This window comes from Bdellovibrio sp. HAGR004, assembly GCF_055397015.1.
Genome location: NZ_AP029176.1, coordinates 223,227 through 279,906, shown reverse-complemented (window position 1 = coordinate 279,906; position 56,680 = coordinate 223,227). Strand labels below are relative to the sequence as shown.

Here is a 56,680-nt window from a genome sequence, read left to right as displayed (position 1 = left end):
GGTCGGTCTTAGAAGTAGCCGAGCGCGTCTTTAACGCCTTAAATTTTGAAAACGAATATTTTAAAAGCATTCAGTACGATGCCTTTCTGCATTGCCTAATGATTCTAGAAGCGTCGAAAATTAAAGCCACTCCGTACCGAGTCATTGAATGTATTAAGAATGAAAAGGTATTATCTGAGCTAGCAGCAGAGTCGCAAAATGAAAGATTGCAATCCTGGTCTAAAGATTTCCTTAAGCTAACACGCGAGGAGCGCGAACAAAGAACAAGCGGACTAGTCGCGCAGCTTCAAAGTTTTACTGTTGGCGAGTCAGCCGGCATTTTTAATAGCGAAAACTCGGATATTAATCTTGATCAGGCTCTTGAAAATGGTGAAATCGTGTACTGCCAGCTTCCAGCCCTTAAGATTCCAACATTAGGCAAAGCCACTGGGAAAATGATTCTTCAGTGTTTACAGAGCGCTGTGGGCTCAAGGCATCTTGGAAAATACCAAGATCAGAAATTCTTTTCAGTTTATCTGGACGATTTTACAGAGTACCTAACCCCGGGGTTTGTAACACTTTTAAATAAATCGCGAAGTGCCAATGTTGGAATTGTGTTTGCCCATCAAGCACTTGGTGATTTGAAGGCCCTTGGTGATGGAGTCATGAATACCATACTGACCAATTCCAACTTAAAGGTATTCATGCGAACCAATGAACCAGAGTCGGCCAGCTATTTTTCAGAAGTCATTGGCACCTGCGAAGGATCAAAGGTTACTGAACGTCAAAAGCAAAGTCTTTTTGGTTCAGAAAAAACTGGTGATGGATCTGTGCGTGATGTTGAAGAATTCAAGTTTCATCCTAATATTTTTAAACAAACCATGGGTATCGGTGAAGCCGTTTTAATTCTTCCGCACGAAAAAGGAAGTCTGCCAATTCGACTAAAGTTTAAAAAATCATTTGATTTGGATAAACCTGTTATTCCAAAAATTAAAAAATCAGAGCCTGTAAGCATCGCCAAAAAAATCGAGACGGATAAAGAAGCGCTGGCGATAGCGCAGAATACTCCAGAAAACGTCATGAGTACTGTTTTGACTGAAAAAAACAGGAAGGCGTCATGAGCAAACTTATTTTGTGTATTTCATTGGGTCTATTGGCATCATGCGCAAGTCAACCAAAGTGCGGAAACCCTGAAGGAGCACGTACTGTTTTAGTTGGCACAACGAGCTGCCAAGTTAGAATCCATCAGGTGAATATTGGATCAGACTTTAAAATTCCTGATAGCCTAAAAGATAAATTGAGTTCCAATTTTATTTTAGATTGGCGCGAGGCCGGTTTAGTTGATGGCCAAATTGAACTCGGACATTTTGTTCTTGTCCCTATCGCTGGTCAAGAAAAGGTGGCCCCATGAGGCATTGGAGAAATGATATTGTGTCAGAGGCACTTGAATTTGCCGCACGGTGGGGCTTTTTAACACAAGACTTGTTTTTTGAGTTTATGTGCCCGATGAGTCGCGCTCACAAATTTAGGTACTGGAATTCACTGGTTGAATGCGGTCATTTCCGTCGTTCAAATGCCAGTGACAAAGTTTTAATCCTAACACCTAAGGGCCGAAATGTTTTCGGTGAGGTAGTAAGACCAGCGCGACAATCAATTTATATCGAGCACGATGCCATCGCCGCCCGAATAATTTTAGCCCTTAAAAATCGAAACCTAATTTCAAGGTATTGGCTTGAAGATGAGCTTATGCGAAATCCAGTTGATGCATTTTCAGTTTTAGGTGGCGAGCAAGTGCCGAGAATTCCCGACGTGGTTTTTGATTTAAAAACAAACGCGGGCGATTCTGTTCGATGTTCACTGGAAATTGAGCGCACGACAAAATCAAGATCACGTTATGCTAAGATTGCTTTGGCTTATCTGGGATATTCAAAAGTGAGTGTTATGTTGTTTGCCTGTGACTCCGAACCTGCCGAGACCGTTGTTAGGCAATCTTTTAGTGGCAAAGCGTTTGTTGATAAAAAACGAGTCCCAGGTCTATTCAATTTAAATGAATTTGATCCCGTGACTTTAAATACAAATATACGCTTTAACGATCAAGAAATGACGTTCAAAAACTTACTGTCGATTTTAACGAAGTTAGAAGTCAAGCCGCTCAGTTTTTCCCGAGACGATAAAGAGACTGCTGTCTCTTTAAAAAACGCAAAAAAGCAGGAAACAGCCTGATGAAAATACAAAGTAATATCATACAAATGCGGCCCACCCAGTCTCGTCCCCCTAAATCTACGATTTTTCCTGTCCACCCCCACCCAACGAGTTGATTGGAGGTGGACAGGAACCGGGGGACGAGACTGGGTGGGTAATACAAAAACAAAAAATATTAACAAATAGGAGGTGTAATTATGAATAAAGAAGAATTAGAAAATAAAAAAATAAAAAATAGAAATGAAGAAAATATGTCAAAAATTGCGATTTCAAAAGATGCTGATCGTGGATTGGTGGACGTATTGAATCGAATTGATGAAAAATTTGATCTAGGCCGAGTAACTAAGCAAGATCTGGCGTCCCATATTATTATGCGCTTCGTTTCTAGCTGCACTGAGAAAGACATTCATGATATGAGAGTTTTATTCTTTGACCCAATAACAGCAATGGAGGCGAAAATTAAAACTATAAAAGAAACTGGAGTGATTCCAGACTCAATACGTGATCTTTTATTGCAAGAGTTTTTAGACGCAAGTCCACAGCCTGCTGCGAAAAAGTCCAAAAAGGCCTTGAACTCAAACATTATCATTGATAATGTAGAGCTAAATAAGGAATCGGCATGAAGCCTAAAGAATTTCGTGAAATACGAGAAAAGTTGGGACTTACGCAAAAGGAACTTGCCGAAGTGTTTGGATTATCGAGTTACTTGCCCGTGAATCATTATGAAAGCGGATTTAGAACGCCAAGTGTTTTAATTCAAGCGGTTATGAGAATTTTAAATCAGTGGCCAGAGAAAAAACGAACTGAGCTACTGACTGAATTAAAAGAAGAATGCGCAAAGCTCAGTAAACCCAAGCGAAAAGGCTCTTAAGTGAGTCTTAAAGTTGCAACAACAACGGATGACACTTTTTCAAAAGCAAAGGATCTGATCGTGAAGGTGAAATTTGAAAATGACAACTCGACTGAAGGAAAACTTCGCCTATCTCAGGCGAAAGACATCATTTGTCAGTTAATTCTATTGGGTCAGAAAAAAGGTCGTCCCGTTATTCAAGAGGAGATTTTAGATGAAGTCGCTTAAGATTGGGGCATACATCAGAGTATCAACGGAAGATCAAGTCAATGTATTTGAAGGATCACTTGATTCACAAAAGTATAGAATCAATGAGTTTGTTCAGTATAAGAATCGTCAGCAAGCAGACTGGGGAAATATCGTTGAGTTTTATGTTGAAGAGGGAATCTCTGCCGGAACCACGAATCGACCTGTATATCAAAAGCTCATGGCAGATGTCAGAAAAGGGAAAATCAATTTAATTTTGGTAAGCGATTTAACACGCCTTTCACGAAATTTAATGGATTTCTGTTCTCTTATCAACGAACTTGAAAAGCATCATGCAAGCTATCTTTCTATGAAAGAGCAATTTGATACAAGCACCCCAATTGGACGCATGCTTGTGTATATCATTATTATTTTAGGTCAATTTGAACGAGAACAAACGAGTGAACGTGTGGCTGTGAATTGTCATTCAAGGGCGCTTCGAGGTCTAGTCAATGGTGGCCCTGCCCCGATGGGTTACGATAAACATCCCGATAAAAAAGGTTTACTTGTTATCAATGAAGCTGAAGCGCTAATCGTACAAAAAATATTTCAAATCTTTTTAGAAGAAGGCTCTAGATCTAAAGCCGTTGGAAAACTTAACGAATTAGGAATCAGACCTAAGCGAACTTCATCTAAACAAAAAAATAATCAAAACCAGATTTGGAATTATCAAAGCCTAGGCTCATTGATTGAAAATGTGGCCTATATTGGAAAACGTGAAGTGAATAAAATCTATAAAGACGAAGACCCTTCACACTTAAAGCCTTGGCAGAAATATCAAATCGTAAATGCGGCATGGCCTGCGATTTTAGATGAAAAAATATTTTTTGATGCCCAGAGTTTACTTGAAGAGGCTTCGCTAAAAGAACGAACTCGCATGTCGAAGAAAGAAAAAAGAATTTTTCTTCTCACAAGCATTCTGACTTGTGGAATTACAGGACTACCACTTGTCGGCCAAGCTGGTCATGGTAGTAGCGGAACTATTCACAGATATTATCATTATTCCCGTCGCCCTAAAGATTTAAAAGTTGTACGCCCCAGATTGAACGCTGACGAACTAGAACAGAAAGTGATTTCTGAATTGCGATCAGCTTTAGTGACTCAAGGGTATTTTGATGATCTAGAAAAAACTTTAAAATCACAATCGGATAGTAACTCAAAAGGCGGCGCTGCTGAATTTGAACGTGCCCAAAAAGAACTTAAAGATATACAAAATCGCATTAGTTCGATTTGGACGAACCAATCTAGAATGCAGTTAAGCGAAGATGCTTTGAAGCTTGCGAGTGATGAACTCAACCGTCTTGCGAAACAAAAACAAGACCTTGAAAAATATTTATCAACGCTTGATCCAAAAGCAAGCGATCCATTTGTTTTTAAAGAACAATCTCTGTTCGTAGAAAATCAAATTCGTTGGTGCATGCAGGGATGGGCTAAGGCGACGCCAGCCATGCGTAAGCGACTATTACGACGAACAATAAAAGAGATCGTCGTAACCCAAACAGAGCTTTTAATTACGTTCTGGACGAACTCTGAAGATCGGGATTTTTCTCTTAAAGTGGAGCCACAAGGCGAAAACTCAAATGATAAGTCTAACATTATTTCATTTGGCCGTCGCAAACGCCCATCAACCCCTGCGGATGACAGAAGACGAGCGACGTCCTCAGGTACGATCCCTGATTCGGCAGCCGAAGCTGCGAATTCTATTTTTAAATGTGCTGTAGGAGAAAACCAGAACTTGTCGATCCAAAGTTCAGGTAACGATAAAATTGGTAGGGGGCGAGGGACTTGAACCCCCGATCCCAGTGTTATGAGCACCGTGCTTTAACCAACTAAGCTAGCCCCCCACGAACTGGAATGGGAAAAGCCTACCAAACCTCCCCCACCTTGGCAAACGCACATCGCATTAGACCTCCGTGAGGACTAAAAGAAGTACTTCAAACCTGCCTGCAAGCCATCAAACTTCACCATTCCGAAGTTGGCCTTATCACCACTTGTACCATCGATTTTAACCTCAAAGTTCAACTTGCGATACATTAGCTCTAAGGCCAAGTCTTTATCCAAAAACATACCGACGCCCAATTGAGCTCCGAATCCTGAGGCTGCCGAGACAGAAATATCCTTTTCGCTAGTCTCGATACTAACGATAGAATAGTTACCCCCAAACTTTGCGTATTTAGATCCTGCAAAATATATCAAACTGGCGTTAATATTCATCAGCTGCAAATCCACCCCATGGACAGAATAGGATTCTCGGGGGAGGTCATACTCAAGTCCCAAGTTCCACCCGAAACCCTCCTGACGAAGACCCACTTCCGCCATGAGAGTTAACTCAGACTCAAATTCTAATCTAGACGGTCCGACCGTTGAAGCTCCTCCTGTAGTGACTTTGACAGATGATGACGCGACCTCGGAGGCGCTACTGTACGCAACTCCGACTGCACGGTAGATACCCAAAAGTGCCCACGGACTCTGATGTGATTGCGTAGAAAATGTGGGATTTGGTATCACGGGCGTCGAAGATGAGTTCGCTGGTGACGCAGAAGATGGCCTTACGGTCATGGATTCCACATTTGTAGACTCAGTTAGCTCAGAAGATTGCTCTTGGGCATTCACCCCAATGCCGCAAGCCAAGACAAAAAGTAAAAAAACATATTTCAACATAGCCCCTCAAAAATAAATAAATATTGATTGATTTATAATAATAGGAACACGTCTAGAGAATGGCCAGAAGATATCAAGACTGCTGAACTAAGGTCTTAAACGAAAAAAGGCTCCCCGAAGGGAGCCTTTGAAATTTGCTGCTTCAGCTACGCCGCCCGGTGGGCGGCTGCGCTCTGCCCGCGTCCGCGGACTAGCTATCAACAAACGCTTTCAGTTTGTTGCTGCGAGAAGGATGACGAAGCTTGCGCAACGCCTTCGCCTCGATCTGACGGATACGCTCACGGGTGACGTTGAAGTCCTGACCCACTTCTTCCAAAGTATGATCGGACTCTTCCCCGATACCGAAACGCATACGCAGGACTTTTTCTTCTCTTGGAGTCAAAGTCGACAGCACACGGCGGGTTTGTTCAGCAAGGTTCAGGTTCACAATCGCTTCTGCAGGATTGATAACCTTTTTGTCCTCGATAAAGTCGCCCAGGTGTGAATCTTCCTCTTCACCCACTGGAGTTTCCAGAGAGATAGGTTCTTTCGCGATTTTAAGAACTTTACGAACCTTATCAACTGGCATGTCCATTTTATCCGCGATCTCTTCCGGGGTCGGCTCACGGCCAAGCTCCTGGATCAGGTAACGGGATGTACGAACAAGTTTATTGATGGTTTCGATCATGTGCACAGGGATACGGATCGTGCGCGCCTGATCGGCAATAGCACGAGTGATCGCCTGACGGATCCACCAAGTCGCATAAGTCGAGAATTTGTAACCACGACGGTATTCAAACTTATCAACGGCTTTCATCAAACCGATGTTACCTTCCTGGATCAGATCCAGGAATTGCAGACCGCGGTTGGTATACTTCTTCGCGATGGATACAACCAGACGAAGATTGGCTTCAACCAACTCGGATTTCGCCGCATCGGCCTCACGCTCACCTTTCCAGATGGCCGTGTAGGTTTCTTTCACCCAGTTGTGATTCATTTCAGTTTCTGAATCCAAACGGCTGATACGCTTTTCCGCTTCCTGAGCCTGCAATACGTAGGATTTGAACTTCTGATAGTTCAAACCAGTGTCGCGGGTCATGCGGGTCAGTTCTTTTTCATTCGCATCGATCAGTTTCATACGCTCAGCCATCGCTGCAACGTCTTTGGAGAACGTACGCTCCACACCGTCTTTGATACGACGACGAAGAGTTCCGATACGGTTCACCAGGTTTTTGAACTTGATCACAATACGGTTGATCGTCTTACGGTTGAAGTTCACGGATTCAAAGTTCGCCATCAGCTTGTCATTCATGACAACAAGCTCTTTCATGGCAGCCTGACGAGCTGGCGTGTTGGTTTCTTCTTTACGAAGAACCACGAACAGCTTTTCTGCGGCCTTCTGATACTCTGTGACCTTACCGATCAATTCGTGAATTTTGTCGATGTATTCCTTTTCGTCGTACTGAGTGTCCTCGTCCTCAAGACCACGGAAGATCGATTTAACTTTGATACGGCCTTCATCAAGGCGCTTACCAAGCTGGATGATCTCGTAGGTGCCCAGTGGGGACAAAAGGATCGCACGAACGATCTCGCGCTCCCCTTTTTCAATACGACGGGCAATTTCCACTTCCCCTTCACGGGTCAGTAAGGAAACGCTACCCATTTTGCGCAGGTAAAGGCGTACAGGGTCATTGCCCTTAACGTCTTCACTTTCGGCCAATTCTTCTTCATCAACTTCTTCGTCTTCAGAATCGACATTTTCAAGGAAGGAACCTTCGCCTTCCTCCGCTTTCGAACTTTCAGACAAGTCTGAAATAACTACACCACCGCCCTCAAGGCCATGCATGAACATGTCCAGGACTGACGGAGCGATAATTTCAGGGGGAAGGAGCTCATTGATCTCTTCGATCGTGAGCGCACCCTTCTCCTTCGCAAGCTTCAGGAATCTCTGGATTTCTTCTTTAATCAGAGACTCTTGTTCTTGCAAAGAAAGCACCTTTACAGGCTCTTTCTCTTGTTTGTTTGGTAGGTTCGGTTTCATCAATACCCCGCCTTTTACCCTTTATTCAGAGAGATTCGGTTTCTCTGAATATTCATAATCTGTTCCAACTTTTCCGAACTAGGTTCGTTTTTAAGATCTCGTGCCAGGCGCTTTGCTTGTTCGCGCAGGAAATTTTCTTTTACGCGCTTAAAGCAATCGCGCAGGAGTTTCAGTTCTGCCTCTTCGTCAAACCCTGGATCGCCCTCATTCGCTGGGCTCACTTGGAATAAATATTCAGGCTGATCGACGTAAGAGACAAGGAGACTGGTCAATTTATCAAACTTACTAAGATCTTGTCTATACACATCCGTGGCTTTTTCGAGGATCTTCTTCACTCCTTCATGGGCCGTGCTCTCGAGAAGATTTTCATTCACAAACGACTCGAAATTGGCACGACTTTTGAGTACCAACCCCAAGAGCATCAGCTCCGCTTTAGAGGCTCCCTGGAGGCTGATTTTGCCCCCATCCACTGACTGGGACACCTCCGAAGAGGCTTTTGGGTTAGCTGCGCCCACAGAAGGGCTTGGCTGCACCGTCCTAGTCATTCCTGGGCGACTTTGTGAACTTACAGGACCACTGCCCTGTATTCCCACAGCCTGACGCAACCAAGGAAGGCCTACGCCCATTTTCTGAGCGGCCTCTGCCAAGTACAAATCCCGCAATCGAAGGTCGGGAATGGACTCAAACAGTGGCTTTAGCTTATCGGCTAATTTTACTTTTTCCGAAGCCTCGCCACGGTATCCTTCCATCCAACGCGATAGAATCATCACAAATAGATCCGGAGCGCGATCCAGCTCGATTTTCAAGGCTTCAGATCCGTATTTTTTCACATAATCATCCGGATCCATTCCATTCGGCAATGTGAGACCTTTTGGATATAAATCCGCCGCCAGCAAAATCGGCAAACTGCGCTCGGCCGCTTCCATTCCCGCAGAGTCCCCATCAAACAAGGCCACCACGTTCTTGGTCATACGCTTTAGCATCTTGCCATGATCCGGCGTCAAAGCCGTGCCCATCGTGGCCACCACGTTGCGGATCCCTGCCTGATACAAAGACACCAGGTCCATGTATCCTTCCACAATCAGCGCCAGATCTTCACTGCGAATGTAGCGAGCCGTCTGCGACAGACCGTAAAGTACACGGCCTTTCACGAACACCGGCGTCTCTGGAGAGTTCAGATATTTCGGCTCGTTTTCTTTTTTCTCTAAGTAACGTCCACCGAAGGCAATGGGTTCCCCCATCGGCGAGAAAATCGGGAACATCAAACGATCACGGAAAATATCAAAGTGCCCGGACTTGTTGTTGCGGGCCTTCACCAGACGCGCTTCTTCCGCCAGGGCCATCGGAACGTTTTTACTCAGCAGATACTGCTCCAGCCCGTCCCACTCTGGCAGGGCATAGCCCACACCAAAAGCCTCGATCACCTCTTGCGACAAACCACGACTGGCGATGTATCTTTTCACCGGGTGATCGTGAGGAACGCGCTTAAGTTGCTCTGAAAAATAATCAGCCGCGAGCTTATTTACTTTTAACAACAACTTCTTTTTGTCGTGCGCCTGGTCTCTTTGGGCGTCTTCTTTTTCCGGCACTGGCATTGGGATGCTGGCGCGGTCGGCAAGGTATTCCACCGCTTCAGGGAAACTCATCCCCTGATAGTCGCGCAAAAACGAAAACAGGTTGCCGGATTTATGACAACCGAAGCAGTGATAGACCTGCTTTGTTTCAGAAACGGAAAAAGACGCCGTTTTTTCGGCGTGATCAGGAAACGGACAGCGGCCCATAAGGCCGCTACCGCTAGGTTTCAATTGAGTGTATTGGGAGATGATGTCTACGAGGTTATTGGCCTCTGACACCTTCTCGATAAAGTCTTGAGAAAATCGCATGCCTCTCCAACAAATTAAGAAAGCTTAGATTTAATAACTTCGCTCACTACTTTGTTGTCGGCGGCGCCACCGGATTTCGCGATGACTTCTTTCATCACAGGACCCATGTCCTTCACGGATTTAGCACCCAATGCTGCAATTACTTCTGTAACAAGAGCTTCGATTTGTTCACGGCTCATTTGCGCTGGCAAATAAACTTCCAGAACTTTTAGTTCCGCAGTTTCCTGCTCGACCAGATCCGTACGGCCTGCGGCCTGGAACTGCTCGATGGATTCCTTACGTTGCTTAACAAGCTTTTTAACCACATTCATCACTTCTTCCGGAGTGATGGGATCTGGTCTCATGTCGATTTCGCGGTTTTTGATCGCAGACTGGAGCATACGAAGAGCTCCCAACTTTGCAGATTCTTTTGCGATCATGGCAGCTTTAACATCTGCGGCGATTTTATCTCTGAGTTCCATAGTGCCTCCAAAGGGACTTAAGAAGAGATTTGGTCATAAAACAGAGGCGACCAGTGGTCGCCTCTTGAAAAAACAAACTTTCAAAAAGGGAACTAGTCGTTCCAACCTTTTCTGGATTTTTTTACAGCGCGTTTACGAGCTGAAAGAGACTTCTTTTTAAGTCTTACAGAAGGTTTTTCAAAGTGTTCGCGTTTTTTAACTTCAGAAAGAATACCTGCTTTTTCGCAAGACTTTTTGAATTTTCTGAACGCTGATTCAAAAGACTCACCGTCTTTGATCTTAACCATTGCCACGACAATCACCTTCCTTTCTGATGTGGAATTAGAATTTGAGAGAAAGAGTGTATAACAAAGCGGCAGAAAAGGGGCAAGTCTCGGGGTCCTGACGCAATGAATTATTCACGCCTTTGCACAATTTGATTGAAACACCCCCCAAGGAATGCGGAAATTGCAACAGAGGGGACCCTATGAAATTACTTATCTATTTGATATCACTAATATTCGTCGGAACTAAACAAGCCCATGCCTGGGAGGATTTTTATATCCTGCAACCAGGCCAACTGCGCTTTGAGCGCGGCGCTGCCCAAAAATTCTCTCACTTTTCCCAGTCCGACTGCCGTGCGCGCATCCAACAGATCACCTGCATCGTGAATCCGTCTCAGAATCCTCAGGAGCCCCGAACGTGCCAAGAGGACAGCCCCGCAGCGGCCCCGGCCCTCGAAAAGATCTACGATATCCTGCCCCCGAAACTGCAAAAGGTCTTCTGCGGACTGGATGTCATTTACATCGAAAACCAATTGGAGGCTTTGGCCTATGCCGGAGTCATTCAGGCCGATGCCCAAGGCCATGTGCAAGGCTCTTTTATGGGCATCCGCCGCACCCTGATTGAACAAAACTACGACGCCACTTCTGTCTTTGGCTGGAAGGAACAAAAAGCCTTCGGGATTAAGGCACCTCCGTTTGTTCATCTGCCAGAAGGACCTCGCGTGGACGTGACCCTGCCTGTTTCCCTTTCCGCCCTTCATTATATTGTCGTGCATGAATTCGCGCATATTCTGGATTTCGCGAACTCTGCCAACAACTTTGTCTGCCCGGAGGGTGAAACCTGCAACCTTTCCCAAGGCCAGCCGGAAGAGTTCCAAAAACTCATACCCAAAGAAGGCTCCTGGGGGACTTTGAGCTGGAAAGGCCTGATGGAACCGCTGCCAGAGCAAAGCTTTCCCCTGTGGAATAAACTCTGCTTCTATGGCTGCACCGAGCAGCTGGGACTGCAGGATATCGAGGCCTTCTATCACCAGCTGAATCCGACCAACTTTGTATCCACGTATGCCGCCGTCAGTCCGTATGAAGACTTCGCCGAAAGCCTGACTTTTGCGGTGATGGCTGAACACGAAGACTTCCAGTACCGGATCCAAACCCCCTATGCGTCTTACTCCCTGGATGCCAAGTGGCGAAGTATCGGGCCGAAAAAAATCTGGATGCAGGACTTCCTGAACCGCGATCTGAAATACCCAAGCCCGATGAAGTAGTTTATAAAAAAGAGAACGACTTAACAGGAGTTCTCTTTTTTTATGACCGAAATGCTTGCGAACCCACAAATCTGGATCGCCTTTTTCACCCTTTTTGCTCTGGAACTTGTTCTGGGAATCGACAACGTCATCTTCATCTCCATTCTGGCTGGAAAGCTCCCCAAAGAGCAGCAAAGCAAAGCGCGCATGATGGGCTTGGGATTGGCCGTGATCACTCGTGTGATTCTGCTATTCTCCTTGTCCTGGATCATCGGACTGACCGAGCCTTTGTTTGAAGTTCTGGGTCAGAAGATCTCAGGACGGGATCTCATTCTGCTGCTGGGCGGTTTATTCCTGATCGTCAAAAGCACAATGGAAATCCATCACAAGCTGGAGGGTGTTGAGGGCAGCCAATCCAATGCGGTGGCCCACTCCTTCAATGCCGTGATTTTGCAGATTCTGCTTTTGGATGTGGTGTTCTCTTTGGATTCCGTCATCACCGCCGTCGGCATGGTGAATGAAATTGCCGTGATGATTGCTGCCGTCGTTTTGTCAGCTGTCGTCATGATTGTATCCGCGAAGACCATCAGCGACTTTGTGGACTCACATCCTTCCCTGAAGATCCTTGCCTTAAGCTTCCTATTGATGATCGGCTTTACGTTGATCGTTGAGTCTTTGGAAGTTCACATACCGAAAGGATATGTTTACTTTGCGATGGCCTTCTCTGTCGGTGTGGAGATGTTAAACATTCGCATGCGCCGCAAAAAGCCAGTTGAACCGGTCAAACTTCGCGAAAGAATTGCTGAGGAAGTGTAATGAGCACCACGTCCCACGACGAAAAATGGATGAAGAAGGCTTTGCAATTAGCACGCAAAGCCGCCGCCCGGGATGAAGTTCCCGTGGCCGCCATTGTCGTGGGTCCCGAGGGGCTGATTTCCTATGCGATCAACACGCGCGAACGCCAGCAAACTCCACTGGGACATGCGGAAATGCTGGCCCTGCACAAGGCCTCGCAAAAACGCGGAAGCTGGCGACTGAGTGACTGCACTTTGTACGTCACACTTGAACCCTGCATCATGTGTGCAGGAGCTATTCAGCAATCCCGTGTGGCGCGCGTGGTGTATGGCGCCACCGACCCCAAAGCTGGCGGGGTCAGCAGTTTGTATCAAATCCTGAACGACCCACGCCTGAACCATCAGGTGGAGGTCACCAGTGGCATCCTGGAAGACGAATGCAGCGATCTGCTGCAAAGTTTCTTTAAGGACCGCCGTGAGGAAAAGAAAGTCGACAAGGCTCAAAAAGTTTACCGTGAAAGATCTTCTGTCGTGGTTCTGCATAAGAATCAGGTTCTTGGTTTTCACGCTGTTGACCCCACTTCAGAGGTGCCTTACTTCTTCCTGCCTGGAGGGGCGATCGAAGAGGGTGAAACACCGGCCGAATCAGCGGCGCGTGAATGTCTGGAGGAAACAGGCTATCGCGTGCGCATTCTGGAAGAAACTGCTTTTGAACGAAAGTATGACTTCCCCTGGGATGGAAAAGTTCACGCCTGCAAGACCACCTTCTTTGTCGGCGTCTTGGATCAAGAATGGGTCGCACCGACACAAGTTGAGGATGCCTCTTATCACCGGGGTGTGGAGTGGATTGACGCCAAGACCGCCTCCGCGGCGTTTGCCTATAGCAAAGATATCCTGTGGGCCGTGCAAAAACTTCTGAAAACAGCCCAAAAGAAAAATCAATCCAGACGATAACCCCTCGAAACCAGAATTAAATTTACAGGAAGCAGGGCCCCTGTTAGAAGTCTGATCCAATGACGACTACAAAATTTACTGATCTCCCCCTTATTGCCCCTCTTCAATTTTCCTTAAAAGAAGCAGGTTACGAAACTCCAACTCCCATTCAGTTGGCAGCCATCCCTGTGATTCTTGAGGGGCATGACCTGCTGGGAATCGCCCAAACAGGCACCGGAAAGACGGCAGCCTTTTCACTGCCTATTTTGCAGAATCTGGCAAAACACACACGCAAGATTGAACCCAAGTCTCCACGCTGCCTGATTCTGACACCCACACGTGAGCTGGCGATTCAGATCCACGAAAACATCGAGGCCTACAGCAAGCATCTGAAGATGAAACACACTGTGATCTTTGGTGGTGTTGGACAAAGCCCGCAAGTGCGCGCCCTGCAAGGAGGCGTGGATGTTCTGGTGGCAACACCAGGTCGCCTGCTGGATCTGCACGAACAAAAACATCTGAAGCTGGATCGCGTGGAAATCTTCGTCCTGGATGAAGCCGACCGCATGCTGGACATGGGCTTCATGCAGGATATTAAAAAGATCCTCCCTCTGCTGCCGCAGAAACGTCACAACCTGTTCTTCTCTGCGACGATGCCGCACGAGATTCAGACTCTTGCCAATCGTATTTTGGTGAATCCTAGGAAAGTGGAAGTGACTCCGGTTTCCTCCACCGCCGAAAAAGTCGAGCAGCGTGTGATGTTTGTTGAAAAACCGCAGAAGCTGGATCTATTGCTGCACCTTTTGAAGGACCCGGCTCTTCACAAAGTTCTGGTGTTCTCGGCGATGAAATTTGGCGCTAATAAAGTTGTGGATAAACTGATCAAGGCTGGCGTCAAAGCGGCAGGCATTCACGGTGACAAATCACAAAATGCCCGTCAACGCGCCCTGGAAGATTTCAAAAGCGGTGATGTGCGTGTTCTGGTTGCCACTGATATCGCCGCTCGTGGTATCGACATTGACGGCATCACACATGTTATCAACATGGAACTGCCACACATTCCTGAAAGCTATGTGCATCGTATTGGAAGAACAGCCCGCGCTGGCGCTGAGGGCATTTCCATTTCCTTCTGCACCGCCGAAGAAAAGTCTTTCCTTTTCGCAATTGAAAAAGTCACGCGCACAAAAGTCACCGTGATCGAGGACCAACCGTTCCATTCTGTTGAAGCTGCCAATGCGGCCGTTATGACTGTTGGAAAAGCCAAAGCGATTTTGGAAGGTCAGCGTTTGCAAAACAAGGCAAAACACAGACCTTCTGGCGGGAATAAACGCCCAGTTGCCAAAGGCGAAGGCGGTCGCGTAAAATCGACTCCATGGCACAAAAGGAAGCGATCCAAAAACTAGATGACGTATTGAAACAATGGACCAGCACCCCGATGGGGCGAAGAACCTTCTTGGCTTCGCTCCCACTTCTGATGGCGGCGTGTGCAACAGAACAGCATCGCCAACGCGAGGGCAACCTACGCGGGGATGAAACCTCTCTGACTGTGGCCGATGAAAAGCGTATGACTTCGGAAGTTCTTCCGCAAATGCGCAAAGACTATCCGGCCATTCAAAATCCCCAACTTCAATCTTATATCAGCCAACTGGGCCGCAAGATCGTGACGGCCAACGGTTTGGAAGGTCAACCCTACAATTACAACTTCACAGCCGTCGATGTGGGCTATGTGAATGCCTTTGCGCTACCAGCAGGAACTGTGTTTGTCACTGCTCCACTGATTGCCATGGCTGATTCTGAAGCTGAACTGGCGGGCGTGATCGGGCATGAAGTCGGCCACATCAAAGCCCGGCATACGGCCATTCGCATGGATGCCGCGAAGAAAGCCGAAAGCAAGTCCTGGATCTATGCTGCTGGCGGGGGCCTGCTTGGAGGCGCCTTGGGTTACGGACTTGGTAAAATGCTGTGCAAACAAGGCGACGATGAATGTATGCAGAAGGCGACTCTGTACGGAGCTGCCGCCGGAGCTGGTGGTGGCCTTCTGATTCAAAAGTATGCCTTTATGGCCAATTCCCGCGAAGACGAGATGGAAGCAGATCGTATCGGTTTCAGAACCTCGGTGGCGGCGGGTTATGACAAAGACAAAGTCGGTCTTTTCTATGACAAACTTCTAAAAATGGAAGAGCAGAACAAAGGTCAGCAGAACGCCCTGATGATTTCACTGGCTGATGCCATGAGCACTCACCCGCCAAGTCGCGAGCGCGTGACTCAGATGAATCAGATGGCGTCCGATCAACCTCGCAACCCAAAAGCCATCACTTCGACCAGGGAATTTGATCGCATGAAAGCTCTTTGCACCGAGCTTGCGAAAAAGAAGCAGCAAAAAAGCTAAAGATCGTAGGATTTTTCGACAGTTTTCGGGAGGCCCCGGCAGGCCTCCAGGAACTTTTTCACCAGAGGCTCCGACGACAAGAAACGAGCCTCATAATCAATATGAAATTCCGGGTGCCATTGCACTCCCACAAAAAAACCATCTTCCGTGGAACTGAAGGCTTCAACCAGACCATCGGGAGAGCGCGCTTCCACACGCAACCCATGCCCCAGCTTTTTCACCCCTTGATGGTGAATCGAAACTATCTCACCGCCGGATGAATACATGTCTTGCAACATTCCACCAGGCTCAATATCCACGGTGTGAGTCAGTTTTTCATAAAGTTCAGATTTGAAGTGCGAAAGATTGCTGGGAAGTTGAGTCGGCAGATCTTGGAACAAAGTGCCGCCTTTAAAAACGTTCATCAGCTGAAAACCCCTGCAGATTCCAAGAACCGGTTTGTTGCGAGTGACGAAAGCTTTCAGAAGTTTCAATTCATAGCGATCGCGAATGGGATCAATCTGGTGCTTTGCCATGATCTCGATGGGTTCTTCCCCATAGACGGTAGGGGAAATATCCACCCCGCCTTGCAAGACCAAGCCATCCAGAATTTCCGCATATTGATGCACATTCAGATCATCTTTTTCCAGAAGACCGGAGGACTCCAAAGAAGGAACCATAAAGACAAGACCGCCATGTTTGGCAATCAAATGTGCCAGGCTTTGCTCAAGATACTGAATAGTTTTGCTCTTAATCTCAAAACCATCCGGCGTCCGGTGCAAAAGACGAGGAGAAAGTCCAATGAGTAAAGGTTTTACTGCGTCCACTCTCTAAGTGTGGCCCCAAAACCTGTCGATGTCGATAGACTTTGTCTCTTCTCAAGAATTCACGACCCATCGCAAACCTTGAAGGAATGAAAAAACAGAAGGTCGGTCAAAAAGGTCCAAATGCAAGGCGGAGTAGGCCCTCGCAACGCAGGCGTGCTCCAAGCACGTCGGAGTGAGAAGGCCGCCCGACAACGCAGTCAGTTGGGCCTTTTTCACCGACCGTGCCTAGTCTTGGGCTTCTAAGCGGTATCCTAGAGACGGCACAGCCACGATGCGGCCGTTGAAATTCTGGATCTTGCGCTTCAGATAATTGATCTGAGAATCGACATTTCGGGACGTCACTTCTGTGTCACCCCAGATTTCAGACAAACACTTTTCACGAGTGACAAGGTTGTTTTTGCCAGCCACCAAAAGTTTTAGGATGTCGAATTGCTTTGGTGTCAGATTCACCTCATTGCCATCGACAAACACCTGGCGAGACAGAAGATTCATCTTCAGGTTCGCTGCGTTTAATTCAGACGCTGTTTCGGTCTCTTTTTCTGAAAGACGAGCTTTGATTCGCAAAATCAGTTCTTTGACATGGAAAGGCTTGGAAATGAAGTCATCCGCACCAGTTTCAAAAGCCTTGATACGTTCATCAATAGTCGCTGCACCAGAAACAAAGATAATCGGTGTGTTCTTGGTTGTATCGCTTTCGCGAACCATGCGGCACACATCCACACCCATCACTCCAGGCATCTTATAATCTAATAGAATTAAATCGGGACGCTTTTCGTTGATTAAACGAAATGCAGAAGTGCTGTCCGATGTATAGGAGCACTCGTAGGTAGAGCTGAGAATCTCGGCAAGAAGCTTACAGCTCTCTTCATAGTCATCTACAATTACGATTTTTTTTGCGCCCAAGTCCGTTCCCCTTAAAGGAGTGGAAGTTGTAAACATATTCATATTTGAAGAATCCCCCGTTCAGGCGAAAAGTGCAAGCGGCAAGGGGTCTAGTTTTACATTCCCTTAAATTTGATGCGCTTACCTTCTAGGATTTTCTTCAATTGATCACGTTTGTCACCCTGAATTTCAATCATCCCGGACTTCTCACCCAGGATATGGGTTCCTCCCACCCCGCATTTGGCCTTTAGTTCCTTTGCCAGAGTCTTCAAATAAGTCTCATTCCTTGGAAACCCATCCAAGACCGTGACGATCTTACCGCCCCGTCCGCTTTTTTCCATTCGGAAAATCACTGTAAATTGTCCGTCCTGCACCGCTTCTTCAGGCTGGCAGCGACATTCGGCCTTTAATTCTTTGCAATCGGGACAAGTGACATTGTCCCGAGGGTCTGTACTAAAAACTAAGCGAGTATTTTTCACGAACCTGAGCTCTCTTGATTGGATGGATTGGGGCTGGGCTGCTCTCCCAGCTTGTGCTGAGTATACTCTTTTCCATCGAATCTAAAAAGCTGCGGGGTTTCATCCATCACCGTGGCGATGTTGACCGGTCTCTTCCAAATCTTGAAGACGTTCTTCAACGTTTCGCTCATAAAATCCGGCTGCATATCAATGCCCTCATGCAGGTGGGTCAAAAGCAACTCGCCCCGGTTTTCAAAGTTGGCATCCTCAATCCGAATAATCGGCTGACCGAAATTCGTCATGTGGAACAACAACTGAGCTTTGATAGCCTTAAAGTCCTTGGTATCCACCTCAAACTTCTGGGTCTTTTTATTGAACTTATAAACGAACATTTTATTACGAACACAGAAGTCCTCGGTCAGGAACTGATCGATAAAGGTCACATCGTTGCAGACCTTTCTGACTTCAAAGATCTTCTCGCGCCCCAGGCCCAGTTTACGGTCCCAGTGCTTTCTTTCGCGAACGTCATCACATTCTTCCCATTCGCGACCGAACTGACCTTTGTTCCACCGGTCTTCGATATCGCGCATAAGCTCGATACCGACCTTGTAAGGGTTGTATCCATTCGGGGCCATCGCCATCGTGCCCGCGTGATGATCCGCAAAATCGATAATTTCGGAATCATTCAAAATCTTGGTCGTCATCAGCTTGGAATGCCAGTAAGACGCCCACCCTTCATTCATGGTCTTCGTCATCCCCTGCGGAGAGAAGTAATAAGCCTCATCCCGGATGATCGACAGCACGTCCTGCTGCCAATCTGTCAGCGGTGCATAGTGAATGAAGAAATTCAGCACATCCTTTTCAGGTTCGCTGGGGAATCTCTGAGCCTTGGCCTGCGCTTCTTCATCCGCCTTGCGGCGTTGTTCTTCAACAAAAGAGGGCGGATTGATATAGTCGCGCATGTAAGAGCGATCCACTCTTAACAAATAGTTTGGTTCCTGCTGTGGGCGCGGCTCTTGTGCTTTAACCACAGACTTTTCCACATAGGGACTATACCGGTCGATCAGATTTTCCAAAGACAAACAGACGTCGATGAAGTTTTCCACCACATCCTGACCATAGCGATCCATATAACGGCGGATGCGAGTCGCATGGTTGGCCATCTGATCCATCATTTTGCGATTGGTCTTTGAGAACCAGATATTATTCTTAAAGAAGTCACAGTGACCGTACACATGCGCCATGACCAGCTTCTGGTCCATCATGGCATTACCTTCCATCAGGTAAGCGTAACAAGGGTCCGTGTTGATCACCATTTCATAGATCTTGGAAAGGCCGTATTCATAGCTCTTCGACAGATGTTCGTATTCCATCCCGAACTTCCAGTGCGGGTAGCGCACCGGGAATCCACCATAAGCGGCAAACTGATTGATCTGATCGTAGGTAATCAACTCAAAGATCGTTTCAAAAAAGTCCAGACCCGCATCTTTGGCGATCTGGCAGATTCTTTTTCGTTCGGCTTCAAGTTCGGGTGTCAGATTAGCCATGTTCGCTCCGCTTCGTTACTTCCCTTTGCCAAGGAAGTCTTTAATGGAATCCAGGATCTTGTCGCGGTTCTCAATCTGACTGAGCGTCAGTCGTTCGTCCTCGCCAAATTCCTTTTGCAGATCTTTTAGGAACTGCCCGCTGCCATATTTACTTTCCACCTGGCCGTAACTAAAGACGTTACAGTTTGGCAGGAAGAATTCCTGCAGCATCTTAATACATAGACGCGTATCTTCGCCGGACCAGTTATCGCCATCTGAAAAATGAAATGGATAAATATTCCATTCATTCACCGGATAGTCCGTCTGAATGATTTCCTGGCAAAGCTTATAAGCCGAACTGATCAGCGTTCCCCCGGATTCACTGGTACGGAAGAACGTGTCTTCATCCACCTCTTTTGCCGCGGCATCGTGAATAATGAATCGCGTTTCAAGGCCCTTGTAGTGTTTGCGCAACCACGTGTTGATCCAGAAGCTTTCCAAACGAACGATTTCTTTTTGTTCGTCACCCATACTTCCGGAAACGTCCATCATGTAAATAACCACCGCTTGAGTTTGCGGCTGTTCCACACGCTTGAAGGACTTGTACTGCATGTCCCGGCGAATCGGCAGAACCAACGGTTCTTCGGAATCATAGGTTCCGGAACCCACCATGCGCTTCAAAGCCCGCTTATACGACGACTTAAAGTGGCGAAGTCCTTCCGGACCTACCGGCGCCAAGCCCGTGAACTTTGTCTTTAAAGAGTCTATATTTTTCGCACCCTTAGGCTGGATCAAAGGAAGTTCCAGTTTTTCACCCAGAATGTTGGCCAGCTCCTCCATCGACATCTCGATTTCTACAAGATGTTCGCCAGGAGCCTCCCCCGCCTGTCCCTGTCCGCCCTCACCAGGGTCACCGACATCCTGACCAGGCTGACCTTCCCCCTGACCGACGCCCCCTTGCTGTTTGGGGCCGTAGCGGAAGTTGGGGATATCGATACGAGGAAGCGGAATTTTCACAAATTCATCTTCACGCTTCCCGATCATCTCACCCTGAGAGACGTACTTGCGCAGATCCTCTTTGACCTTACCCTTAACAATCTCTCTGAATCTGTTATGGTCTTCACGTATCGACATTATTTATTCTTTACGTCCCCTCGGGCGAAGATACTTGCCACGTAATGCAAAACATCCGTAGCAGAGATTTCATCGTATCCGAAGTCCTTGATGAGACGGGTTTTAACAATATCAATTTTCTCTTGTGTGTCCTTGTCAGCAACATTGCTCACCAAAGTGGTCAGCTTGATGCTGTCCTTCTGATCCTCAAAGAGCTTCAGTTCGATGGCTTTGTGCAGACGTTCGTTCATCTTGTAATTGAACTTCTTGCCTTCCAAAGCCAGGGCCCCGATATAGTTCATAATCTCGCGACGGAAATCGTCCTTGCGGGACTCTGGAATCTCGATCTTCTCCTCGATGGATCTCATCAGACGCTCATCGGGCTCTTCGTCGTTTCCAGTGAACTGATTGCGAACTCGTTCTCTCTGCGTATAGGCTTTGACGTTATCTATATAATTAGCACACAGGCGCTGCATCGCACTTTCATCCGCGCTGATGGCTCTTTGCACTTCAGCTTTGATGATTTCTTCGTACTCTTGCATGACCACACCCAAAAGCTCTTTGAATTCGGTCTTGAGCTCCTCGTTGGCAATCAACGAGTGATTCTTCAGACCCGATTCCAGCTCCTTAAAGACCATGAACGGATTCACAGATCCTTTGTTGGACTGCTGGGCCGCCACCAGGGCATTGGAAAGTTTGTCCTGAATATAACGGGCCGAAATCCCCTCAAGACCCTCGCGCACAGTTTCTTTGCGAAGCTCGCGCACGTTGTCTTCGGTATAGTTCGGCAACGTCTTACCGTTATACAGTTTTAGTTTCTGCAAACGGGTCAAGTTGGCTTTCTTCGGCTTTTCCAGTCGGGTCAGAATCGCCCACATCGCCGCCATTTCTACAGTGTGAGGAGCGATACTGATTCCCCGCACTTTCTGAGAATTGAAATCACGCTTGTAAATATTGATCTCATCTCTCCAGCGCGTGATGTATGGAATGTCAATTTTCACAGTACGGTCACGAAGAGCTTCCATGAACTCGTTGTCCTGCAGACGACGGTATTCCGGTTCATTCGTGTGACCGATAATGACCTCATCAATATGGGTCTGTGCGAATTTCTTGGGTTTCACACGGTGTTCCTGCGAAGCGCCCAACAGATCATACAAGAAGGCCACATCCAACTTCAGAACCTCGACGAATTCAATCATTCCGCGATTGGCAACATTGAATTCTCCATCGAAGTTGAACGCCCGTGGATCAGAGTCCGATCCATATTCGGCGATCTTACGATAGTTGATATCCCCGGTAAGCTCCGTGGAGTCCTGATTCTTTTCATCCTTCGGCTGGAAGGTGCCGATACCCACGCGGTCGGCTTCAGAAATAAACAGTCTTTTCACACGCACATGTGACAGAACCTTCATCAGGTTGCCATCATATCTTTCCATCAGGGCTTTAAAGATAAAGCGCGAAGGCGGGCTGAGTTCCCCATCCACATGCACACGGAAGCTGCCTTCCTGTCCTTTGTTGATGGAATCATAAACCGCACCACGCAGTTCTTCCGGAATCAAAAGCAGAGGCTCTTCATTCATCGGCGAGTGGAACACTTTCACACCCTTACCCAGAAGACCATCCAGCTCAAGCTTTTCATCGATCCATTCAAATGTGTAAAGTGCGCCTTGCTTTGAGTGAGAGTAGCGCTCAAGGCCCTTCTTCAGCATGCGGCAGATGGTGGATTTCGCACTTCCCACCGGGCCGTGCAGCAGGATCACACGTTTTTCAGTGCCGTATCCCAGAGCCGCTGCCTTTAAGACGTTCACCAATTTCATCAACTGCACATCCAAACCGAAGACGGCATCTTTGCCGTTGTTATGGACATCGTCGAAGAACTTATAGCGAATCACTTCTTTTTTGAAGTCGATGTAAGTTTCCGTGCCTTCTTCAACGATCATGTCATACATTCGCTGATAGGCATTTCTTGTGATTTTCGGATTTTGTTTTACCAGGTCGAGATATTCCTCGAAGGTACCACTCCAATGCTCTTTGGCATGAGTGCTTGAGTTTTGCCAGTTGGCGACCAGTGATTGCAGATCAAACTTCGAGGCCATATTCTCTCCCCAAGGTGATTGGTGACACACCTACTCTGTTAGAGTATGCCTCATTACTAGACGGTTAACGAGTTTTTTAATTTAGTTGTATTGCTTTGAACCCCTGAGGCTGTCTCAAGGTGAAAAGATCTGATTTGAACTGGACCTCAGTCTTGGGCGCAGAGAAAAGCCACTGCATTTCAAATTGCGGTGCCGTAATCACAACCTTCTTCTGTCCCTCTTTTCGTTCCAGCCACTCGACACGGGTCCTCTTGGTCAAATTCTCACATTGATAAATCAGGCCTGCCAGATCCAGTCCGCATTTCCAACCAGGCCCACGCACGGGCTCATCAAATGCGATATTTGTCAGATTCATGGGATGCAGGGGCATGCCCACCACATTCAGGAAGGCGCGCTCAGAATTGCGACCGTAATAAAAGGCCTTCTGAGGATAAACAGCATAAGAGATCTCAGACGGACTCATCACGAGACTTGCAACCTGAAACCCCAGCAAAGCTGTGATTTCAAAACGCGCTCTTTCGTTCTTTATCGCAAAGATATCTATATTCAGAGATTGGGTTTTGTTTTCTTTCTGATTCTTGATCAACGCCTTCGTTTCCCACTGCGCTTTCTGAAAAGAACCCTCCTTCACCATCTTCGTGACACATCCGGAAAGGAAAAGGGTTAATACGATCATGAAAAAAGCATTGAACCTGTTCATCATTGCCTTAGCATAGAGAAATGAATTCCCTTAAACAAGCCTTGATTCAATTAAAAGAAGACTGGCGCAACAGCCTTCTTTTAGGGTGTATTGCCACTATATTCGTTCTGCTGGTGCGTTTTGTGCCTTATGTGAGCGCTTTCCTGATCTCCTTGGGTTTGCTCTTTCTTCAGGAAGTCAGCAATCAGTACTCTCAAACCCGGAAGTGGCCTCAGAACTTTTCTTTCCTTAAACAGCATCTGCTGTCGTTTGTGGTCACTGCGCTGATCCTTTTGCCCACCAGCGCCCTTCTGGGGTCCGCGATGGGACTATTGCAAAGCCCTCAGAACTTTTTGCAGACGGTCCCACTATCATTAGGCCTTCTGATCCTGGCATTATACTTCTATCTGATACTGAATCACGCCTTGCGCTTAAGTATGGAAAGCGGCACCTCGCTGGCCAAGTCGATTGATGTGGCGGCTCTGGCCTCTGTCAAAAAATTCAAAGACTACTTTCTAGTCAGCTTCTATCTTGGTGTCGCTGTCCTGCTTGCAGGACTGCTCTGGGGCCTTGGCTTTATCATCGCCCTGCCCTTTGTCTTTTTTGCCACCAACTATATCTATGCCCACATCAAAAGTTCAGGCGTCTTAAATAAAAATCCCGCATAAATGCGGGATTTTTCATCTGAATTTTCGCTTTAATTATTTTTCGGTGTGTTCTGCGATTGGCTTATCAACAGATGCTGGCAGGCGAGGCGCGCCGTTCAGCTCTTGCTTTTCAATCGCAGTGATTTTGCTGCGGATCTCTTGAACCTTTTTCGTGTCGGTTTCAAGGTCAGCGGCCTTCTTGTACATTTTCTTGGCTTTATCCACCATGGACTGCTTGTAGTAAGCATCACCCAAGTGTTCTGCAATAATGCTCACCGTGGACTGATGTTTGTGAGCGGCTTCCAGGAACTTCACCGATTCGGAATACTTGGATTGTTTGTACAAGATCCATCCCAGTGTATCCAGGATGTAGCCGTCCGTAGGCTCTAGCTCCAAGGCCCGACGAGCCAGCTTTTCGGCCTCCGGAAGTTTGACACCCATTTCAGCCCAAGTGAATGCCAGATAGTTCATACCCTGAACATGATTTGGATCCAACTCCAGAACCTTTTGCATTTCCTCCACGACCACATCTTTGTTGCCCATGCGATCGTTGATTGTTCCATAGTAGAATCGCAACTGCGCATTATCCGGGAACTTCTGCAGACCTTGCTCCAAAGTTTTGGATGCATTCTTGTAATCACCTTTTTCATCCAGCAAAGAAGCATACATCGCAAAGACCTGCGGCTGATCCTGGCGAGATTTCAAGCCTGCCGCCGCCACCTCGATACCTTCATCCAAGCGACCCAAACCTTTTAGAAGGTAAGCAGCATGAACAACGGATTCACCGTAATAGGTGCTGGACATCGGGATCTTGCGATATTCTTTTACAGCCTTTTCATGCTGACGAGTTTCCTCATACACTGCCGCCAGATAGAAGCGAACCTTGTCAGACTCTGGAGCATCCTTCAGAATTTCTTCCAGTTTCTGCACGGCTGTATCGTAGCGCTTTTGTTCAATCAGGATCAAAGCCATCTTCATGCGCACATTCAGTGGCTCATCAGAATCGCTTTCCATCACTTCCAATTGGGCATAGGCATTTTCATAGTCGCCGCGCTCAATATAGATTTGCGCCAAAACCTCGGCCACACGCGGGCTGGGGGTGTTTTCCTTTTGGAAAGAACGATAAAGGCTGACCGCCTTGTCTTCATTTTTCTGTTTTGAATAAAGCACACCCAAAGACAATACGGCGTCGGCAAAATCAGGCTTTAGCTCCAAAGCCTTCTTGAAAGAGGCTTCGGCCACTTTAGCGAACTTTGCCTCAGACTGTTCCATACGAACGCGGCCGATGTAGTAGTGCGCCAGATACGGAGTTGTGTATTCCGGATTCTTCAGCAAGGTTTCGAAATACTTTACGGCCTTGTCTGATTGTTTTTGCTCAGAATACAGCGCCCCAATGTACAACGGAGCTTCCGTGTTATCCGGTTGAAGCTTCATCACCGTGTGATATTGCTCCATCGCCTTTGGATAGACTTTCAGGGACGAATATAAACCACCCAACAACAGGTGGGCGTCCACATTCTTCGGATCCTTCTTCACGGCCTCTTCCGCCTGCGCCAAGGATTCCGTGATCATACCCTGCTTCAGGTATTCCGCAGCCAGACGCATATTCACCGCAGGAGAATTGGTGTCATAAACCAAAACCATCTTGAAGGATTCAATAGCCTTCTGGGAGTTGCCTTCCAGTGCGTAAGCCTCACCCATCGCGAAGTAGTAATCGGCCTGAGTGCGCATATAGAGCGGATCTAATGTGCTGCCGCCATCCAAGGAAAGCACTGCGGGAGCAAAGGAAGCCGGAGCCCGGTTTTTATCGTCAAAAGACGCCTCAAAATACGGAGCCTTGTCTGAGTCATTCGAAGTGAATGTCGCACAAGCCGTGAGGGAAAGAAGAAGCGGAGCGATTATCGCGGTCCTAGTGTATGGAAACATTAGATCTCCTTGGTCACTAGGCTGATCGGCTTTTTATGAGATTTGCTTGATGCAACTTAAACGGGCAGAATGGAATCACGACCAAGATCGCGCTCCACCGGCAGTCTAGTTATGAGACACACTCAACAGGACCCCGATGTCGTCCCCTTCATAAAGGGGCTGGTTGTCCAGGGGCTTGTCTTCATCATCCAACGACGCAGTTTCGATTCTCTGATTTGGCCCGGGAGACCAGACCAGGATGCGGATCTTTCCCGTCTTGGCTTCGGTCGACAAAATGCGATAACGATACGGCTGGCCCCATGGGTCGGTGCCCATTGTGCCCGTGCTTCTCAGGTTTTCCGGGGAAAGACCTGCTTCCTCGGAAAGTGAAGCTGGAAGCCGTCCTGAAGGCTGCTCCCCCATATTTTGGGTTTTTGCTGCTTCGCGGTAAATTTGTACAACTTGATAGCCCACAACCTCTGCTTTTTGACGAGCTTTCTCAGTTCGAGCGTCCTGAACCTGACGATTCCAAGGAGTTGCGATTATCGCCGTGGAAAAGCCCACAAGGCCCAGTAGGGCCAAGACTCCAGAGGACTTAAACTCTTGTTTTTGCTCGTTTTTCATCAATTTTCTTTCCGAAAATAAGGGACGTCATTTAACATTTCGGCGGCCTTTGGAAAAAACTTTAGACAAAGGTCTGTAAAATCTTAGAAAACTAATGGCTATTTGCAGAAAAAATAACGCCTAGAGTCTTTTCTTTTGATTTTAAGACCCCTTGACAAGGGGTGGCGGCAGGGATAGGTTGCGCCCATCTGCAAGGGGACGCCGAATCATAAGGCACCGTTAACCCCTTGGGACTTTGGGGAAATTTCAAATTGGGAGGCACTTTTGATCAACCAAAACGAAACTATGACATCTAAGCCAAATTCTAAAGTTAAAATCATCAAGCGCTATCAGAACCGCAAACTCTACGACACTCAACAAAGCTGCTATGTGACTTTGGACGATATCGCTAAGATGATCCGCACTAACGAAGAAGTGATGGTTATCGACAACAAGTCTAAAAATGACATCACTGCTGCGACTCTGACTCAGATCATCTTCGAAGCTGAAAAGAAAGCATCTCAATACGCTCCTCTTTTCACACTTCGTGAAATCATCCAGAACGGTAACGGCAGCATCTCTGGTTACCTTGCTAAGCTTGGCGCTTTCCCTCAGGATTACATGACTAAACAACAAGTAAACACTGTTGTTGAAAATGCTTCTACTGACAGCGTTAAACAAAACTTGGAAAACCGCGTTGCAACTGCAGCGACTCGCTACAACACAGACACTACTGCTAAAGTAGCTGCTGAAAAAGCGACTGTTCTTCCTGGTCTTCAACAGGACGACGAAACTCCAAACCTGCCAGGCACTTCTTTGTTGAACAACTAAGAAGACCTTTCAGCAAGGGTTTCAAAAAAAGGCTCCGCAATGCGGGGCCTTTTTTATTTTTCTTAACGGAATTAACGAGAACAGCTGAAAGACTGTGTTCTACCGTAGCTATTTCAGCGATCGCCAGATCACGAATTTCTTCTGGCCAGCTTTGATTTCCACGTCACGGGAATCAAGACCTTCCCCTGTGGATGTATTGCTGTAGTCCACACCTTCCAGGCGGAACTTGTAGGTTCCCGCGCGCAACGGCACACGGATGATTTGAATAGTCTGTGGCAGGAAAGACCACTGTCGCACATCCGCACGATCGGCCACCAACAACGCGATGTAAGCCAAATCCCCCAAGGCCTGATTCTGCTGACGGATCTGATCTGATAGAACCGCTTTGGTCGCAATCCCGCCCATCCGTTTGGCAAACAAGATTCCGTAGTCCTCTTCCAGGGTTTTCATTGCGGCGGACTGCACATCATAAACCTCGCGGCTTAACAGCGGCTCGATTTGGCTTGATAGATACAGCCGTGCCCTTTGAGTCTGACTGCGCACCGGCACCAGCGTCGGCAAAGTGTGCCCGTTGTTTTTACCCGCGGATTTTCTCGGTCCCCAACCCTGTTGATAAATGATCACGAGCTCTCCATTGGAGCGGTCATACCAAGAGTCTGATTCCACAACGTCAGGGAATTTCTTTTTCCAGTCTTTGTAACTGTCCATGCGACGGGCCAGCTTCGCCGAACGAATCAGGTCCTCGCGGATCGTGGAAATGGACGGGTCAATTTTGTAGGCTTCCGCGTAAGCGATATAAGCATCATCATAACTGCGGCTGGCTTCCCAGATCACGGCAGAAAGATATTTACTGAACGAGTTCAGTTCAAACGCCTGCTTTTCGTCGGCGCGGTATTTCAGATATTTTTCATTAATGCGACGAGCTTCAACCAAAGCATCATCCAACTGTCCCATCTGCAGGAAGTTCATCGCCAGATACGCATTGATAAAGATCTTTTCGAAGGTGTCGCCCTTGTACTGAACCATTTCCTCACTCAACGCCAAAGATCCGGCGATGCGCGACACCGACTGATAGTCGACCAGTTCAGCCAGGCGATCCGCCTGCATGAAAACCTGATTGCTTTCTTTTAGTTTTCCCGCCACCTGCAAAGTCACGGCATAATCCAACAAGTACACCAGCTGATCATCACTGGACTTTTCGGCCAATGGCTTAAGATCCTCGATGGCTTTTGTGTATTCGTGACGAACCAATGCTTCGCGCGCTGGTTGCACCTTAACCTGATAAGTGGCGCAACCCAAAAGAGGCAAAACTAAAAAAAGACCCATGACAGGCATGAGTCTTTGAGCAATCCGCTTCATCAATTATAGACCAATGGATTTCTTTTTGAAGGTTTTACGAATCTGCTTCTGATCAGACCATGTGATCATGCTGGATTTCAGGTTCGTCAGATTCAAAGTCAGTTTGTAGTAGACAGACTTGTCTTTGCCTACTTCTTGAACGATGGAATCCAAACGTCCGTTGATGATGAAGTCAGCACCCACTTGGCCACCTGGACCTTTTTTGCTGGTTTCTTCCACCATGCCGGAATTCTGATAGTTGTATTCATCGGCGATATCCTGACGCGCTTCTTTGTCGATAAAGCCCACCTTGCCGGATTTCATCAGCTCAACACGAACCATATCCATGATGCTTTGAGTATCGATGTGTTCGCTGGTTTTGTTCTGCAAGTTTGTCACCATAACCACCGGCATTTTCTTAGCGCTATTGATGGCTGGAGAACTCATCAAGCTGGCAACCAGATCTTGAACGGCTTTTTGCATATCTGTTTCGGACCATTGGTCATTCAGCAGATTTTCACGGTTTACGTCATCGTACTGGCCTTTAACAAAGGCTTTCGGACCACAACTGGTCATCGCCAAGAAAGAAAGAGCCACAGCTGCGAAAGTCAGATTCTTTTTCATATTACCTTCCTGTCCCTTTGGACACTTCCAAAGTCTATGCTCGGGGACTTTCAGACGCAAGTCATGCCCCCCCGTTTCAGGACGGCTGTCCAAAATCCGACCATCAGCTTGCTTCTACTTACGCCCTGCTTCCCTTATATATTGCAATACAGACCTTCATGAAAGAAGTCGCCACAAGTCTCCAAGCCTATGAATCCCTTCGACCCCACATCAATCCTTATGCCGAGGAACTTTGGCTTCTGGCTTTGGACTCACAAATGAAATTGATCCGAAAAGAAATGGTGTTTCGAGGAACCGCTGACTATTGCCTAATTCACCCCCGGGACATTTTTCGGATTCTGATTGCCTCTAACGCAAGCTCTTTTATCCTAGCCCACAATCATCCCAGCAACAGCGCGCTGCCGTCCGAACAGGATTTGGTCCTCACACGAAAAATTCACCAACTGTCTTTGTTATTTGAAATTCCCCTGAATGATCATCTGGTCCTCTGCACAAGCAGCTACTTCAGCATGGCTGATCATGGATACTTTAAGAAATGGAAGCGCACAAGGAGCTCTCAGGTTCTTTACTGAATCGCTTCCAAAGTGCTTTGATACGGATTGTTGCTCGGGTTGCGAATCGGCGTCACCGACAGAACGCGGGACAAGTCCTCACTCAGAATAATTTTATAACCACCACGACGGGCATTTTCAACGAACTGTCGTGCGTATTCTTCTTTATAAGCCTGCGAGTACTCTTGCGCTTGCTCCGCATTGAACAGCTCTTTCTGAACGATGTCGTGAGGTGAAAGGGCCTCTTCATGACGAGCTCCGCGCCCCAGCTCTTCTGCCAGCTCTTGCGCACGAGTATCCATGGAAAGATCCAAACGACGGTCGTTTTCGTAAGCTGCCTGTGCTTTGGTTTGACTGAAATCACTATTCATCAGTTGTGCATTTTCCACCTGCATGCGCTGACGGGCCATTTCCATCTTTTCATTGGTCAGCATCAGATGTCTATTGACCGACTTCTCGAATTTTTCAGATTTTACTGCGGCTGGTGTTCCGGCAACTTTTTGGGGCGCATCAGATGTACCCAAGTAGACAAAAACCATCGCGGCTGCCCCAACAAAGAGCAACAAAGCCAACCACATGGAGTTTTCTTTTTCAGGCTTTTGCGAATCCATAAAAACCTTATCGGAGTTCCCTAAACAAATCTAAAGAGCTCCATCTCTCACTTTGAAACGCTCCGTCGCTAACCGTTCCGGTATCTTCCGGAGTCTAACTATCAAGACTTGGTGAAAATATGAGTCTGATTTCCATAAAAATGTCCAGGACCAGCTCAACACTAGGTCTAACCCGAAGAGGTGATCGGAATTTACGGCACAAACGTCAAAGTTTTAGACAGCATTTAGACCCTATTAATCAAATTACAGTGAATCCATGTCGGGCACAGAACGTGAATTGAAGAAACTGTCAATGACGACAATCTCCCCCCCCTCCAATTTGTGAAAGGAACCCTTGTATGAAAATGTTCAAAGCTCTAGCAGCCGTGAGTGCTCTTGTTGTATCCACAAATGCGTTTGCCGCAAGCTCCGGTCAGCTCCTGATTACCGGAACTGTTGCTGAAACAACTTATCTGTCTTTGACAGCCACGGGAACCGACCCCCTTGAAAATGTGGATCAGACCTTGAACGTTGACGACATCGTTAACGGTGCAGCGACTCAGTTGTCGTTCGCAAACATCATGCACGAAATTTCCAACTCGACAGCGGGTTACAAAATCACATTGTCATCGGTGAACGCTGGTGAATTGCAAGGTCCTGGCACCAGTAAAGTAAAGTACTCCTTGGATTATAACTCGGCAAAAATCGGTATTTCCAACTGCGCTCTTACCAGCTCCTGTACCGCCTCTTCTGGGGCGCTGACTGCGAAAACAAGCAGTGCCGTTTCCGTCAATGTGAAGGCGACCTCCACTGCGGCTGAAATCGCGGCTTTGCAGTCTGGTGTTTACTCGGACACAGTCACTGTGACCATTGAAGCTCTTTAAGAAGTTCTGAATAAGCCTGAGTAGGCAAAAGCCGGTCTTTTGAGGCCGGCTTTTTTATTGATTGGATTGAATAGTCAGATTGATCGTATCCTGATAAGAACCCTGGGACTTGCCGGTGGTATTCCCGATAGTGATCTCAACCGGATTGACCAGTCCGCTCGCGGGTGAAGCCCCAGAACCCGAGGCAATCAGTGTCCACCAAGGAATGGCGATGACATTTCCGTTGATCTTGAAAGTATAATCAATCGTATCTGTGCCCCCGACCTTCTTCAACTTTCCGCCATTGTCTGTCCAGGCATACAAAGAAAACCCAGCATTGTACTTCAAAATAATATCCGCCGTTCCCTTCGCCCCGGCGATGAGTCCATTCGCAAAGTTCATCGTGTGTGTGGTTTTGTTGATATCAAAAGAACCGCCAGAGGAAACCACAGATATATCGGCCTTGCGATGCGCCCCAAAAGTTAAAGTCTGGGAATGCGACGCCACCAGCGTGGCATTATTTACAGGCCCCCGGTACAGTCTGACGGTCAGCGTGTCAACATAGGTGCCCGCCGCTCTCCAGTCATTGCTTGTATCGATGGAAATTGTGTATGAATGCGTTTGCGTATTATACGAATTATTCCCCTGAAGTTTATCACAGATAAAATCACCGCAAGAAACCCCTTCGGGAAACTTCTTCAGAATCTGCATGCCAGAGGCATCCTTTGAAACCTGATAAGGCCACGTGTTAGAAGCGAATTTCAAGGAACGTGTCGTATAAGAAGTTGAAGAACCATAATCAAACGTCAAAAAATAGTTGCAGGCCCCTTTGGTGGTGTCGCCATTGACGACTAATCCGAAGGTTTCCTTCATGCTGCCGCCGGTCTGAAAGTAAGGCGCTGGCTGAGTCAGATGAAATCCCATATCAGAGCAGGCCTCGACCAACTCTGCGAAGAACAAGGGTAACGCCAGGAAAAGAATCCACTTTTTCATTATCGCGTCTCCTGAGGTTTCAGCTTAACGGTTTCAACTATCAGCACTTTTTCCGCCTGCTTAGGCACTTCGAACATAAAGCCTTCCAATCCGGCCCGATCCGTCACAACCTTGTAGGTGCCAGGCTCAAGCCCCTCAATAAGGAAGCGGCCTTCTTTGTTGGTGAAGAACGAGTTATCCACCAGCGTTCCCCGAGCATCAAATACGTCTCCCGCCGCATAGGACAGGGGTTCGCCTGACGGAAGAAGAACCTGTCCCTTCACCATGACCTTCTTAGTAATCTTCACATCCAGCAGCAAGCCACTTCGATAAGTTAACTGAGTTCCATAGAACTCCTGATCCATCAAATACCCCACAGGCAGCGATGTCGAATCCACATTAAGAGTGTTTCGGTAATAGGCTGATTGATCGCGCAGCACCACGGTCTTTCGCGGACCTAACTGAGCCTGACCACGATCTCCCGTCGGATTGATTATCAGCGATTGATCCTGATCCAGCTGATCTGAATGAATCAACACAAAGCTGTCACTGATAGGCTGAGTAAAGGCCGCTCGATTCCCCACCCAGGCTATCCCGGTATTTAAGCCCACGGATGAAACATTCGACTGCTGACCATCTTGATCAAAGTTGAAGTGATCCAATCTTATACTGGCTGGTTGAGTCAGATATTCGGCAGAGAGGCTGCGTGAATTCTTATTGTCACTATTTTGCAAAGAGGCATTCCAACGATAGTCATCGTACTGGTAGCGATTATGACGATGAACCGCCAGATTGGTCGTCTTCTCAAGCGAATCATGATAAGCGCTGGCACTATGCAGGCCCTGGGATTCATTCCAGAAGAAAGATAGCAGTAACCGGTCTTCTTCTTTGTTTTGCATCGTCTTGTTATAGGCGATTTCAAGACGCATCTGTCGGCGTACAGGGATTGTCAAATTTCCACGATAAATCCGCTGATCTTCCTGGTTGGCAAACTGCAAAGCTCCGGCTCCGACTCCCAACAACCACGACGAGTCAAAGCGATAGTTCAGTTGCGTGTCATAGCGTCTGAGGTACTTCTGCGTATCCAGGGACGAGATCCCTGCGACGACGGGGCTGAAATCGCGATCTTGATTTTCAGCTTCTAGCATAAATAACACGGGCATCTGATGCCCCATAATCTTATCCAGGGACCGATAGGTCAGGCGTTGCGCAAATCCCGTCTTCTGCGAAGACTCTGAACCTTGCGCCATCTGCATTGACAGATATCCCCAAGGACTCACTCCAGAAACCTCTCCACCCAGCAACAGTTGCGAAAAATAGCTTTGATAGTTCATGCCGACCGTCAACTGATCGGTGATACCTCGCCGATGAAACAGACTGACAAAGACCGCTGAATTATCATAGGCCCGATCACCACCTGACACTTTCCAGGGCATACCCGCTGCATAAGAAAACTCTTGAATATTCTTGGCCAAAAGACTGTTTTCATAAAGTAGCGAGAAGTCATAAACTTCCTCTTGCCCAAGGTCGTCTTTGACCTTGATCCGCACACTGCTTTGGCCGCTGGCCAAAGGAAAATCGCGAATATTAAAGACTCCGGGGCTTAGACGCAATTGACTGAACAGCAGTCCATTCACGTAAATTTCAACGATCGAGGATCGCTTGATAATAATCTCTGTGCTGCTTAACGGAGTCAGTGTTTTATACGGCTGAATGGAAAACTCTCGGCTTGCCGCCACGCCGGCCAATGACGGTGAAATCTGAAATCCCACCGAGCGAAGAGTGAGGTCTCCCAGAGTGTAACGGACCATATTCGCTTCATCGTCATGACGGATCCGCGTGTCCTGACGACGCCACTTGTCCGTTCCGTCTTCTTGGAAATCCGCGCTGGACTCCAGGACAACGCCCCTGACATTTTCCACCAGCTCCACATTACCGGTCATTCCACGTCGCTTGTTTTCGATCTCACTTCCATATTGCCAGGATTGCTGAGTCCTCAGATTCAGATATCCACTGTGTTCGGACGGTCGCAGATACTTTTTATTTTCAAACTCAATGAAATTCAGATCCACCGTCTGTGGCTTGCGATGCTTCGAAGGAAGATCCAAACGCAATTCCAGACTTGGAGGATCAAATGACACTGAAAAGCCCGCAGCCTCGAGATCCTTTAATGTCAAAACGCCCTGCGGACGCACACTTTGCTGCAATTTCAAAAATAATTCATCTTTCAGGATAGGCTGGATAGCCATAAGCAGTGGTGCTGCTTCGACCGAAAACTGGTCCGCATCCTCACGGGGGAAAAGCCAAGCCTCCGCAAGTGATCTTCCATCCAGCACCAAAGGAGCCATCAAAAAAGGCTTCTCAAGATTGGGGCGAGCTTGTGCCAAGTTAGCGAGCGGGCCCAGGATCAGAAAAATAAGAACGTACCAGAACTTCTTCAATTATCAGATTCCTTCAACGTCAGTTCAGCTTTCAATTCCTGATTTGCAGGGACTTCTTTTACAGTATCTAGCTCAACAGAAGCCACATCCCCCGGCAAAAGATTGATGGATTCAATTTCCTTTTTGCTGGTTAGATCCAGCAGAACTGTCTCTGCAGCCTTGATCTTAAGACCTTTAAAAAGCAGTACCCGATGAGCAGCACCTTCATTGGCAAAAGTTACGGTCACCTTCTTGGGTCCTGACTTCTTTACTTGTTTGACGACCACCTGGGCCTGCGCGCCCTCAGGAGTCACGTAAGCAGAGGCTACATACTGCAATAAAAACTTCAGATTGACTGATGTCTTCTTCGGAGCAGAGTTCTTTTCACGAAAATCCACTGGCAACTGGGAGGCCACCAGACGATAGGCTTTTTCTTTTCCATCCGTGATCTGTCCTGCCCATGACACGCGGACATTTCTTTTTTCTTTCGGAAGAAGAACCACCTGCTCTGGATAAATGGCAAAGTCTTCCGTTTTTGTTCGGACTTCTTCGCCTTTTTTGTTGGTGGATCGCGCAAAGGCTTCAATCTGCACCGGCAGCTTTTCGTCACCGGGATTTTCTATGACAAGCACTTGTGTAGAGCGCGGGCCCGACGGAGTAAACTCCACCACCATCGGCGAAAAACGAAAGGCCCAAGCTGCAAATGACGGAAGGAAAAGTAAGATAGCAATCGACTGAAGAATGATTTTTGTCATACCTCTTAATAATAAGAGGTGTTTTAAGAGCGATGAAGAACTCATCAATCAAATTTTAACAACTGGCCTTAAGGCGCTTCAACACGCACCACGGAAGCGGGCGCGCGTTTATCAACTACGACTTTCAGGTGAGGAGAGTTTTTGGATATGTGCAACTTTCCATTTTCTGCCTTGATGTCGACCTTCTCCGGAACTTTTCCGCTAAGGTGAATTTTTCCATCTCCGGCCATGGCCAGTGAACAGAACAAAGTCAGAATTGCAGTTGCGACAAGAAGTCTCATGCATTTCTTGTCGGCGTTGCTGGACCAAAGCTTTAGGACAATGGTTGAGGATTTTTTTCCTGAATCGGAGGATAAACCGGAATGACCAATATAAATTCAGTTCCCACACCCACCTCGGAGCGAGCCTGAATTTCCCCACCGTGGTTCTGTACAATCCCATAGGAAATACTCAAACCCAGACCGGTTCCCTGCCCCACACCCTTGGTGGTGAAGAACGGATCAAATATTTTTTCCAGAACATCGGCCGACATCCCTTTGCCGCTGTCTTGAATTGAGACTTGCACCCAACCTCGCTTGTCCTTGGAGCCCTTAAAGTCCTTCAAGGCCGTGGTGGAAATCCAGATGTGGCCATTCCCCTCAATAGCCTGCACGGCATTTGAAAGTATGTTCATAAACACCTGATTGATCTGACTGGCATAACAGTGAACCAAAGGCGTCGGCTCATATTGCCTGTGAATCTCGATGCGGTTTTTGATTTCGCCCTGCAACAGATTCAAAGTTGTATCCAGGCTTTGATGTACATCGATCTCTTGAAGCTTGGCCTCTTCCAGACGAGAGAAGTTGCGCAAACCCAGGACGATATCGCGCGTACGACGAGCCCCATCCTGACAGGACGCCACCAGCTTCGGCAGATCCTTCACGATATAGTCAAACTCGTATTCTTCTTTCAAAGCAGGAAGCTTCGGTGGATCTTTTTCAGCCACTTCCGCTAGCTCGATCAGCTTTTCTGAATACTCTTTCAGGTGAGTCATATTGCTGTAAATAAATCCAATGGGGTTATTCAGCTCGTGGGCAACCCCTGCAACCAACTGACCCAAGCTGACCATTTTGGCAGAGTGAACCAACTTGGTTTGTGTGTCCTTGAGCTCTTTGTTGGCAGCCTCAAGTTCAGTGATTTTTTTGCGCAAATCAGAACGCGCAACCCAGATTTTCTTACTCATTTCATTGAACGACTCTGTCAGAAGACCGATTTCGGTGTCATTTTTTACCGGAATGGTCACTGCCTGCTCTTGGGATTCAAAAGACTGCAAGGCCTCTACCAGATCATACAAGGGTTTTAGCACCCAGCTGGAAGTCACCAGAATTGTCAAAATCAAAAGAATGATAACGGCGCCAACGACACTGATAAAGGCATAGTTCACGTTCTTCAAGACGGCTTTGGCTTCAATCTTGGAAGCCCCCAACGCCACATAGAACTTTGTGATGCCCCAATCAATGGGATAGATCAGGAAGCCGTAAGGATTGCTGCGCACATTCAGATCGAAGAAGGGCTCCACTCCGGGCCGGAAATAGGGTCTGAAGAAGTCTTTTTTATAAAGATAGAAATCGGGATGGCTAGCCACCACCACCTGACCGTTGTCAGAGAAAAAGATCAGCTCCAGTTTCAGACGACTTTTTATTTTACCGACAAACGCCCTGTTCAGATCCACGATCTGTTCCATGTAACCCACCAGACGCCCCCCGGCGCCCGTCACCTTGGAAATCAGGATCAGATTGACCTTTTGTTTGTCACCGAATTCAGCCAGTGCGATCTCTTTTTGATCTTTGAGCTGCGCCATGTATTTCGCGGACAGAAAGACTGCATCCTGAACCGGCACAAAGCTTCGCACGTTGTCTTTTTCATCTTTAAACACAGAAGCCAACATGCGCCCTTCCCGATTGAAGAACGTCAAACTGGAAAGACTGTCTGATTTGATCCATTGAGATGAGATATTGCGAATAGTCCCGCTGTCCCCTTCGGACATATGATAGATCAGACTGGGATCACGAACATAACGATCCCGCTTTTGCCCCAGGCTTGAGCGCAGATCGTTGAGCATCAAATCGATTTCCCGAGCGTTGCCGCTAAGACGCTGCGACAGCTCGTGGTCGATGGCTTTTTCGTACTTGATCATTGAGTAGCCCGTGACAAAAGCCAAGGGCACAACGGAAAACAGAACAAACCAGACAATCAAGATCGTGCGCAATGATCGTTTGGGTTTCTTTCTGAGTGTTTTCACTTTTTCGATTCATCCAATGTGAAGATCAGTCGAATGATTCCATCAGGCATCACGCGCGGATGTTTTTCCTTCGAGAACTTCGGTTTGCCATAAGCCGACATGAAATTCATCAGGTCCTGATATTTCGCCTCTGGGATTGTGAAGTGATAATACATGGAGGTTGGTGTTTTCTTCCAACCCAGTTCCACGGAGCCGGCTTTACGACCACCCAGTTCAATAATTTTATCTGAAAACTTGGGACCGATGGTTTCAATGTTTGTGGCTGAAATTTCACCCCGATAAAGATAGCCTCCACCGCCACTGGCAGCAGGAACATCCGTCGCTTTTTCCGGAGCTTTAGCCACGGCCGTCGGGGCCGGTGTGGCTGACGGCGATGCTTTCAGTTCCGCCGCAGTCGGAACTTTTTCCGGCGACTTCGCCACCACCGCCGGAGATGGAGCCTCTTTCACACCCTCATCCACAAACTCGGGTTTTTCTTCCACCACCGTCTTTGTTTCTGTCTTCGAAACTTCGGCCAGTATCACTTCCTTGGAGCCCATCATGCTTCCAAGCTGCATCACCTTCTGCCAAGGCGTTACCGACAGCAAGGTGACAATCACACCAACCACCACCAAAGCTTCCAATCCCCACTTCAGGCCCTGGGGCCATTTATCGAAGTTGGACTTTTGCATCAGAACCGTCAGATAACTCGACGGAGCGTTGATTTGTTCGATAATGGGCTCTGAGACCCGCGTGTCTGCCAGGAGTTCAGCGTATTTCTGACCATTTTCAATTTTGTTCAGATCCAGCTGGGCATCCCGTGAAAACTTCACGTGGTCCGCCACTGCTGCACGACGCTCGGGATCCAGACTGTCAGTCAGGAAATCATACAAGAGTTCATGCCCGATGAACGGGGACATTTCTCTTTTGTTCTTTTTTGAAAGAGGAATCTTATTTTCCTGCTGAGCCATGCTTTATTTTACTCACACCTTGGGTCATACTTCCCAGCTTGCGTAGCGCCCGGCCCAATCGATAGCGAATGGTGCCTTCGGTAATTCCCAAACCAGCGGAAATATCGTCATCATGAATCTTTAAAATCTTAGACCAGATCACAGTCAAAAGCTCGTCCTCAGAGGCGGTCTTTTGAAATTCGCGCCATGGGCCCAGATCAACGGATTCAGGGATCAGCCAGCCGGATTCAACTGTGGTATTGGGACGCCCGCGCGAAACCCGCACCTTGTACTTGTCCCATACCGATTTGGTGGCCGCCACGATCGCAACAGAGTTTTTTAATTCAGGATTTCTATTTTTGCGGCCCCGACAAAGGACCAGAGCTTGCGATGAAGCCTCTACCGCCTTTTGATCATCCAGCAAAGCAAAGTAAAAGAATAGAGCGATAGATTGTACGTCGGCCTCTGTCATCGCAGTCATACTATCAGGTAATTCGGAAACAATCTAACAGGCTGTTGAAAAAGTCCAGTCAGACCGGAATGCCAGGATGGCACTTCGGCCTGATCGATGAAATGCAATTAGTCGACAGTCAGCTGTCTTAGAAGGTCGAGTTGGTCAAGCACCTTGCCAGAGCCCATAACCACACAACTCAATGGATCTTCTGCGATAGAAACCGGAAGTCCAGTTCTCTCTCTCAAAAGTACGTCCAGGTTTGCCAGCAAGGCGCCCCCGCCGGTCAGAACAATGCCGTTATCCACGATATCGGAAGCCAATTCAGGCGGAGTCTTTTCCAAAGCCGTGCGAACTGCATCGACAACTTCAGACAAAGGATCCATCAAGGCATCGTTAACCTGGGAAGAAGTGATTTCGATGGTCTTCGGAGCGCCCGCAACCAGGTCACGGCCTTTGATCTCCATGGATTTTTCTTCTTCGAAGGGATATGCGTTACCGATTTGGATTTTGATGTTTTCAGCTGTTCTTTCACCGATCAAAAGATTGAACTGACGACGAACGTAATTCACGATCGCTTCATCAAACTTATCACCGGCCACTTTGATGGATTTGCAATAAACAATACCGCCCAAAGAAATAACTGCAACACCTGTGGTACCACCACCCATATCGACAACCATATTGCCGGAAGGTTCAGTGATCGGAAGGCCCGCACCGATAGCCGCCGCCATTGGTTCCTCAATCAGATACACCTCACGAGCCCCTGCGGACTGAGCGGCCTCTTTCACCGCGCGTTTTTCAACTTGAGTGATCCCGTAAGGTACGCAGATGATGATGCGTGGACGGATGAAGGATTTTTTCTCTCCCAAAGATTTGCCGATGAAGTATCTCAACATGGATTGAGTGACTTCAAAATCCGCAATAACGCCGTCTTTGATTGGGCGGATGGCCACGATGCTGCCCGGTGTACGTCCCAACATGTCTTTGGCTTCTTTACCCACCGCCAGAACGCGATTCTGCATTCCACGATAGTTCTTTTGAACTGCAACAACAGAAGGCTCATCTAGGATAATTCCGCGGCCTTTTACATAAACAAGGGTGTTAGCAGTGCCGAGGTCAATGGCGATATCATTTGAAAAATAGTCTTGAACTTTGTCAAAAAAACTCATGCTGAATCTCACTTCAGGAAATATTCATCGGGCCTAAAACATCTCAAGTCTAGGTTCTATAAAAACCGGAGTCAATGCAGATATTTAGGCCTTTTTTGAGTTATTTTGACGCAGGCGCACAACTCAGAGTCATCTCACGACCCGCAAGCTTTGCACGGAAACGAACCTCCAAGCCACCCGTCAAAGACGTTTCGGCCTGCATAGTTTTATCGACATCAAGATCTTGAGCCACCACCTGAATGCGCTCTTCCTGCCCGCCTTGTGCCGGTTTCAAACGAAGAAGAATTCTTTCTGAAGAACGCCCACGGAAAACTTCCTTTTCCACGGTGTTTTTCACGTCCCAAACAATTTCTTCCGCACGCTCGGTGCTGCGACGACCCACCTCGTTGTTGGCAAAGCTGCATCTAATACGGCTTAAATCCGCTTTCGCACGCTTAAAGGAGCTGTGGGAAATACATGTCGCTGACACTTCCTTTTCGGTTTCTTCATTGGTGACTTTCAACTGAATCGGATACCCCAAAGCCGATCGCACAGAGAAGCGGTATTCCCCCTTCTGCTGGGACAGATCAATTTCACCCTGAGCTGCTGTCTGGGCTTGGGCCGGAGTCATGACAAAACGGGCCCGACCGTAGGTATCAATCAGGCTCCCCAAAATCTCGTATGAATTTTCAGACTTCGCATTCCAGAACATGTCACGATAAATTTGGCGACGTTGTGGATTGAACGGGTTCATGTTCTGAATAATAGAGCGGTCGCGCAGATCCATGCCGTTCACTTCACAGCGTGCCGTGCTCATACCCTGCAAGCCGCCTGTCGGAGACACCGTGGTCCCGTTGGCACACATACGATTGAAAGTTTCCACACGCATCTCGCGCGCGCAGTTATTATTAAGGGCATCATTCAGCAAAGCATCACAGTAGGCCGCCTTCGAAGTCAGGCGCTGTTTCCCAGTCGTACAGCCATTCTGATGGTATTCATAGGTGAACTCTGATGTCGCACCCGGCACCTGTGGAGTTGGACTTGTCGGATTCACCACAACAGGAGGAGTTGCACCACCACCGCCGCCGCCGCCTCCACCATTGGAGCAAGCCGCCACTGACAGGGCAAGAACCGATAGAACTATGTGCAATTGAGAACGCATGGGCACCTCCAAAACAGGAAACCACCTCTGATGTATCAAAGAGCCTGCCAGCCTCTGGTCCATACAGATTCCATAATGAGACGACAGAGCTGTTAAAGTTTTGTCATCGGTGACATTTTGAGACACCAGGACGTGAGCGTGAAGGACGACGACAGAACTGCCAGTCCCGGCAAGCTCGATTGCGTGCCAAGGGTGTCGTATTCTGATCAAAACGGGCTTCCGGCCATTTCAGAATACTTCCTGCCTTAAAGCTTTAGACGTGCTTCTTCCATTCCAATTCATGCGCCATGTATTCAGTCAGCATGTGCTTTTCATCTTTCAAGCGGCTGTCACTCCAACCCAGTTTGTCCTGGAAGACCTGCCCGATCTCTTCAAGATATTTGACTCCATGATTGCGATCCGCAAGGAACAACGGCACACGGCGGGCGTAAAAATCACGCATATGAAGACACATCGTGGAATCAATTGCCTGGGCCGCTTCCAACTGCCAGTAAGTCATGTCAGAGGAGTACTTGTTAAGAATCTCCTCACCCTCCATACCATAGCGTTCTGCCAGAAGTCTCATCTCTTCATAAGGGCGACCGGTCTCTTGAGACCACACATCGGCCTGAACCTTGGCCTGAAGGAAGGCGTCCACACTGGTATAGGCGTTCAGAGGCTTGGTTGTATCAGATTTGCTCCAGGCCACACGCTCTTCAAATGAAAACGACTGCAAAGCCGCATCGACGGTTTGTTCACACATCAAACGATACGTCGTGTACTTTCCACCCGCCACAAAAGTCACACCACGATCATCATGAATGATTGTATGTTCGCGGCTGGTCTTGCCTTCGCTGGAGGAGCCATCATTCACCAGAGGGCGTACCCCGGCATAACTGGCGATGATGTCGTGAGCTGTCAGGTTGGCACCCGGGAAGTAGTAGTCCGTGACTGACAGAAGATATTTTACATCTTCCGGTGTCGCTGAAACATTTTCCGGCGCATCCTTAAAGTCAGTGTCCGTGGTTCCAATGATAATCATTTCGTGACGGGGAATACCGAACACAATACGATCACTTTTTTCCGCCGCCATCACCACAGCACTGCTTAAAGGCAGACGGTGCTTTGGCAGCGTCAGGTGAATACCCTTGGTCGGGCGCAGGATGTTTTTCCAGTCTTTAAATATCTTTTCACCCAGACTGTCAGTCCATGGGCCAACGCTGCTGATGATATGTCGGCCTTTGATTGCAAACTTTTCTTGCGAATGCTGATCTTCACACAGAACTGACTCAATCTTTCCGTCAGATCCGAACTGCACGCCCGTGGCTTTCACATAGTTCGCACAGAGCGCCCCATTTTCATTTGCCGAGCGCAAGGTTTCATGAACCAAGCGATCATCATCCATATAAGCGTCGGAATAAATATAAGAGCCCAGCAGCTGCTGATGGCGCAGTGCCGGCATACGATCCATGGATTCTTCGGCATTCAGTCGCTCGTGAATTTCCGGAGTCTGAAACAAGGAAAGAGCATCATAAAGCCACATGCCCAACCCCATCTTGAACATTCCGACCCGGCTTTCCTCATAAAGAGGAATCATGAAGCGCAGTGGATGCACCAGGTGAGGCGCCATATCAAACAAACGTGTGCGTTCGTTCAATGCCTCAAAGACAAGTTTAAATTCCATGTTTTCCAGGTAGCGAATACCACCGTGAATTAATTTGCTGGATTTGGATGACGTGCCCGATGCAAAATCCCGGGCTTCGATCAAAGCCACCTTCATGCCACGGGCGGAAGCATCACGCGCCACACCCGCGCCATTGATTCCTCCCCCGATAATAATCAGATCAAATTCCTGAGATTTCATTTTATTGATGTTCTGAATTCGATTTGCGAAGGAGAAATTTTTCATGTTTTATCCTTTTGTCGTCTTCACAGAAAGTGTTCCCGGCTGCCATGATTCGGGCCTGAAGGCCTTCACAGAATTGGGCACTCCATTTTCGTTCGGGAAATAAACTCTTTGCAGATGTTTTTCTCTTCCCAGTTTATAGGCAAGCTCACATAGTTCATCGCGGGCCTGCAAAGATGTGTATTGAACGTGCTCAACCCAAAGGGACTGTGTCTGGCCGTCCAGGAACAGCAGTGGCTGGGCGATGAAGTATCCCATCAACTTGTTTGTGTCCTGCTCCAGCGCCAGAAAGCTCCAGCCCAAAGCAATATAATGATTCAAGGCTTCCACTCGAAATTTCGAGTTCCAGCCGGCCATCATTCTTTCCATCTCATCCGGATAAGCTTCCGCAAGCTTTCTGCTTTCCAGATCCAAAATTTGCTGCAAATCTTCCGACTGAATCACTCGACAATAAAGGCTCATGGCCTCAGGTCTCCTTGTCATTTTTCATTTCATATTTCATACTAAGAGCCTATGAAATACAAAGATTATTCCACCGACATTTGGAAGCGCATAGATACGATACTGGACCTCGTTCTGAAAGAAGATTCTGCACCAGTGGCAGCTTTTGATGCGGATGGAACATTGTGGGATACCGATCTGGGCGAAACCTTCTTCCACCATCAAATTGACAATCGCCTGGTGCAACTTCCGCCGGATCCCTGGGAACACTATCAAACCATGAAAGCGGCTGATCCGACAAAGGCCTACCTTTGGCTAGCTCAGATCTGCCGGGGGCAAAAATTGGAGCAGGTTCATCAATGGGCTATTGACGCCGTTAAAGGACACTTCCCGGTTCCCGTCTTCACAGAGCAGAAGAGACTGATCGATCTGTTTCTTTCCAAAGGCGTGCGTATCTATGTCGTCACCGCATCCGTTAAATGGGCGGTCGAACCCGGCGCAGAAATGCTGGGTCTTAGCAAGGATGATGTCATCGGAGTTGAAACCGTTGTCGAAAATGGAACCATCACAGATATTCAAAAGGGTCTGATCACCTACAAACAAGGCAAAGTGGATGCATTGCTGGAAAGAACCGGCGGAAAAAAGCCGTTCTTCGCTTCCGGAAATACCATGGGTGATTATCAGCTTTTACAATCAGCCACCCACCTGGGACTGGCAGTCAGCGCCGCTGCACGCGACGATAAATTATTTAAGACAGAAAAAGAGCTGCAAGAATACGCAGAAAAGCATTCTTGGCTGTCCCACAGATTTATATAACTCAAGGAATGTTTATATAACTCAAGAAATGTCTCCACCGAGCCGGTGGATTATTTCAGGGACTTCCTCATATTTGTTGATGTGATTTGCGGCTTGAAGCTATAGCAGTGTTTCTTTGAGGAGACACTGGTGCTTAATCTTGAAGCCGACTTTGCATTACACGAATTATTCTTTTCAAAAACCGATTTCAAAGGCCTGATTCAAACCGGAAACAAGGTCTTTCTTCGGGTGAGCGAGTATCAAGAAGAGGAAATTCTACGTCGTCCTCATAATATCATCCGCCATCCCGACATGCCCCGATGCGTTTTTAAACTTTTCTGGAGTTTTCTCAAGGAAGGAAAGCCGATCTGTGCTTACGTAAAAAATCGCAGCAAGAACGGCCGGTTTTACTGGGTCTTTGCCATGGCCTTCCCAATGGATGATGGCTATTTGTCCATTCGCTTAAAACCCAGCACAGCCCTGATGTGCGAAATTCAGACCGTGTACGCCGACCTTCTGCAAAAAGAGCAAGCCGGCGTCTCGCTTGAGCAGGCGACTGAGGATCTTTTAAAGGCTTTACTGGAGAAGGGATTCTCATCCTACGAAGACTTTATGAATAAAGCCCTGTTGGCTGAGATGAAATCTCGTGATGGCCTGCTGACGCTGTCTCAGGAAAATCTCGCACCGGCAATCAGCACCGACAGCGGACTTCTGGAGGGACTTCTGCGAGCATCACGAGCCTGCACAGAGACTGCTCGCAAAGCCTTCAACCTGGCCGATCAACTCAGCGAACGGACCGGCGCTCTTAAGACAAAATCCCGGGCTATCGATGAACTCTGCCGCGAGGTTCAGATGGTCACCACGAACCTTACCATCTCCGCAGCCAAATTGGGGGAAGTGGGAAAACCCCTGGGTGTGGTTTCCAACAACCTGGAAAAGCTGGCTGAAGACATTCTTAGCAACACCCTGGATTTTGAAAAAACTTTCACTTCGTTTCATCAATCAGCTGCAGAAATGTATCTGGCGATTGACGTCTCCCGCTTTCAGATAGAAATGATGAATCATCTGCTGGAAGAAACCTTGTATCGTGAGGACACCCAGGCTTCTATCAGCGAGGAACAAGAGCAAATGCTGATTCAAAACTGCGATCTATTAAAGCAGTTGATTTCCTCAAACTTTGCGACGGTACTGAACACCGCCAAAGAGCTCACAAAAGAAAACAAGTCGCTGATCCGATCAGTGTCGATGCTTTCCAAAGTGACTGCCGGGATGGATGTCATCTGCGTGGTCGGAAAAATTGAAATGTCCAGAGTGAAAGAACTCTCTTCGTCGCTGGAAGCCCTTCTGGGGGACATGGAAGAGCTGACAGAAAGCTTTAAAAAAATTCTGCGCTCTATTGAGGGGGAAAGCAAATGGGGACTGGGTATGTCCAATGAGCTGCGTGAACAGCTGACTTTCATTTCGCAGAACTTACGCCAGGTGGATCGCGCCATCACCGCCTAAGAAAAAAGCCCTCGATCAAGAGGGCTTTTTTTACCGAACTATGCTTTGCCAACAACTTTTTCGATGTCCGCAATTTCTTTTGGCACGGAAGAAGTCATATTCTCAGAGCCTGTGGAGGTGACCCGCAAATTGTCCTCGATACGAATACCAATACCGCGGTACTTCTGAGGAGCTGATGTGTCGTCAGCTGGGATATAAATACCCGGTTCAATGGTGAAGCACATGTTGGCTTCAATCGGACGAGGCTCGCCCTTCTTGAAGTAAAGGCCGGCATCATGCACATCCATGCCCAACCAGTGACCGATGCCATGCGGGTAGTATTTTTTCTGCGCCAAGGCCTGAATAAGATCATCCTTGCGACCGGATAGAAGCCCCAGATCCAGCATCAGATCCGTCAGCAACGACGTCCCCATATCATGCAGGTCCTTAAACACAATTCCCGGCTTCACGAAATCGCAGATCTGCTTCTGAACTTTCAAAACACCTTCATACACCCGAGCCTGCTCATCCGTGAACTTTCCGTTCACAGGATACGTGCGCGTGATATCGCCCGTGTAGTAATTAAACTCGGCCCCGGCGTCGATCAAAAGAAGATCCCCATCCTGGCAGACCTGATCGTTAAAATTATAATGAAGAGTCGTCGCTGCATTGCCCGAAGCGACGATGTAATTATACCCTTCGCGCGCTGAACCGCGCATGTAGAAATTGTGCGCCAGAACTCCTTGGATCTGACGTTCGGTCACCCCCGGACGAGTAAAGCGCATCGCCGCCAAATGAGCTTGCGCAGAGATCTCGCACGCCTCACGCAACTGAGTCAGTTCATATTCGGATTTTACCAAACGCATTTCACCCAACAGCGTATCGGCATCGAGAATCGTCAAAAGACCATTCCCCATGCGACCCTGCAAAGCCTTCACGCTTTCCAGAACATCCTGCATCTTGTGATCCATCTCAGGATTCTTGTACTGGCGATAGTAAACACGATCGACTTCTTTTAATAGTTGTGGAGCGACTTTGCTGAACTCATCAATTGGATAGGCCTTGTCGACCTTGAACTCGCGCTCACAGCCCTCGGGTCCATAGCGGAAACCATCCCAAGTTTCTCTTTCGACATCACGGCGACGCACGAACATCACCGTTTCAGGCTTAAGCCCCGGACGGTAAACCAGAACAGACTCCGGCTCTTCCCAACCCGTCAGATAGAAAAGATTTGAGTCCTGTCGATAAGGGAAATGACAGTCATGGTTACGAATATATTCCGGATGGGAAGTCACCACCAAAGCAGCCCCTGGGATCTGCTCGCCGGCTTTTCTTCTTCTTTCGGCAAAGATGTTCATGTCATACGTGGGTTTTCTGCTCATAAAAATTCTCCTAAAGACCCCATTTACGCGTCAGGCTCTTCAACTGTTTGGCTGCGGCATCCGTACCTTTGTTCATGATTTCCCGACGCTTTTCAAAATCCATAATACCATAACCGGACGTATCCAGTGAAATGACCGTATCAACTCCCGGCAAAGGCTTATTATACAGTCCCGCCACTTCACTCCATAATACGTTGTCTGTAGCCTGAGCATCCAAGGTGAACGGCTTAGACCCGCCCGGTGCCTGCAGAACATTGACGAAGACGATGTAATTCGCCCCCTTCTGGCGCAGATAATTGGCCAAAGAAGTGATGTCGCGGATGCCGGAAACGCTGTTCTGATACGGCTTAAAGAGCGGCGGATACGCCATGCACAGATACATCAACTGGTCGATGCTTCCTCGGTTCATCAGGTAAACCTGATTCTTCTTCAGATTGTAAGACGGACACGCGAACGGAACTTTAAAGTCCTCGATTTTGGCTCGATTGAATGCGACCCCGACAAAGTCCTTCAACACTGTCACGTCGTTGTTTTTGTTTACCCCACCCAGCAAGGACTTCTTTAACACCTCTTCGTCCTTGAGCTTGAACATCTGCCACTCAACTTCGTTGGCAAGTTCCTTATTTGCATACAGGGCTGCCATTGGTGACCCAAACTCGACACCGCCAATGGCGTAAACTGGAACTTTGGCTCTTTGCAACTCATGCAAGAACCCGATATGAGCGTAGGTCTTTGCGCCTCCCGCCCCCAGGATCACACCGATCTTGGGCATTGTGGGAATCACAGGAGCCGGAGGTGGCGGCGGAGTGATCTCTGTCACCTCTTCTTCATCTGTTTCCATCGGTGGGGGTGTTCCGATATTTTCACGTTCCTGAGGACGCTGCTGCTGAGGAGACACAGGACGGGTTTGTGGCATGGAGGGTGGCGTTCCCTTACGAACGTCCTCGCGAGTTCTGATGCTCTGACAACTTGCCAGGAAGAGAAACAGCAACAGCCAGCTAGATTTTTTTTGCGTAAATAAAGAACTCATTATTTCCGTCCTTTCCCTGAATCGGAGATGGGAAGTAGTCGAGAACCTTAAATCCATTTTCAGAACAAAGAGCTTTTATTCTGGTCTCGACCTCTGCATACAAAGAAACATCTTTGACTATACCCCCCTTTGAAAGGCCGTCAACGCCGACCTCAAATTGGGGCTTTACCAGGCTTAAAAGACAGCCTTCAGTCTTAAGAAAGCCTGCCAGTTCCGGTACGATCAATGCAATTGAAATGAAAGAAACATCCATCACCACCAGATCAAATTTTTCTGGCGGCGTGGCCTTCAGGACTTGGTCGTTCCGGGAAAGATTTCGGGCGTTGATTCCTTCGATCACCTGCAAACGGGAATCCTTCAGAAGTTGCGGATGTACCTGCCCATGCCCTACATCCACACCCAGAACCTTTTCTGCCCCCTGCTGCAAAAGGCAGTCAGTGAAACCACCTGTGGAGATTCCCACATCCAGAACTTTGAGGCCCTTCGGAGATTTCCCCACATGAGCCAACGCACCTTCCAACTTAAGCCCCCCACGGGAGACAAAGCGATTGGCCGGTCCGGACTCCACCGTGATCAGACCCGCCTGCGCCGCAGTGACTGCATAACTGGATTTTTTGAGAATCTTTTTTTGCAAATTTTCAGAAAGATAAACTTGTCCCGCCTCGATCAGTTCCTGTGCATGAGTGCGCGACTGCGCCAGACCCTTTTCAACAAGATAAAGATCCAAGCGCACTTTTTCTGACATAGAACTACACCTGACGATTTTGATTGAAGCTGATAAGGAATTCCAACATGGGCGCATCCGCAGAAACCTTGCGAAGCTCTGCCAGTGTCGATGCACTAAGATCCTTCAGATAAGTCTTGGTTCCCTCCAGGCCCAAAATGCCCGTGAAACTACGCAAGTCCTGTCCCTTTTCGCCGTGATCCAGCACATCGTCAGCCACTTGGAAGGCCAATCCCAAACCTTCTCCGAACTTTTTCAAGCTTTCGATATCAGTTGGCTTGGCTCCGGCAATCACAGCGGCCCCCTCGACTGCGACACGGATCAAAGCCCCTGTCTTCAGACGATGCAGATGGGTTAGCTCTTCCAATGACATCTGTTTGTCACCGGCGCGTAGATCAATGGCCTGGCCACCCACCATACCACGGATGCCTGCCGCAGATGAAAGCAGTCGGCCCAGTTGAGCCACCAGGAAACTATTATCAGCGTAGCCTTCAGCAATCAGCATAAAGGCCTCGGTCAAAAGAGCATCCCCGGCAAGCAAGGCAAAGTCCTCACCGTAGACCTTATGATTCGTTGGCTTGCCTCGGCGCATGTCGTCGTTATCCATGCATGGAAGGTCATCATGAATCAGAGAATAAGTATGAACCAGTTCCACCGCTGCGGCGAAGGGAAGAATTTTTTCTTTGTTGGCACCAAAAAGCTCTCCCACCAGCAATGACAAGACCGGACGGAAGCGCTTGCCACCATTGGTGGCAGAATAAAGCATGGATTTGCGCAATTCAGCGATGGCCGCTCCCTCGGGAAGCTCCATCTCAGACAGATACTTTTCCACAAACTGATTTACAGTTTCAGTGCGTGCCGCTATTTCCTGTTCAATCTGAATTGCCAAATCCAAGATTAGTTCTCCTCAGCGGTGAAATCAGATGTCACCGGCTGACCGTCTGCGCCCACCGACATCAAAAGTTTCACTTTGGATTCAGCCTCGTTCAGACGCTGATGACATTCCCGTGAAAGCTTCACACCTTCTTCAAAAAGCTTCAGTGATTCTTCCAGGGCCAGGTCGCCCTTTTCCATTTTCTGAACGATCTCTTCCAGACGTCCCAGCTTTTTCTCGAAATCCATTTATTCCCCTTTCACGCTGTCAACAACAGCGGTCAGTGAGCCCTGAGCCAGACGGATATCCAAAAGATCACCCTTTTTAACCTGGTCAGACGATTTAATAACAACACTATCCTTGGTCACGATGGAATAGCCCCGCTCAACCACCTTCAGCGGACTGAGACTGTCGAGCATCCCCATCACTTTACCCATACGGGCCTTTTTTCGCTCAATAGAGAACAGCAACGCCTTTTCTGTGCGTGCCTTCAGATATTCCAGATCCTTTTTCTTTTCCTGGATCAGGTCCTGCGGACTTCCCAGCTTTTCATTGAGCAGTTCCACCTTGTGGCGACGCTCTGCCAGGCGCCGGTTCATCGCAAACTCCAGACGGTTCAAAAGATCGTCGTTGCGCAATTCCAAATCCTGAAGGCGGCGCTGAGGATCCACCAATCGCTTTGAAAGACCCGTCATCTTTTCACGCAGATACTTCATCTTTTTTTCAAAAGAAAGTTTCAGCATGCGTTCCAAAGAAACCACTTTGTTGGCAAGCTCCCCGGAACTTTTTGCCACAAGCTCTGCTGCCGCCGACGGGGTCGGTGCACGCAGATCCGCGACAAAGTCAGCAATCGTAAAATCAATTTCGTGACCCACGGCCGAGATCACCGGAACCGGGCTGGCAGCAATCAGACGCGCCAGCTTTTCGTCGTTGAAGCACCACATGTCTTCGATCGAACCGCCTCCGCGTCCAACAATGACCACATCCACACCCGGAAGGGCGGTGGCCTTCTTAAAGGCTTCACAAATCTGTGGAGCAGCGGCTTCCCCCTGAACAATCGTCGGCACGACTGTGACCTGAATTGATTTAGCCCGACGGGAAAGTACATTCAGGATGTCCCGAATGGCCGCCCCGGTCGGAGAGGTCACAATCGCAATATGTCTTGGGAAGGTTGGAATGGGTCTTTTTTTAGATGTATCAAAAAGCCCTTCCGCTTTTAATTTCATCTTCAGTTGCTCGAAGGCTTTCTGCAAAGCCCCAGCACCCACAGGCTCCATCATCTCGCACATGAGTTGATAGTTTCCACGTGGCTCATACACCGTGATACGGCCGCGCACGATCACTTCCATGCCGTCGGTCGGCTTGAACTTCAGACGCGCATTGTGACCGCGGAACATCACCGCCGTAATCTGAGATTTAGAATCTTTTAAGCTGAAATAAAAGTGCCCCGACGTGTGCGCTTTGAAGTTGGAGATTTCACCCTTCACCCACACGGTCCCGATCTGACCCTCGAGAAGCTGTTTGACATAGATATTGAGCTGCTCAACAGAAAGCACGGAAGGTTCATTGCTTTTCGTCAATAGATCCGCAGCCCCCAGATTAGCCTGGGCGGAAATATCTGCTTTACGAAGAGCCTGATTAGGAGTGTCCGACATGGGAGCAGAGGCTAATGCCCTCCCCTGCCAGTGTCAATACTTCGGGAGTCAATACATTGAGAGTCAAGTGCGCACTAAAGGGAGGAGTACCAGACGTTCTGCACAGACCACAGTCCGCCGACAAAAAAGCAGATCCACGCCAGGGATTTGTGCTTCGTGATATTGGCGTAGGCCTGCCCCAGGCGCTCCTGTCCGATCCTTGCCAGGACGGGGTTCTCCAACACAACAACCATCAGGAGTCCATAGAAAAAAACCACAAATGGAAAAATAAAATCTAACTTTTCTGGCGTCATAAGCAATTTATCGGAGCTTTGCCAGAAAGTAAGAGTCCGGTTTGATTGACGGCTTTAAAAGACCTGATAGAATAGTCTTCAGAAGGGTTCGACGGCGTAAAGCTCTATCGAAAATAAACCTTACAAGCATATTTTTGGGAACTGTCCCTGACAATGGTGAGCAAGCTCAGCTCGTACTGAGAAGCCTAAAGTTGTTATCATGGTTACCCACCTTAGCTAAAACAGGTTTACTTTTTCAGAGTGGCCTTCGAGCCTTTTTTTATTTGTCTCATTTCAAGACAGTCCTGCAAAAAACTTCTGCAATTTTGTCATAATTTACTCTAAGAAATCATCGGCTTCATCGTTCAGGCTCCCGCCCGTAAGTCCGATAAGTTTCTTATGAAATTAAGCCGGACTCTGGCCGCTCTTCTGTGCGGTTGTTCTCTACTTCTATCTGGTTGTGGCAATGGCAATGGCTTTGAGGGCCGTGACGACTCTTCGTCGTCAGAACCCGCCTCCAACGAACCCCCTTATTATGGCAAACCCACTGAAATCGACAATGCTGCGGCAATCACAGTCACGGCACCTGCGATCTTCCGCTATCGGGGTTTGAGTTTTAGCCCCGGGGCCAGCACCAATGGCTTAACCGGTGTTGTAAACGAAGGAATGCCCATCGCCTTTGCTGAGTTTCATATCTATGATGAAGCCGGCACACGCATCCAGCAGGGCGAAACCACAACCGACGGTCTGGCCGTTTTCAAGATTCCAAAAACAGAAGGCACCTACACTTTAAAAGTGTATTCCCGCGCTCAGAACGCCTATCTGAATGTCAGCATTCTGAATGACATCTACGCCAACAGCCCGCACTTTGCCGCGCGCACCTTCACTGTCACGGCCTCTGACATCACCAACGGAACCAAGGATCTGACCTCTACTCCCGTCATTGCCGAAGCCGATGAAAACTTGTATCCAGGCATTGAAGGCGGCGCCTTCAATATCATGTATAATATCCTGCTTGCGAACGAATACATCCGCCGCAACATCAATAAAAACGTTCTAGAAAGTGGCGTCCCTTCTACTGACCCCAATAAATGGTGGGTGGCTGAAAAAGTGACCGTCTACTGGAAAGCCGGATTTAATCCGTATTCCTATTTCGGCTCCAACTCACCCCTGTCGTTCTATTCACCTGGAGACCGAAAGCTCTTTATCTTAGGGGGCGTCAGCGGTGACGTGAAATCCTCTGACACGGATCATTTCGATGACTCGGTGATTTTGCACGAATACGGTCACTTCCTGGAGGACGTCTATGGGAACTCAGCGTCTCCGGGCGGCTCGCACAACGGAAACTTCGTCATTGATGCGCGCCTGGCGTGGAGTGAAGGCTGGGCCAACTACCTGCAGGCAGCTGTTCTGACGGGTGCCGATGCTGCAAGCCTTGGAGTTGACGAAAGCCGCGTCCCCGATCAGGTTCGCTATCACTATTACGTCGATACCTATGGTTACAAGGGCAACGCCAAATCCGGCGTCAGCATTTCGTTCAACCTTTGGGAAAATGGCGAGACGGCTTCTATGGACAGAACAGCCACCGACCTTGAAGGCACAGGAACATTCCGTGAGGTGTCCGTCTCAAGAACTCTTTATAAAACCACACGCAAGAACGATGCAATTTATTCGGGCATCAAAACCGGTGCGGGTATCGCTTTTGCTGATATCTGGAAAACGTTCTCGGGTGAAGACACCCTTGGCCACAGGAAAAACAACAACCCAGTGGCCACAAGCCTTGTGAATACAGCTTTGTATCCAATCCCCAATTTCGGTCTGTTTAACAACCTGCTTTCCCGCAACATCGCCGCTAATGCCAAATGGGATACCATTTTGGATGAGGAAAAACAGAGCAAGACCACCAAAGACTATGCTTACTACCTCAGTGCGACCGGAGGCTCCTGCCCAACAACGTTCACTGTCGGCACACCCGAGACCAGTTTGGGTGACTTGGCAAGATCTCACCAGCAGGTCAATAATGACTTCTACCTCTTCTATTATGATGGCAGCGGTGGAAGCATCTCTATGAACTTCTCAAGCAGCAAGCTGAATTTGGATCTGATCCTTTACAAAAAAGACTACGTCTATTTCGAAGACACTCATTGGTACGCCGGCTATTCATCTTCGTATATCGCGCGACAAAGCCGTTCTGCAAGTGCCACGACAGAAACCGTCAGCTTAAGCGGGTTGTCCGCTGGCTATTACATCATCAATGTGAAAATCAACGCCTATAACAAGGTCAATTCAGACCTGAATGCCCCTGCCACTTACACCCTGACAAGAAATGGAGTCACCCCACTATGCGGAAGCGAAAGATAATCTTCACCGCGGCCTTTATGACCTTGGCTTTGGGAGCCTCCCTGTTTTCATTTTCTGGAAACTCTGAAGAGCGAAGTCCCGCGGCAGCAAGCAAAACAAGCTGGAGACCTCTTCCCATCGGAAAACATCTGGCCGCATTCCACGTAGAGCTAAAAACTGAGAACGAGATACCGGAAGATGCTGACGATGAAGTCTCTTTGGTCGCACGCATATTAGTCAATCAGGACCTGCAAAGTGATTTCACTTACTCCTGGAGTCTTCCCGAAGGAGTGTCTGTGGTTGAGGGGGAAGTGTCGGATTCTTTGGCCAACGTCAAAGCCGGACAAGTCGTGGAGCTGAAGTTGACTGTTGTGGGTTTCTCGAAAGAAAAACAGAAAATGATCTCTTTGGGAGTTAAGGCCCGTGCCGGCAATGAAGTCTTGGGAAATTCCGCCTTGATCGTCAGCCGCTCGGAAGACACCCTGGAAGCAGAAGCCCCGGAACTTCGACGTTCTGCCGAAGCTCAACTGGGAAGTGAAGTTTTCAAACGTCGGAGAAAATAAAAAAGGACCCGTCAGTGATCTGTACCCCAAATTTCGGACAGGAAAATAAAAGACCCTGTCCCATTTTTGGGGTATTTTCGTATAAAAAGGAAGCAGATCATGGGCTCACTGTCCGAAAGAGATCGCCGAGATCTTGAGAAGAATCCGAATGTTCTAAAGGTAACGCAGTCCAATGTTGCCTATACCCCCGAATTTAAGGTTAGGGCCTTAAGGCTTCGGGAAGAGGGACAAACTCCTAGTCAAATTTTTAAAGATGCTGGTATTAACCTATCCTTATTTGGTGTGGATTATGCCAAGAAGTGCCTTCAGCGTTGGGAAAAGATGTCTACCCAAGAAGGTGGATTAAAGAAAGACCGCCGAGGTTCTAAGTCTACAGGTCGACCCAAGGGAAAAAAGCTTAAATCAGCAGAAGATGAAATCGCTTATCTTCGCGCGGAGAACGACTTCCTAAAAAAGCTCCGCGCCTTGGAGGCAAAATACGCAAACAAGAAAAGTTCGCGTTGATTAGCAAGGCGGTCAATCATCGGCCTGATCTATGTCTCAGCAGGCTGTGCGCTCAGGCTCAAGTCAGTACCAGTGGCTATTACTACTGGTTTGCCCAAAGAGCATCTCCCCAGGTCATCACAACAGACGCGGAATGGGTGCAAATCATTTTTGCGTATAGAAGGGGTAAAGCCGGCGCTAGGACAATAAAGATGCTTTTGCAACGCCACTTCTGGATCAACATGAACCTGAAGAAAATTAGACGGTTAATGAAGAAGTACGGCCTTCAGGCGACTATCCGACGTAAGAATAAGTACAAGCAAGGCTGGGCATCAGGTGAGGAACACCGGGTAAGTCCGAACATCCTAAGCAGGCAATTTAATGTTGAAAAGAAAGACACAGTTTATTCAACAGACATTACCTACTTAGACTATGGCAAAGGAAACAGGGCTTATCTGTCAGCCGTAAAAGACTTGGCAGTGAAAGATATCGTCCACTATACGGTTTCTCCTGGAGCTGGACTACACGTTGCGATTCGAGGCCTGGAAGACCTATTCAGCCGAAAGCCAGAGAGTTTGATCATGCATTCGGACCAAGGGTGTCACTATACATCCAAGACGTATCGAGATCTTTTGTCTAAGTGGGGTGTCACCCAGTCCATGTCCAGAAAAGGCAACTGCCTGGACAATGCGCCTATAGAAAGTTTTTTTGGTCATTTAAAAGATGAAGTGGATCTTCAAAGTTGCCATACGTTTGAGGAATTGGTAGCAGAGATAGACCGTTATATTAACTACTACAATAACGAACGTCCCCAATGGGGCTTAAAAGGAAAAACCCCGGCAGAATGCCGAGGTTTCACTTAGAGGACCCTTTTATTTATCTGTCCACTTTTTGGGGTACAGATCATCAGGGTCCTTTTTCTTTACAGCGGAATCACTTCGATTTCCGGATTGAACTGATCTCTCAGAATACCCTCGATAGCCATCAAGGTTCCGGACGTGGCACTTGGGCAAGTCCCACAGGCGCCCTGATAGAAGACATAAAGTTTATTGTCTTCGTATTTCACCACATCCAAGTCCCCACCATCACCCTGCAAGCCCGGACGGACCGTGTGATCCAGAATCTCTTCGATCTGCTGAACCTCTGGTGACAGACTTGCACGACGCAATTTCTTTTCATCCATCTGTGTCTGGTTC

At 48.0% G+C, this 56,680-nt stretch carries 58 protein-coding genes, 1 tRNA gene and 1 other RNA gene (2 of these 60 only partly in view); 23 read left to right on the top strand and 37 right to left on the bottom strand.

Going from position 1 to position 56,680, the window contains the following annotated elements; genetic code table 11:
- The 7 genes from ACZ5ZV_RS01510 to ACZ5ZV_RS01480 all read left to right on the top strand — a co-directional run.
- On the top strand, positions 1–1,100 hold the 3' portion of the coding sequence (locus tag ACZ5ZV_RS01510; protein WP_464119583.1) for a type IV secretory system conjugative DNA transfer family protein. It extends 556 nt beyond the left edge of the window; only the last 1,100 of its 1,656 coding nucleotides appear in the window; its start codon lies beyond the left edge, outside the window; it ends in the stop codon at positions 1,098–1,100.
- A complete protein-coding gene (locus ACZ5ZV_RS01505) occupies positions 1,097–1,390 on the top strand; it encodes a hypothetical protein (protein ID WP_464119581.1) in 294 nt (97 codons plus the stop codon). Before ACZ5ZV_RS01510 ends, ACZ5ZV_RS01505 begins: the two co-directional genes overlap by 4 nt.
- Positions 1,387–2,202, top strand: a complete 816-nt coding sequence (locus tag ACZ5ZV_RS01500; protein ID WP_464119579.1) for a hypothetical protein — start codon at positions 1,387–1,389, stop codon at positions 2,200–2,202. The genes ACZ5ZV_RS01505 and ACZ5ZV_RS01500 overlap by 4 nt, the downstream gene beginning before the upstream one ends.
- Positions 2,203–2,378: 176 nt before the next feature.
- Positions 2,379–2,804, top strand: a complete 426-nt coding sequence (locus ACZ5ZV_RS01495) for a hypothetical protein (protein ID WP_464119577.1) — start codon at positions 2,379–2,381, stop codon at positions 2,802–2,804.
- Positions 2,801–3,052: a helix-turn-helix domain-containing protein gene (locus ACZ5ZV_RS01490; RefSeq protein ID WP_464119575.1), complete on the top strand. Its 252-nt coding sequence runs from the start codon at positions 2,801–2,803 to the stop codon at positions 3,050–3,052. Before ACZ5ZV_RS01495 ends, ACZ5ZV_RS01490 begins: the two co-directional genes overlap by 4 nt.
- Entirely contained in the window at positions 3,053–3,259 is a 207-nt protein-coding gene (locus tag ACZ5ZV_RS01485) for a hypothetical protein (protein WP_464119573.1), read from the top strand.
- Entirely contained in the window at positions 3,246–5,066 is a 1,821-nt protein-coding gene (locus ACZ5ZV_RS01480) for a recombinase family protein (RefSeq protein WP_464119571.1), read from the top strand. Before ACZ5ZV_RS01485 ends, ACZ5ZV_RS01480 begins: the two co-directional genes overlap by 14 nt.
- Here the strand turns inward: ACZ5ZV_RS01480 and ACZ5ZV_RS01475 are convergent.
- The 6 genes from ACZ5ZV_RS01475 to rpsU form a co-directional block, all read right to left on the bottom strand.
- A tRNA-Met gene (locus ACZ5ZV_RS01475) sits at positions 5,045–5,121 on the bottom strand. The two genes, ACZ5ZV_RS01480 and ACZ5ZV_RS01475, sit on opposite strands and share 22 nt — an antisense overlap.
- Before the next feature lie 76 nt (positions 5,122–5,197).
- Entirely contained in the window at positions 5,198–5,596 is a 399-nt protein-coding gene (locus ACZ5ZV_RS01470; RefSeq protein ID WP_464119569.1) for a hypothetical protein, read from the bottom strand.
- A 532-nt stretch (positions 5,597–6,128) separates the two neighbouring features.
- On the bottom strand, positions 6,129–7,958 hold the full coding sequence (rpoD, locus tag ACZ5ZV_RS01465; RefSeq protein ID WP_464119567.1) for an RNA polymerase sigma factor RpoD: 1,830 nt from the start codon (positions 7,956–7,958) through the stop codon (positions 6,129–6,131).
- A gap of 14 nt (positions 7,959–7,972) precedes the next feature.
- Complete coding sequence (dnaG, locus tag ACZ5ZV_RS01460; RefSeq protein WP_464119565.1) at positions 7,973–9,841, bottom strand: DNA primase; 1,869 nt, start codon at positions 9,839–9,841, stop codon at positions 7,973–7,975.
- Positions 9,842–9,855: 14 nt separating this feature from the next.
- Positions 9,856–10,302 (bottom strand): GatB/YqeY domain-containing protein, encoded by a 447-nt coding sequence (locus ACZ5ZV_RS01455; RefSeq protein ID WP_464119563.1) that lies wholly within the window; start codon positions 10,300–10,302, stop codon positions 9,856–9,858.
- A gap of 92 nt (positions 10,303–10,394) precedes the next feature.
- A complete protein-coding gene (gene rpsU, locus ACZ5ZV_RS01450; RefSeq protein WP_464121377.1) occupies positions 10,395–10,589 on the bottom strand; it encodes a 30S ribosomal protein S21 in 195 nt (64 codons plus the stop codon).
- A gap of 179 nt (positions 10,590–10,768) precedes the next feature.
- Here rpsU and ACZ5ZV_RS01445 point away from each other — a divergent pair, with 179 nt between their 5' ends.
- Genes ACZ5ZV_RS01445 through ACZ5ZV_RS01425 form a run of 5 tightly spaced genes read left to right on the top strand, consistent with a single transcriptional unit; the run spans position 10,769 to position 15,925 of the window.
- Entirely contained in the window at positions 10,769–11,830 is a 1,062-nt protein-coding gene (locus ACZ5ZV_RS01445; RefSeq protein ID WP_464119561.1) for a hypothetical protein, read from the top strand.
- Between the two features lie 42 nt (positions 11,831–11,872).
- Positions 11,873–12,625: a TerC family protein gene (locus ACZ5ZV_RS01440; protein WP_464119559.1), complete on the top strand. Its 753-nt coding sequence runs from the start codon at positions 11,873–11,875 to the stop codon at positions 12,623–12,625.
- A complete protein-coding gene (tadA, locus tag ACZ5ZV_RS01435) occupies positions 12,625–13,557 on the top strand; it encodes a tRNA adenosine(34) deaminase TadA (RefSeq protein ID WP_464119557.1) in 933 nt (310 codons plus the stop codon). The genes ACZ5ZV_RS01440 and tadA overlap by 1 nt, the downstream gene beginning before the upstream one ends.
- A 59-nt stretch (positions 13,558–13,616) precedes the next feature.
- The gene (locus tag ACZ5ZV_RS01430; protein WP_464119555.1) at positions 13,617–14,939 is read left to right on the top strand and encodes a DEAD/DEAH box helicase; all 1,323 of its coding nucleotides are present in this window, start codon (positions 13,617–13,619) and stop codon (positions 14,937–14,939) included.
- Positions 14,909–15,925: a M48 family metalloprotease gene (locus tag ACZ5ZV_RS01425; RefSeq protein WP_464119553.1), complete on the top strand. Its 1,017-nt coding sequence runs from the start codon at positions 14,909–14,911 to the stop codon at positions 15,923–15,925. Before ACZ5ZV_RS01430 ends, ACZ5ZV_RS01425 begins: the two co-directional genes overlap by 31 nt.
- Here the strand turns inward: ACZ5ZV_RS01425 and ACZ5ZV_RS01420 are convergent.
- The 7 genes from ACZ5ZV_RS01420 to ACZ5ZV_RS01390 form a co-directional block, all read right to left on the bottom strand.
- Complete coding sequence (locus tag ACZ5ZV_RS01420) at positions 15,922–16,731, bottom strand: gamma-glutamyl-gamma-aminobutyrate hydrolase family protein (RefSeq protein ID WP_464119551.1); 810 nt, start codon at positions 16,729–16,731, stop codon at positions 15,922–15,924. The two genes, ACZ5ZV_RS01425 and ACZ5ZV_RS01420, sit on opposite strands and share 4 nt — an antisense overlap.
- 225 nt (positions 16,732–16,956) lie before the next feature.
- Positions 16,957–17,634, bottom strand: coding sequence for a response regulator transcription factor (locus ACZ5ZV_RS01415; RefSeq protein WP_464119549.1), 678 nt, complete (start codon positions 17,632–17,634; stop codon positions 16,957–16,959).
- A 95-nt stretch (positions 17,635–17,729) separates the two neighbouring features.
- Complete coding sequence (locus ACZ5ZV_RS01410; RefSeq protein WP_464119547.1) at positions 17,730–17,954, bottom strand: hypothetical protein; 225 nt, start codon at positions 17,952–17,954, stop codon at positions 17,730–17,732.
- A 134-nt stretch (positions 17,955–18,088) separates the two neighbouring features.
- Positions 18,089–19,618, bottom strand: coding sequence for a SpoVR family protein (locus ACZ5ZV_RS01405; RefSeq protein WP_464119545.1), 1,530 nt, complete (start codon positions 19,616–19,618; stop codon positions 18,089–18,091).
- 15 nt (positions 19,619–19,633) lie between these two features.
- Positions 19,634–20,731 carry a DUF444 family protein gene (locus ACZ5ZV_RS01400; protein ID WP_464119543.1) on the bottom strand — a complete coding sequence of 366 codons (1,098 nt, stop codon included), beginning with the start codon at positions 20,729–20,731 and terminating at the stop codon, positions 19,634–19,636.
- Positions 20,731–22,806: a PrkA family serine protein kinase gene (locus ACZ5ZV_RS01395; protein WP_464119541.1), complete on the bottom strand. Its 2,076-nt coding sequence runs from the start codon at positions 22,804–22,806 to the stop codon at positions 20,731–20,733. The genes ACZ5ZV_RS01400 and ACZ5ZV_RS01395 overlap by 1 nt, the downstream gene beginning before the upstream one ends.
- 76 nt (positions 22,807–22,882) lie before the next feature.
- Positions 22,883–23,482, bottom strand: coding sequence for a hypothetical protein (locus ACZ5ZV_RS01390; protein ID WP_464119539.1), 600 nt, complete (start codon positions 23,480–23,482; stop codon positions 22,883–22,885).
- A 44-nt stretch (positions 23,483–23,526) separates the two neighbouring features.
- On the opposite strand from ACZ5ZV_RS01390, the gene ACZ5ZV_RS01385 reads away from it, so the two are divergent.
- On the top strand, positions 23,527–24,153 hold the full coding sequence (locus tag ACZ5ZV_RS01385; protein ID WP_464119537.1) for a hypothetical protein: 627 nt from the start codon (positions 23,527–23,529) through the stop codon (positions 24,151–24,153).
- Positions 24,154–24,186: 33 nt separating this feature from the next.
- Here the strand turns inward: ACZ5ZV_RS01385 and ACZ5ZV_RS01380 are convergent, their stop codons facing one another.
- Both ACZ5ZV_RS01380 and ACZ5ZV_RS01375 read right to left on the bottom strand, forming a co-directional pair.
- Positions 24,187–26,058 carry a tetratricopeptide repeat protein gene (locus tag ACZ5ZV_RS01380; RefSeq protein WP_464119535.1) on the bottom strand — a complete coding sequence of 624 codons (1,872 nt, stop codon included), beginning with the start codon at positions 26,056–26,058 and terminating at the stop codon, positions 24,187–24,189.
- A gap of 105 nt (positions 26,059–26,163) precedes the next feature.
- Positions 26,164–26,661, bottom strand: a complete 498-nt coding sequence (locus ACZ5ZV_RS01375; protein ID WP_464119533.1) for a hypothetical protein — start codon at positions 26,659–26,661, stop codon at positions 26,164–26,166.
- Positions 26,662–26,946: 285 nt separating this feature from the next.
- Here ACZ5ZV_RS01375 and ACZ5ZV_RS01370 point away from each other — a divergent pair, with 285 nt between their 5' ends.
- Positions 26,947–27,471 (top strand): polyhydroxyalkanoate synthesis regulator DNA-binding domain-containing protein, encoded by a 525-nt coding sequence (locus ACZ5ZV_RS01370; protein WP_231839234.1) that lies wholly within the window; start codon positions 26,947–26,949, stop codon positions 27,469–27,471.
- A 108-nt stretch (positions 27,472–27,579) separates the two neighbouring features.
- Here ACZ5ZV_RS01370 and ACZ5ZV_RS01365 read toward each other — a convergent pair whose 3' ends face one another.
- Positions 27,580–28,830 carry a COG3014 family protein gene (locus tag ACZ5ZV_RS01365; protein WP_464119531.1) on the bottom strand — a complete coding sequence of 417 codons (1,251 nt, stop codon included), beginning with the start codon at positions 28,828–28,830 and terminating at the stop codon, positions 27,580–27,582.
- Positions 28,831–28,833: 3 nt separating this feature from the next.
- Positions 28,834–29,433, bottom strand: coding sequence for a penicillin-binding protein activator LpoB (gene lpoB, locus ACZ5ZV_RS01360; RefSeq protein ID WP_464119529.1), 600 nt, complete (start codon positions 29,431–29,433; stop codon positions 28,834–28,836).
- A gap of 158 nt (positions 29,434–29,591) precedes the next feature.
- Here lpoB and ACZ5ZV_RS01355 point away from each other — a divergent pair, with 158 nt between their 5' ends.
- Entirely contained in the window at positions 29,592–30,005 is a 414-nt protein-coding gene (locus ACZ5ZV_RS01355; RefSeq protein ID WP_464119527.1) for a JAB domain-containing protein, read from the top strand.
- Here the strand turns inward: ACZ5ZV_RS01355 and ACZ5ZV_RS01350 are convergent.
- Entirely contained in the window at positions 29,999–30,595 is a 597-nt protein-coding gene (locus ACZ5ZV_RS01350; protein WP_464119525.1) for a hypothetical protein, read from the bottom strand. The genes ACZ5ZV_RS01355 and ACZ5ZV_RS01350 overlap by 7 nt on opposite strands.
- A gap of 338 nt (positions 30,596–30,933) precedes the next feature.
- Here ACZ5ZV_RS01350 and ACZ5ZV_RS01345 point away from each other — a divergent pair, with 338 nt between their 5' ends.
- A complete protein-coding gene (locus tag ACZ5ZV_RS01345; protein WP_464119523.1) occupies positions 30,934–31,458 on the top strand; it encodes a hypothetical protein in 525 nt (174 codons plus the stop codon).
- Positions 31,459–31,512: 54 nt separating this feature from the next.
- On the opposite strand, the gene ACZ5ZV_RS01340 is transcribed toward ACZ5ZV_RS01345, so the two are convergent.
- From ACZ5ZV_RS01340 to ACZ5ZV_RS01290, 11 genes are all read right to left on the bottom strand, one after another.
- Positions 31,513–32,430: a hypothetical protein gene (locus tag ACZ5ZV_RS01340; protein WP_464119521.1), complete on the bottom strand. Its 918-nt coding sequence runs from the start codon at positions 32,428–32,430 to the stop codon at positions 31,513–31,515.
- Positions 32,430–34,850, bottom strand: coding sequence for a fimbria/pilus outer membrane usher protein (locus ACZ5ZV_RS01335; RefSeq protein ID WP_464119519.1), 2,421 nt, complete (start codon positions 34,848–34,850; stop codon positions 32,430–32,432). The genes ACZ5ZV_RS01340 and ACZ5ZV_RS01335 overlap by 1 nt, the downstream gene beginning before the upstream one ends.
- Positions 34,847–35,584, bottom strand: coding sequence for a fimbria/pilus periplasmic chaperone (locus ACZ5ZV_RS01330; RefSeq protein WP_464119517.1), 738 nt, complete (start codon positions 35,582–35,584; stop codon positions 34,847–34,849). Before ACZ5ZV_RS01330 ends, ACZ5ZV_RS01335 begins: the two co-directional genes overlap by 4 nt.
- A gap of 68 nt (positions 35,585–35,652) precedes the next feature.
- Positions 35,653–35,865 carry a hypothetical protein gene (locus tag ACZ5ZV_RS01325; RefSeq protein WP_464119515.1) on the bottom strand — a complete coding sequence of 71 codons (213 nt, stop codon included), beginning with the start codon at positions 35,863–35,865 and terminating at the stop codon, positions 35,653–35,655.
- Positions 35,866–35,897: 32 nt separating this feature from the next.
- Positions 35,898–37,865 carry a HAMP domain-containing sensor histidine kinase gene (locus tag ACZ5ZV_RS01320; protein ID WP_464119513.1) on the bottom strand — a complete coding sequence of 656 codons (1,968 nt, stop codon included), beginning with the start codon at positions 37,863–37,865 and terminating at the stop codon, positions 35,898–35,900.
- Positions 37,862–38,815: a hypothetical protein gene (locus tag ACZ5ZV_RS01315; RefSeq protein WP_464119511.1), complete on the bottom strand. Its 954-nt coding sequence runs from the start codon at positions 38,813–38,815 to the stop codon at positions 37,862–37,864. The genes ACZ5ZV_RS01320 and ACZ5ZV_RS01315 overlap by 4 nt, the downstream gene beginning before the upstream one ends.
- The gene (locus ACZ5ZV_RS01310) at positions 38,796–39,275 is read right to left on the bottom strand and encodes a hypothetical protein (protein WP_464119510.1); all 480 of its coding nucleotides are present in this window, start codon (positions 39,273–39,275) and stop codon (positions 38,796–38,798) included. The genes ACZ5ZV_RS01315 and ACZ5ZV_RS01310 overlap by 20 nt, the downstream gene beginning before the upstream one ends.
- 98 nt (positions 39,276–39,373) lie before the next feature.
- Positions 39,374–40,417 (bottom strand): rod shape-determining protein, encoded by a 1,044-nt coding sequence (locus tag ACZ5ZV_RS01305; protein WP_464119508.1) that lies wholly within the window; start codon positions 40,415–40,417, stop codon positions 39,374–39,376.
- A gap of 100 nt (positions 40,418–40,517) precedes the next feature.
- A complete protein-coding gene (locus ACZ5ZV_RS01300; protein WP_464119507.1) occupies positions 40,518–41,558 on the bottom strand; it encodes a hypothetical protein in 1,041 nt (346 codons plus the stop codon).
- A 253-nt stretch (positions 41,559–41,811) separates the two neighbouring features.
- On the bottom strand, positions 41,812–43,446 hold the full coding sequence (locus ACZ5ZV_RS01295; RefSeq protein WP_464119505.1) for a glycerol-3-phosphate dehydrogenase/oxidase: 1,635 nt from the start codon (positions 43,444–43,446) through the stop codon (positions 41,812–41,814).
- 3 nt (positions 43,447–43,449) lie between these two features.
- On the bottom strand, positions 43,450–43,905 hold the full coding sequence (locus tag ACZ5ZV_RS01290) for a hypothetical protein (RefSeq protein WP_464119503.1): 456 nt from the start codon (positions 43,903–43,905) through the stop codon (positions 43,450–43,452).
- A gap of 51 nt (positions 43,906–43,956) precedes the next feature.
- On the opposite strand from ACZ5ZV_RS01290, the gene ACZ5ZV_RS01285 reads away from it, so the two are divergent.
- Together ACZ5ZV_RS01285 and ACZ5ZV_RS01280 are read left to right on the top strand one after the other, a co-directional pair.
- Positions 43,957–44,700, top strand: a complete 744-nt coding sequence (locus ACZ5ZV_RS01285) for an HAD family hydrolase (protein ID WP_464119501.1) — start codon at positions 43,957–43,959, stop codon at positions 44,698–44,700.
- A gap of 129 nt (positions 44,701–44,829) precedes the next feature.
- On the top strand, positions 44,830–46,182 hold the full coding sequence (locus tag ACZ5ZV_RS01280) for a PAS domain-containing protein (protein WP_464119499.1): 1,353 nt from the start codon (positions 44,830–44,832) through the stop codon (positions 46,180–46,182).
- A gap of 38 nt (positions 46,183–46,220) precedes the next feature.
- Here ACZ5ZV_RS01280 and ACZ5ZV_RS01275 read toward each other — a convergent pair whose 3' ends face one another.
- From ACZ5ZV_RS01275 to ACZ5ZV_RS01245, 7 genes are all read right to left on the bottom strand, one after another.
- Positions 46,221–47,543, bottom strand: coding sequence for an aminopeptidase P family protein (locus ACZ5ZV_RS01275; protein WP_464119497.1), 1,323 nt, complete (start codon positions 47,541–47,543; stop codon positions 46,221–46,223).
- Positions 47,544–47,553: 10 nt separating this feature from the next.
- Positions 47,554–48,573: a patatin-like phospholipase family protein gene (locus ACZ5ZV_RS01270; RefSeq protein ID WP_464119495.1), complete on the bottom strand. Its 1,020-nt coding sequence runs from the start codon at positions 48,571–48,573 to the stop codon at positions 47,554–47,556.
- Positions 48,542–49,318 (bottom strand): TlyA family RNA methyltransferase, encoded by a 777-nt coding sequence (locus ACZ5ZV_RS01265; RefSeq protein ID WP_464119493.1) that lies wholly within the window; start codon positions 49,316–49,318, stop codon positions 48,542–48,544. Before ACZ5ZV_RS01265 ends, ACZ5ZV_RS01270 begins: the two co-directional genes overlap by 32 nt.
- A gap of 4 nt (positions 49,319–49,322) precedes the next feature.
- Complete coding sequence (locus ACZ5ZV_RS01260; protein ID WP_464119491.1) at positions 49,323–50,192, bottom strand: polyprenyl synthetase family protein; 870 nt, start codon at positions 50,190–50,192, stop codon at positions 49,323–49,325.
- Between the two features lie 2 nt (positions 50,193–50,194).
- Positions 50,195–50,419, bottom strand: a complete 225-nt coding sequence (locus ACZ5ZV_RS01255; RefSeq protein WP_464119489.1) for an exodeoxyribonuclease VII small subunit — start codon at positions 50,417–50,419, stop codon at positions 50,195–50,197.
- Positions 50,420–51,826: an exodeoxyribonuclease VII large subunit gene (gene xseA, locus ACZ5ZV_RS01250; protein ID WP_464119488.1), complete on the bottom strand. Its 1,407-nt coding sequence runs from the start codon at positions 51,824–51,826 to the stop codon at positions 50,420–50,422. It abuts the gene before it with no gap.
- A 74-nt stretch (positions 51,827–51,900) separates the two neighbouring features.
- A complete protein-coding gene (locus tag ACZ5ZV_RS01245; RefSeq protein ID WP_347358010.1) occupies positions 51,901–52,059 on the bottom strand; it encodes a hypothetical protein in 159 nt (52 codons plus the stop codon).
- Positions 52,060–52,199: 140 nt separating this feature from the next.
- Here ACZ5ZV_RS01245 and ssrS point away from each other — a divergent pair.
- The 5 genes from ssrS to ACZ5ZV_RS01220 all read left to right on the top strand — a co-directional run bounded on the left by ssrS (position 52,200) and on the right by ACZ5ZV_RS01220 (position 56,347).
- Positions 52,200–52,379, top strand: a non-coding RNA gene (ssrS, locus tag ACZ5ZV_RS01240) — 6S RNA.
- Between the two features lie 118 nt (positions 52,380–52,497).
- Positions 52,498–54,459 (top strand): hypothetical protein, encoded by a 1,962-nt coding sequence (locus ACZ5ZV_RS01235; RefSeq protein ID WP_464119486.1) that lies wholly within the window; start codon positions 52,498–52,500, stop codon positions 54,457–54,459.
- On the top strand, positions 54,441–55,001 hold the full coding sequence (locus tag ACZ5ZV_RS01230; protein WP_464119484.1) for a hypothetical protein: 561 nt from the start codon (positions 54,441–54,443) through the stop codon (positions 54,999–55,001). Before ACZ5ZV_RS01235 ends, ACZ5ZV_RS01230 begins: the two co-directional genes overlap by 19 nt.
- Positions 55,002–55,100: 99 nt before the next feature.
- Complete coding sequence (locus ACZ5ZV_RS01225) at positions 55,101–55,505, top strand: transposase (RefSeq protein ID WP_464117089.1); 405 nt, start codon at positions 55,101–55,103, stop codon at positions 55,503–55,505.
- Positions 55,502–56,347, top strand: coding sequence for an IS3 family transposase (locus ACZ5ZV_RS01220; RefSeq protein ID WP_464117088.1), 846 nt, complete (start codon positions 55,502–55,504; stop codon positions 56,345–56,347). The genes ACZ5ZV_RS01225 and ACZ5ZV_RS01220 overlap by 4 nt, the downstream gene beginning before the upstream one ends.
- 59 nt (positions 56,348–56,406) lie before the next feature.
- On the opposite strand, the gene ACZ5ZV_RS01215 is transcribed toward ACZ5ZV_RS01220, so the two are convergent.
- Positions 56,407–56,680 carry the end of a NifU family protein gene (locus tag ACZ5ZV_RS01215; protein WP_464119482.1) on the bottom strand. The gene runs 287 nt beyond the window's last position, so only the last 274 of its 561 coding nucleotides appear in the window; the start codon falls outside the window, past its right edge; the stop codon is at positions 56,407–56,409.

Excerpts from the sequence above, each read along its gene's own strand:
- ACZ5ZV_RS01265 (WP_464119493.1), bottom strand. The coding sequence starts at position 49,318 with ATGTCAGAAAAAGTGCGCTTGGATCTTTATCTTGTTGAAAAGGGTCTG.
- ACZ5ZV_RS01500 (WP_464119579.1), top strand. The coding sequence starts at position 1,387 with ATGAGGCATTGGAGAAATGATATTGTGTCAGAGGCACTTGAATTTGCC.
- ACZ5ZV_RS01325 (WP_464119515.1), bottom strand. The coding sequence starts at position 35,865 with ATGAGACTTCTTGTCGCAACTGCAATTCTGACTTTGTTCTGTTCACTG.
- ACZ5ZV_RS01245 (WP_347358010.1), bottom strand. The coding sequence starts at position 52,059 with ATGGTTGTTGTGTTGGAGAACCCCGTCCTGGCAAGGATCGGACAGGAG.
- ACZ5ZV_RS01480 (WP_464119571.1), top strand. The coding sequence starts at position 3,246 with ATGAAGTCGCTTAAGATTGGGGCATACATCAGAGTATCAACGGAAGAT.
- lpoB (WP_464119529.1), bottom strand. The coding sequence starts at position 29,433 with ATGAAAAAGAATCTGACTTTCGCAGCTGTGGCTCTTTCTTTCTTGGCG.
- ACZ5ZV_RS01300 (WP_464119507.1), bottom strand. The coding sequence starts at position 41,558 with ATGCGTTCTCAATTGCACATAGTTCTATCGGTTCTTGCCCTGTCAGTG.
- ACZ5ZV_RS01410 (WP_464119547.1), bottom strand. The coding sequence starts at position 17,954 with ATGGAAAAAAGCGGACGGGGCGGTAAGATCGTCACGGTCTTGGATGGG.
- ACZ5ZV_RS01290 (WP_464119503.1), bottom strand. The coding sequence starts at position 43,905 with ATGAGCCTTTATTGTCGAGTGATTCAGTCGGAAGATTTGCAGCAAATT.
- ACZ5ZV_RS01425 (WP_464119553.1), top strand. The coding sequence starts at position 14,909 with ATGGCACAAAAGGAAGCGATCCAAAAACTAGATGACGTATTGAAACAA.
- ACZ5ZV_RS01380 (WP_464119535.1), bottom strand. The coding sequence starts at position 26,058 with ATGTTTCCATACACTAGGACCGCGATAATCGCTCCGCTTCTTCTTTCC.
- ACZ5ZV_RS01305 (WP_464119508.1), bottom strand. The coding sequence starts at position 40,417 with ATGAGTTTTTTTGACAAAGTTCAAGACTATTTTTCAAATGATATCGCC.
- ACZ5ZV_RS01470 (WP_464119569.1), bottom strand. The coding sequence starts at position 5,596 with ATGGCGGAAGTGGGTCTTCGTCAGGAGGGTTTCGGGTGGAACTTGGGA.
- ACZ5ZV_RS01405 (WP_464119545.1), bottom strand. The coding sequence starts at position 19,618 with ATGGCTAATCTGACACCCGAACTTGAAGCCGAACGAAAAAGAATCTGC.
- ACZ5ZV_RS01440 (WP_464119559.1), top strand. The coding sequence starts at position 11,873 with ATGACCGAAATGCTTGCGAACCCACAAATCTGGATCGCCTTTTTCACC.
- ACZ5ZV_RS01390 (WP_464119539.1), bottom strand. The coding sequence starts at position 23,482 with ATGATCGTATTAACCCTTTTCCTTTCCGGATGTGTCACGAAGATGGTG.
- ACZ5ZV_RS01225 (WP_464117089.1), top strand. The coding sequence starts at position 55,101 with ATGGGCTCACTGTCCGAAAGAGATCGCCGAGATCTTGAGAAGAATCCG.
- ACZ5ZV_RS01275 (WP_464119497.1), bottom strand. The coding sequence starts at position 47,543 with ATGAGCAGAAAACCCACGTATGACATGAACATCTTTGCCGAAAGAAGA.
- ACZ5ZV_RS01285 (WP_464119501.1), top strand. The coding sequence starts at position 43,957 with ATGAAATACAAAGATTATTCCACCGACATTTGGAAGCGCATAGATACG.
- ACZ5ZV_RS01445 (WP_464119561.1), top strand. The coding sequence starts at position 10,769 with ATGAAATTACTTATCTATTTGATATCACTAATATTCGTCGGAACTAAA.
- rpsU (WP_464121377.1), bottom strand. The coding sequence starts at position 10,589 with ATGGTTAAGATCAAAGACGGTGAGTCTTTTGAATCAGCGTTCAGAAAA.
- ACZ5ZV_RS01230 (WP_464119484.1), top strand. The coding sequence starts at position 54,441 with ATGCGGAAGCGAAAGATAATCTTCACCGCGGCCTTTATGACCTTGGCT.
- ACZ5ZV_RS01375 (WP_464119533.1), bottom strand. The coding sequence starts at position 26,661 with ATGAAAAACGAGCAAAAACAAGAGTTTAAGTCCTCTGGAGTCTTGGCC.
- ACZ5ZV_RS01255 (WP_464119489.1), bottom strand. The coding sequence starts at position 50,419 with ATGGATTTCGAGAAAAAGCTGGGACGTCTGGAAGAGATCGTTCAGAAA.
- ACZ5ZV_RS01235 (WP_464119486.1), top strand. The coding sequence starts at position 52,498 with ATGAAATTAAGCCGGACTCTGGCCGCTCTTCTGTGCGGTTGTTCTCTA.
- ACZ5ZV_RS01490 (WP_464119575.1), top strand. The coding sequence starts at position 2,801 with ATGAAGCCTAAAGAATTTCGTGAAATACGAGAAAAGTTGGGACTTACG.
- rpoD (WP_464119567.1), bottom strand. The coding sequence starts at position 7,958 with ATGAAACCGAACCTACCAAACAAACAAGAGAAAGAGCCTGTAAAGGTG.
- ACZ5ZV_RS01345 (WP_464119523.1), top strand. The coding sequence starts at position 30,934 with ATGAAAATGTTCAAAGCTCTAGCAGCCGTGAGTGCTCTTGTTGTATCC.
- tadA (WP_464119557.1), top strand. The coding sequence starts at position 12,625 with ATGAGCACCACGTCCCACGACGAAAAATGGATGAAGAAGGCTTTGCAA.
- ACZ5ZV_RS01395 (WP_464119541.1), bottom strand. The coding sequence starts at position 22,806 with ATGGCCTCGAAGTTTGATCTGCAATCACTGGTCGCCAACTGGCAAAAC.
- ACZ5ZV_RS01495 (WP_464119577.1), top strand. The coding sequence starts at position 2,379 with ATGAATAAAGAAGAATTAGAAAATAAAAAAATAAAAAATAGAAATGAA.
- ACZ5ZV_RS01365 (WP_464119531.1), bottom strand. The coding sequence starts at position 28,830 with ATGAAGCGGATTGCTCAAAGACTCATGCCTGTCATGGGTCTTTTTTTA.
- ACZ5ZV_RS01350 (WP_464119525.1), bottom strand. The coding sequence starts at position 30,595 with ATGGATTCGCAAAAGCCTGAAAAAGAAAACTCCATGTGGTTGGCTTTG.
- ACZ5ZV_RS01370 (WP_231839234.1), top strand. The coding sequence starts at position 26,947 with ATGACATCTAAGCCAAATTCTAAAGTTAAAATCATCAAGCGCTATCAG.
- ACZ5ZV_RS01505 (WP_464119581.1), top strand. The coding sequence starts at position 1,097 with ATGAGCAAACTTATTTTGTGTATTTCATTGGGTCTATTGGCATCATGC.
- ACZ5ZV_RS01385 (WP_464119537.1), top strand. The coding sequence starts at position 23,527 with ATGAATTCCCTTAAACAAGCCTTGATTCAATTAAAAGAAGACTGGCGC.
- ACZ5ZV_RS01310 (WP_464119510.1), bottom strand. The coding sequence starts at position 39,275 with ATGACTGCGATGACAGAGGCCGACGTACAATCTATCGCTCTATTCTTT.
- ACZ5ZV_RS01295 (WP_464119505.1), bottom strand. The coding sequence starts at position 43,446 with ATGAAAAATTTCTCCTTCGCAAATCGAATTCAGAACATCAATAAAATG.
- ACZ5ZV_RS01315 (WP_464119511.1), bottom strand. The coding sequence starts at position 38,815 with ATGGCTCAGCAGGAAAATAAGATTCCTCTTTCAAAAAAGAACAAAAGA.
- ACZ5ZV_RS01430 (WP_464119555.1), top strand. The coding sequence starts at position 13,617 with ATGACGACTACAAAATTTACTGATCTCCCCCTTATTGCCCCTCTTCAA.
- ACZ5ZV_RS01330 (WP_464119517.1), bottom strand. The coding sequence starts at position 35,584 with ATGACAAAAATCATTCTTCAGTCGATTGCTATCTTACTTTTCCTTCCG.
- ACZ5ZV_RS01400 (WP_464119543.1), bottom strand. The coding sequence starts at position 20,731 with ATGTCGATACGTGAAGACCATAACAGATTCAGAGAGATTGTTAAGGGT.
- xseA (WP_464119488.1), bottom strand. The coding sequence starts at position 51,826 with ATGTCGGACACTCCTAATCAGGCTCTTCGTAAAGCAGATATTTCCGCC.
- ACZ5ZV_RS01340 (WP_464119521.1), bottom strand. The coding sequence starts at position 32,430 with ATGAAAAAGTGGATTCTTTTCCTGGCGTTACCCTTGTTCTTCGCAGAG.
- ACZ5ZV_RS01455 (WP_464119563.1), bottom strand. The coding sequence starts at position 10,302 with ATGGAACTCAGAGATAAAATCGCCGCAGATGTTAAAGCTGCCATGATC.
- dnaG (WP_464119565.1), bottom strand. The coding sequence starts at position 9,841 with ATGCGATTTTCTCAAGACTTTATCGAGAAGGTGTCAGAGGCCAATAAC.
- ACZ5ZV_RS01270 (WP_464119495.1), bottom strand. The coding sequence starts at position 48,573 with ATGAGTTCTTTATTTACGCAAAAAAAATCTAGCTGGCTGTTGCTGTTT.
- ACZ5ZV_RS01355 (WP_464119527.1), top strand. The coding sequence starts at position 29,592 with ATGAAAGAAGTCGCCACAAGTCTCCAAGCCTATGAATCCCTTCGACCC.